This window comes from Pseudoruminococcus massiliensis, assembly GCF_900291955.1.
Taxonomy (GTDB): domain Bacteria; phylum Bacillota; class Clostridia; order Oscillospirales; family Acutalibacteraceae; genus Pseudoruminococcus; species Pseudoruminococcus massiliensis.
This window is the reverse complement of record NZ_OLMR01000007.1, coordinates 1-56,780: the sequence shown is the minus strand read 5'-3', so window position 1 is coordinate 56,780 and position 56,780 is coordinate 1. Positions and strand designations below refer to the sequence as shown.

Genomic DNA, 56,780 nt, shown 5'->3' with positions numbered 1-56,780 from the left:
GGGCTTGTAACTGAAAAAGGAGCAGAATGTAGCGATGAATTAGCTGCATTTTTGGCTGCATCATTTCGTGCAATGTCATTAAAGTATATTAAGCTCTATGACGGTGCTTTAGATTTACTTCGTTCTTTAAAAGAGGCAGGCGGAAAGGTTTATTTACTTTCCAACGCACAAAGTTCATTCACAAAGCCAGAATTAAAGCTTCTTGGAATTTATGATGAATTTGATGGCATAGTAATTTCTTCTGATGAGGGCTGCAAAAAGCCTGATGTAAAATTCTATCAGACAATTCTCAAACGCTATAAACTAAAGAAATCAGAAACAATTATGATTGGCAATGATTATATAACCGATATAAAGGGTTCACACGATGCAGGACTTGCTTCACTCTATCTTCATACAAATATATCTCCTGAAATTGAGGGCGAGCTTCTCGCTGATTATAAGGTTATGGACGGCAGCCTTAAAAAAGCCAAAAAACTTTTACTTAAATAATATGTCCGTTTTGGAGGATTCCTTATTATGAATATACTCATAATTGGTTGTGGGAACTTAGGTTCTGTTCTTGCAAATGAGTTTGATAGAAATGGTCACGATGTTTCTGTTGTTGACGAAAATCCTGATAGAATACATCTTCTGCATGAAGATTTTGATGGACTTTTTGTAACAGGCATAGCTATGGATATGGATGTTCTGCGTGATGCAGGTGTAGAAAGTTGCGATGCTGTTGCAGTAGTAACATCAGACGATAACCTCAATATAACTGTTTCTCAGATTGTGAAGAAATTTTTTGGCGTAGAAAATGTTATTACCCGAATAACTAATTCCTATCGTGAAAATGCCTTCAAAAATAAATTTGGTCTGAAAACAATATGCCAGACCAATATTTCAGCTAATACTATCTATTCTGCCATTATTGGTGGAGGAGATAACATCAATATTGCTAATAATTCCAATTTTATGATTGATTCAATCAAGGTTGACGATAAATATGTAGGCAGAGCGATTTCAGCCTTGCCGTTAAAAGATGGTGCGTCATTATTTGGAATCAAGCGTAAAAGCGGAAAAGTGCTTATTTATGACTTGATGTCAAATATAGAGGTTGAGTCAGGGGATACAGCACTATATATCAGAGAAGGATAATCTCAGTACGAAAGGAAAAAAGCTATGAAGGTTATAATTGCAGGCGGAGGAAGACTTGGTTATAGCTTGGCAAGAAATCTGATTGACCGAAGATATGATGTATCAGTTATTGAAATTTCAAAACAAGCAAGCGAAAAAGTCGCAAACGAACTTCAGATAGAAGTTGTCTGCGGAGATGCCACAAATATAGAAACACTTAATTCTTTAGATTTCAACAATGTAGATTGCTTTATAGCAGTTACAGGTCGTGACCAGGATAATATAGTAGCCTCACAGCTTGCCAAAAATGAGCTGAAAATTCCTAAAGTTATAGCTCGTGCCAATAACCCAAGAAACCTTGAGGCTATGAGAAAGCTTGATATTGATATAGTTGTTAGTAGCACAGAAATAATCACTAAGATGATAGAGCAAGAGGTTGTAAACGCTGGTGCTCAACTTCTTGCAACCTTGAATAAAGGCAAAGCAGCAATATTGTCGTTTACTTTGCCAGAAAATTCAGCACTTGATGGCTATGCAATCAAAGATATAAAAATGCCAGCATCATCTCTTATAGTATCTGTTGTGAGGGGGGAACAGTTGTATATCCCACGAGGAGATACAGTAATTCATTCAAAAGATGAGATAGTAATATTCTGTGGTGATGATTCGCAGAAATCAGTTAAAAAACTATGGACTGCCATAAAATGATGACCGAGCCACCGATTAACTAATAAACTTTCCTAAGACAATTAAAAGTTTTGCTCAAGCTTTTTCAAAAGCTTGCGGTTTCCAAAGGCAGAGCCTTTGGTGGGTTTTAAGGGCAACGCCCTTAACATTCCTTTCTCTCAAGGGCGGACGGAGTCCGCCCTAATCGGTAGTTCATTGGTAATTTCTGCATTGGCTACCATAAAACTTATGTTAGAATAATATAAACTTTATAGTATATTATTTATAGTAGGAATTTCCAAATCTCTGAAATGCTCAAGTTCATTTTCAATACGCTTACATTCTGCATAAAATTCAGGGAGTTCACCACTTTTCAGATAGCTTTCTGCGACAGCGATATTTTCGCAGATTTCGTCAGGCTTTTCGTGAGAAATAAATATCAGCATAGATTCAACATTGCTTTCCCAAAGCTCTTTAAGCTTTTTCATTGTTTGGATAGCTTCTTTTTCGTTACCGTCAACCATTTGTTGCTGTGCTGTTTTTAAGTATTCAGAAGCGTGTTGAGATTCTTTTGTATTCAGCGTAAATTCAAAAGTGCATAATCCCGCTACAATAAAAAGCAAAATAATGGCTATAAACAATCGTTTCAAATCTTACACTCCTTTTCAATAATTTTATATTCGCCTTGTCCGTTGGCAATCATAAGGAAAACATCGTTTAGTTCGGTGTTTTCCTTTTTTAGTGTGTCAAAAAGCCAATCTCTGCTAAGACCACATATTTTGAGAGAACATTTTGAAATTTCTCCGTCACTTATTATAACGACCTCAAGACCTTTATCATTAGTTTTTATCCCAAGTTCCTCAGCAGTAGGTATATCCTTTTCGGGCTTTTTAAGAACGCTAAGCTTGCCATTTGTTTCTACAATAGCAAATCCTACATCTTCAATGTTAAAAATACCCTGTTGTCTAAGTTCCTCAGATAAATCTTCCGTACTCATTCTAAGTCGGTGCATTTCACTTTGATTGATTTTGCCATCAGATATTATAACAATAGGCTTTCCACAGATGATTCTGCGAAAACCAGCTCGTTTAAGCATAAGGAAAGATATTATAATTTCACAGACGATAAGAATAAGAATAGGCACAATACCGCTCAAAAGACTTTGTTCAGTATTTTGCATAGGAATTGCGGCAATATCAGAAATCAGAAGTGTAACGACAAGTTCGCTTGTCTGTAATTCGCCAATCTGTCGTTTTCCCATAATTCTTATCGCAAGAATAATCACTATATAAAGCAGAATAGTTCGTATAACAGAAATAATCATAATTCAACACCTTTCAGTTATATTGTATCAATAATTTGTGGAATAATTCGCAAGAAATTCCTCAAAATAAAAACAGGTTAAGAGCATTGCCCTTAAAACCCATGGGGGATTCTGCAAGCCTTTAAAAATTTTAAGTGTCTTGGAGCGGCGTCTCGCCGCTTGAGTATAACAATCTGAGGTGATATTGTGTATCGTTTTATAAACGAGCTGAAAGATATATATCAAAAATCCGAACCAAAAAAGAAAGAAGAAAAAACAACTCCGCTCTCAAAATCTTTAGATGAGAATACTGCAATTCTCGAAAAGCGTTTTGATAAAAGTGCCGACCTGACAATTCATAAAATGACTTTGAATGGTATCCGCTTTGGAATAATCACAATAGAGGGTATGGTTAATAAGGAAATTCTTGCCTTTGGTGTAATCAGACCAGTTTCAAATGAAAGCTATGAAGGTACTCCAGAAGAAGCTTTCAGAAAAATTTCCGATACTGTTCTCTGTACTTCCGAGCAGATAGAAATTGCAACTATTGAAGATGTAGACAGATTTATTATGTCAGGTTTTGCGGTAGTTGCTGTTGATGGTTACGCAAAAATGCTTGCACTCGGTATACAAGGTTTTAGCTTTAGAAGTGTTTCCGAACCGGATTCCGATGTAGTGCAAAGAGGTTCCAAAGAGGGCTTTGTAGAACCGCTAAGAATAAATATGTCGCTCATTCGCCGAAGAATGAAAACTCCAAAAATGAAATTTGAAACAATGACAATCGGCAGCGAGAGTAAAACCGATATTTGTCTTTGTTATATGACAGATATAGTTTCTCCAAGTATTTTGCGAAAACTGAAAAAGCGTCTTAATTCAATAAATCTTAAAACAGTTATGGCTTCAGGTTATATTGCACCTTATCTTGAACAAAAGGGTGATTTTTCATTTTTCAGTGGGGTTGGAATTTCCGAACGCCCCGATACAGTTTGCGGAAAAATCTCCGAAGGAAGAATTGCGATATTAGTTGATGGAACACCCTCTGCTCTGATAGTTCCGTTTTTGTTTGTAGAATATTTTCAAACGCTCGATGATTATTCCAATCGTGCATATTTTGCGACATTTACCCGTTGGCTGAAATATATAGCATTTTTTATAGCAATAATGCTTCCTGGAGTATATGTTGCAGTAGGCTCATTTCACCCTGAATTATTTCCGTCACAGCTTTTAGGGAAAATAGCAGGTTCAATAGCGGCAACGCCGATGCCACTCGGTGTAGAAACAATAGTAATTCATTTTGTCTATGAAATAATGCGAGAAGCCGGTTTGCGTATGCCACAGCCCTTAGGACACGCAGTAAGTATAGTCGGAGCATTGGTAATAGGGGAAACCGCTGTAAACGCAGGCTTAATTGGAGCACCAACACTTATGGTCGTAGCCCTGACAGCGATATGTTCATATGTAATTCCGAGCCTTTACGCTCCGACAGCAGTTTTGAGGTTTTTATTTATAATAGCTGGTTCATTTCTTGGAATATGGGGAGTAATGCTCTTATTCTGTATGGTGCTTGTAAATATCTGCGGAAAGAAAAGCTTTGATGTTCCATATACAGCACCAGTTTCTCCATTTAGTATGACAGCTATGCGAGATGTATTTGTGAGAGCGGGTTGGAAATTGCTTTCAAAATCTACATCAACTATTCAGAGTATGCCTGGCACAGAAATTCAAGGAAGTGATGACGATGACGACTAACAGAGGAATGATAACAGCAGGACAACTTTTTGTATTGCTGTTCATAAGCCGAGCAATCGTAACAATAACATACAGCCCCGAGTTGTCTTCGGGTGATGATATGTGGAATCACTTGCTTTCGGCGATATTTGCTTTTCCGCTTTCATTGATAATGCTTATCCCAACACTTCTCTTGTGGAAGCTGAATCGTGATATGTCTGTCTTGGAATATGGTGAAGATATTTTCAAAAGGCTTTCAATTATAATTTCGTTGTTTTATGCACTGTATTTTATAATGGTTTGTGGATACGGAATTGCACTTTATAATAAATTCGTTTCTCTTGGAGTTAATGGAGAAGCACCTGTTTTTGCGGTAGCAGTAGCGGTTTTAGTAGCCTCGTGCTATGGTGCATTTAAGGGAGTTGAGGCAATAGCTCGTGCGTCAGGACTTATTCTGATAGGACTTATTGCAACTGTTCTTATTCTGATTTTTGCTCTTACACCATCTATAAACACCGAAAACTATCGTACAATTTTATCAACAAGCTATATTTCAACCTATAATGGTACAATTCTTATGCTTTCAAGAATGTCCTGCATACCTGCGATAGCGGTTTTATATCCGATAGTAAAAGGAAATATTGCAAAAGGTAGTGTGCTTTGGTGCAGTTCAATCTTTATCTTAGTAATGATTTCAATAATTCTTGTAACAGGTTCGCTTGGAGATTACCTCAAAAATAGCGTATTCCCAGTTTATCAAGCAGCAAAAACTGTAAATATTGGCTTTTTGCAAAGACTTGATGCATTGTTTATAGGATTGTGGACAGCAGGCTTATTCTGCCGGCTTTCTCTCTTTCTATATCTTTTTGCCCTGTGTGTAGGTAAAGCTTTTGGCAAGAGAACATCACGCTTTGCAATTATAGTTGGCGGAACAGCAATATTAATATTTGGGACGGTGACAGCAGATATGGGATTTACAAGCTTTATCTTTAATATCAATTTCTGGCTATGGTTTACTCTTGTTTCAGCGGTATTTATACCAACATTTTTACTGATATGCTATGTAGTAAAAGCAAGCGGAAAGAAAAATAAAACTCACAAAAAGAGCGGAGCAAAGGCACTTATTTTAACAATAGGAATAGGCTTGACAGTTCTTACATTTTCAGGCTGTATGAGTAGGGCAGAGCTTAACGAAAAAGTCATAGTAGAGGGTATAGGCATAGATAAAGAAAATGATAAATATACGCTTACAGCTATGGTATTAAATATCAAGAGTACAGAGGAGGCATTACCACCTAATATAATTTCTGCATCAGGAGGTTCTGTTGCAGAGTGCTTTGATAATATTTCACGCAATACAGGCAGACAGGTTATGCTCAGCAGTAACCGCTTTATAGCTATGAATAAGACTGCCGCAACGGTTGCTGATGAAGTCCTTTCATATTTTAATAATAGCTTTGAGGCAAGACCTGATGCCCTTATATATGTAACAGAGGGGAATACCGCAAATATATTAAGTAACGAAAAGGTTCTTGACACAATGACCGCCGAAGATATTGCTATGATTGGTGGAGATTATTCAAACGGTACAGTCAAAGCCTGCGAATATAAAGAATATAAAGCGTCAGATAATAGTGGAATTTATGATATTGCTGTTCCTATACTAATGCTTGATGAAAGCAAGACACAAATAGTTCCTGATGGTGTCGCTTTATTTTGTAAGGGAAAGATGAGCGGAACGCTTACGACAAATGAATCTATAATTCTTAATATTCTTTCGGATAATGTAAGTGGTGCAGTAATTTTACTTAATGACGATAAAAAAACGCCTATAAAGATAGTTTCAGCGAAGTCCGAAAATAATATCAGCCATAATAAAGATATATTTAATTATTCAAAAAATCTTGAAGTATCTCTTGAACTTCCCGAGGGCAGTAATTCGCAAAACAAAAAACTTCTCGAAGAAGTCGAGAAGTTTTTGAAAAAATCGTGTTGTGAAACTGCTGAAAAAGCTATAAAAACTTATAATAGCGATATTCTTAGAATAGGGAAAAAGGCACAAAACGGTTTTTATTATGATTTTGAAAAAATCAAAGATTGGCACGAGGCATTACAATTTGTAAAGCTTGATTTTTCAGTTAAAGCAAATTTTGTACGCTCATAGATATAATATCAAATTTCTTTTCGTTTGAATATGTGACTTATTCTTTTATTGTTTTTTTGAATATTACCAAGATAGAAAGAAACGATAAACCCAAAAATTAAAAACAATATTGAAATTGCCGAAGTAGTATTCAAGCTTAATACACAGCTTTCATTCAGAACACTTGGAATTATAGAAATAAACAATCCAAATATTATTGAAAATGTAGCTGTATAGAAATTTTTAACCAAAAAATTCATTATAAATGAAATTAAAAAAGCACCGATAAGTAAGCCAAATCCGGCAGGAATCAATACTCTGAAATTTAAATTTGCAAGCGAGCTGACATATAGCTCATATAAACCAAATGTAGATAATATTATTGCACTGTCAACACCTGGAACAATAGATGAAGCTGCCACAGCTACTCCCAATAATACAGACTGTAAAAAGCTCGGATTTTTTATTTGAGAAAAAGCACCGCTATTCAGCGAAAAAAGTGCAATACCTACACAAGCCGCCACAACTATAAATATATAATATTTTTTTGAAAATCCATTCCTTTTAACTTCTTTAAAAAATAATGGAATTGTGCCAAGGACAAGTCCAAGAAAAGTAAAGCGAGTCTGCATTTCAAAATTATTTAAGAAAAAGTCAACTACCTTACTGAAAATCAATACACCTATTCCGAATCCTATTATAAGAGGAATTAGAAAAGCAATATTTTTCTTAAAATTCTTAAAAAGAGTGCTTATGGCATTGAGCGCTTTTTGATACAAGCCCAAAATAACAAGTAATACACTTCCACTCAAGCCTGGAGCAATACCACCTATTCCGACAATTATTCCCTTTAATAGAGTTTTCATAGTCAACCTCACAATCAATATTATAGCTACTGGGCAGTTTTGAGATATATTATATAATATTATAGGTCTAATATACAATAAGATATTTAAAATGCTCTTATAAATTTAGTAAAATTTTAGTAAAATAACAGTTTTGAGTTTATCCATTATACAGAAAAATAATTTTCATATAATGCCATATTTTCTTTTGTTGTTAGCAGATGAAAAAATCATTATTATATTATTATTTACTTATGTTGTAAATAATTCCGAACAAAATAAAACAGCTCACAAACCATTCTAAATAGGTTTGTGAGCTGTTTATATAAGTTTATAAAGAATTATTCTTCCTCAAAATCTTTTTCTTCGAGTAGATTGGTCATACTCTTTAAACTAATTCCCAATGTTGACATATTGTGAAATAGAGCAGATGTTGTCGGAAGAATTACGCCGCTTACACCGAGAATAATCAGCATAAGATTAAATGAAACGATAAAGCGATAGTTTCTGTGTATTCTTGCCATAAGAGCTTCACTTAGTTTTCTCAAAGTAACAATTTCAAAGAGATTTTCGGAAGCGATAGTTATATCGGCAATTTCCTTGGCAATAGCTGCACCAGTATTTATAGCGATACCTGCATCAGCCTCAGAAAGTGCTGGAGAATCATTAACGCCATCACCAATCATAATAACCTTTCGACCTTTTGCTTTTTCACTTCTTATGAAATCAGCTTTATCCTCTGGTAGAACTTCGGCATAATATTCATCTACGCCAACAATCTTAGCAACTGCTTTGGCAGTCTTTTTGTTGTCACCTGTCATCATTACGACCTTAGATATACCACACTTGTGTAAAGCTGCAATAGCGTCCTTTGCCTCTGAACGGAGTGGGTCATATATGCAGATTACCGCAGCAAGTTCACCCGAAATGCAAAGATAGAGGTGAGAGTATTCCGGAGAAAGTGAATGGAATTTTTCTTCATCACCCTCAGGAATAGAACAGCCCTCGTCCTCAAATACAAAATGATAACTGCCTATAATAACTTTCTTATTATTTACAGCACTTGAGATTCCGTGTGCAACAACATACTTAACTTCAGAGTGATATTCCTCGTGTGAAAGACCACGCTTTTTAGCCTCATCAACAACAGCGTTCGCCATAGAATGAGGATAATGTTCTTCAAGACAAGCTGCAAGACGGAGCATTTCGTTTTCAGTATGATTACCAAAGGTAACTATTTCTGCAACCTTTGGAGTAGCATAGGTAAGAGTACCTGTCTTATCAAAAACAACAGTATTAGCGTTTGCAACAGCTTCAAGAAAGCGTCCGCCCTTTACAGAAATGTTGTAATCGTTACTTTCACGCATTGCAGATAATACCGCAATAGGCATCGCAAGCTTTAATGCACAAGAAAAATCAACCATAAGAACAGCCATAGCTTTTGTGACATTTCTTGTGAGTAGATAAGTTAGAATAGTTCCTCCGAGCATATATGGAACAAGCTTGTCTGCAAGAGAAGATGCCTTATCTTCGGCTACGGATTTAAGCTTTTCAGATTCCTCAATCATACGAACGATTCTGTCATACTTACCGCTACCGGAAGCTTTATCTACGCAGATTACACATTCGCCTTCCTCAGCAACAGTTCCGGCATAAACATAGCTACCTACTGTTTTAACAACTGGTAAAGATTCACCTGTCATAGATGACTGATTAACAGTAGTTTCTCCACTTACAACCTTGCCATCAAGCGGAATCATATTTCCTGTTCTTACAACAATCTTATCTCCTGCCTGTATATCTCCAATAGGAACAAGCACTTCACAAGTATCAGTTTTGAGCCATACCTTATCAACATTCAGTGACATTGTACTTGCAAGGTCAGCAACAGACTTTTTATGTGTCCAGTCTTCCAATATTTCGCCAAGATTAAGCATAAACATTACAGAAGAAGCGGTGCTGAAATCTCCTCGTATAATTGAAACAGAAACGGCTGTTGCGTCAAGAACCGAAACTGAAAGTTTGCGACTCAGTAAAGCTTTCAAGCCTTTTCTAATATACTTAATAGAGCGGAAGAGTGTGAGAGCGGTTCTTATTGGCACTGGTAGAAAAAGCTTTGTCGCTATATGAGATACGGTAGTAAAAATAAGCCTATCTTCAAAATCTCTGTGAAGTTGTCTTGATGTATGTTCAGGAACAAGTTCAATAGCTTCTTTAGCTTTAAAAGAAAATTTCGCTAAAGCACGAATAATATTTTTACGCTCAGTTTTATAGATTATAATTGCGTCTTGGGTTCGGTCGTATACCTTAACACTTGTAACACCATCAATATTGCGCATATAATATTCCAAAATATCGGCGTCGTGAAGTGTCATGTGGTTGCACATAAGATGCACACGAATACGGCCACGAGATTCATGCAATATTTTACATTTCATTATTTTGCCTCCAGATAAAAAGAAAGAGCCGACAAAAGAACGGCTCTTTTAAATTATGCAATAGGTACATAAAAATTATTGAAAATTATTCTTCAACTTTTGTTTCTGTTTCAGCAGTAGCCTCAGCAGGAGCGTCCTCGTTATTTTCTGTTGATTCATCAGAAAATACATCTTCAGAAGCAACATCTTCGATAGATTCTTCTTTTGCAGCACGCTGTTCGTTGATTTCCTTAGCATCTGCAAGAATATCATCAGCATTTTCCTTAATAGTAGTAACTGTTGTCATAACGCTTTCCTTAGCACGAAGAATAGCAGCAGTTGTATGTGTGTATGCTTTCTTTGCGTCCTTGCTGCTTAAAAGCTTGATGCCAGCAGTTCCGAATAGAACACCAGCAGCAAAAAGACCTAATTTAGCGAATTTCATAATCGAAACCTCCTATTAATTTATTATATTCGCATATAAAAGTCTGAATAAAATATGATACTAACAATAAAATTGTTGTAATCATAATCAAAATTCTGTGTATAAATATAATATCACAAATTTCGACAATATTCAAGGTTTTGTAAAAAGTTTTTAAAAATTAAATAATTTTTTATTGTTGTATGTAAAAAATGAATATAAAATCAGCGTTTAGCTTTTTTCTTCATAGCCGATTCATAAGCGGCTATGAATTGCTTTGCCATATTGTCACTTGGAATATCATTTCTTGAACGCCTTACAACATTCTTGATAATTCTCCTTCCGTCAATATCAAGAGAAGAAAGCTGTTTCATTCTATCACCAAATTCAGAAGCCTTTTCATAGGTGAAACCGTTTACGCCCTCCTTAACGAATTCTTGCGTATACTTGTCACGCTTCAAAAGTACAGGCAAACCACAAGCTATTGCCTCAAGCACAGACATAGACATTAAGCCTGTTGTTGCGGCACTTACATATACATTACTTGCGGCATAATATTCAGGCATAAGTGAATGTGGAATTTCTCCTGTAAATGTAACTTGACTTTCAATTTTCAGATATTTTGTCCAATCCTTTAATGAATCTATTTCTGTTCCATCACCAACAATCATAAGGTGCATATTATCGCTTACACTTATGAACTGAGCCCATTCTTGCAAGAGATATTCAACGCTCTTATCAGTATCAAGTCTTCCAGCAAACATTGCAAGTGTAGTATCAGGCGAGATATTATATTTTTTACGAAGTTTTTGAATACTTTCAGGTGTAATATTTTGATAATTAAAAGAACTTATATCTGTATCAGAAGGAATAACTCTAATATGCTTATCCTTTCTGCCCGAAGAAGCAAGGTATTCATGAGCACGGCCACTTGATGCAGTAATAACATCGCAATTATCAATCATATCAAGAAGACGGCTTTTTTCTACCATAGTTCCAATTTTAAGTTTAATTTTTGAATTTTCGTAGAAAAATCGATCCTCATAATAATCCTGAATAGAATATACAGTAGGTATACCAAGCCTGTGAGCAATAGAAAGACCAAGCTTCCCCATTGCGGTGTCGGTATTTATATGAATAATATCAGGGTTGAATTCAAGGATTTTTTTAAGCATTGTCTGATTGTTTGAATTTTTCAGTGACATACCATATTTATTATTTGCAGATTTAGCAGGACAGCGAAGTATACCGTCCTCAAATGTTGTTGAAGAAACATCAGTAGATGAAGTGATGACGAGAACCTCATGCCCGAGTGAGATAAGGCTTTTTCTAAGAACACTTATAAAGCTTGATATTCCGCTGAGATATGGTAAATATATTTCGCTGAAAATTGCAATTTTCACAAAAATCACCTATTCCTAAAATTTAGTAATTTATTAAAATCTTTATAAAACAAATTTATTATAGCTTAACAATTAAAAAAATTCATACTTAATATAATTATAGCATAGAGATAGCTTTTTTCAAGTATTATTAGAGAAAAGCAGAATTGTTGTTATTTTTGACGAACAAAGAATATTCAATATAAATAAAATATTTTTTATTTTTAGATTTATATATAATCAATATAAAAATTGGAAACAAAAATAACTGCACAAAATTTGAACTATGTTATAATGTGTTTATATTCATAAAAATTCAGGAGAATTATGCAATGGTTAGTTGAGTTATAGAGATTAATGAAGAAAATATAATGGTTGCAGATTTTGTGCAAAGGCTTGAATTAAGCTTTAAATTTCTTAGAGAAGTCTGTCAATATGGAAAATGAGCTCGGTAAAATTCCGAACTCATTTTTGTTAGCTGTTTAAATTTAATTATTTAATCTTATTTCTAAGATTTTTTGTTGCGGTAACCAGATTTTTAAGGCTTGCAGTTGTTTCGGTTTCGCCTCTTGTTTTAAGACCACAGTCAGGATTTACCCAAAGCTTATCAATACTGATTTTTTCAAGCATTTTTGTAATAGCATTTTCAATTTCTTCAACAGATGGAACTCTTGGAGAATGAATATCATAAACACCTGGTCCGACTTCTGTCTTGAAGTTATTTTTCTTGAGAGAATCGAGTATAAGCAAATCAGAACGAGATGCCTCAAAGGTGATAACATCAGCGTCCATTTGGTCTATTGCAGGAATAATATCAGTAAATTCGCTATAACACATATGTGTATGAATTTGAGTTTCAGCCTTTACACCACTATGAACAAGTCTGAAAGCTGGAATAGCCCAATCGAGGTATTCGCAGTACCAGTCAGATTTACGCAAAGGAAGCTTTTCACGAAGGGCAGCTTCATCTATTTGAATTACCTTTATTCCGTTTGCCTCTAAGTCCAAGACCTCATCACGAATTGCGAGGGCAATTTGATAAGTGCTTTCCTTAATAGATATATCTTCACGAGGGAAAGACCAGTTAAGTATAGTAACAGGGCCAGTAAGCATACCCTTTACAAGCTTATCTGTAAGGCTTTGTGCATAAACAGACCATTCAACCGTCATTGGCTTAGAACGAGAAACATCGCCCCAGATAATAGGTGGTTTTACACAGCGTGTACCGTATGACTGTACCCAGGCTTTTTCAGTAAAGAGATAGCCGTTAAGCTGTTCTCCGAAATATTCAACCATATCATTTCTTTCAAATTCACCATGAACGAGTACATCAAGTCCGATTTCCTCTTGCAAAGAAATGCACTCGGCAATCTTTTTGCGGTTAAACTCATTATATTCTTTTTCGGAGATATTTCCCTTCTTGAAAGAGGAACGGTTTGCTTTAACATCAGAAGTCTGAGGGAAAGAACCTATTGTAGTTGTAGGAAGAATAGGAAGTTCAAATTCCTTTTTCTGAATTTTTTCTCTTTCGTTAAATTCAGGAAGTCTTGTAAAATCCTTTTCCTGAATGCCAGCAACTCTTTTTTGAACAGCGTCATCATAGCAATTAGTTCTGTTTTCAAAAAGCTTGCAGTTAGCAATATATGCGGTTTCATTTTCAAAATTATCCGTATCTGTAAGAAATTTAAGTTCAGCAAGCTCAATAAGCTTTTCTTCTGCAAAGGAGAAATGGCTTGTATATTCAGCAGAAAGCTTAGTTTCATTTTTAAGTGTATAAGGAACATGGAGTAGGGAACAGGAGCTGCTTATAACAGTGTTTATACCCTTTGTTTTAAGTTCAGAAAGAAGTGCAAGTGTTTTCTTATAATTGTTTTTCCAAATATTCTTGCCATTCACAACGCCTGCAAATAAAAGCTTATCTTCTGGAAAACCATTTTTCTCGATAAGTTCAAGAGTTTTCTTGCCCTCGATGAAGTCAAGACCTATGCCATCAAAATCAAAAGCAGTAAGCTGATTATAAATATCACGAACATCACCGAAATAAGTTTGAAGTAAAAGCTTTATAGATTTTTTATTACTTATAATTCCATTGTATAGCTTGTTAAAGAGTGCAATATCTTCCTTATTTAAATCGTGTACAAGATAAGGCTCATCAAACTGTACCCATTCTGCATCAAGCTTTGAAAATTCAGCAAGTAAATCAGAATAAGCCTTGATAATATCATCGCAGAAATCCTCAGCTTGCTTTGAGCCAGTATATCTGATTAACTTTAATAAAGTAAATGCACCTACGATAACAGGCTTTGTCTTAACTCCGAGAGCCTTAGCTTCATTAAATTGTTCAAAAGGCTTTGTGCCAGCAAGCTTAATTTCTGTTGTATCTTCAATTTCAGGAACCATATAATGATAATTTGTGTTGAACCATTTTTTCATAGCTAAAGCCTTAACATCGCCGTTTTCGCCCTGATAACCTCTTGCCATTGCAAAATAAGTATCAAGCTCGGAGATATTAAGCTTCTTATAGCGTTCAGGAATAATATTAAAAAGTACAGCTGTATCAAGTGTGCAATCGTAGAACGAAAAATCATTTGATGGAATAAAATCAAGACCGCTGTTTTTCAGAGTAGCCCATTGAGTTTGCCTGATATTTTTAGCTGTTTGTTGAAGTTCGCAAGCTGAAATTTCGCCTCTGAAATATTTTTCTGTTGCGAATTTAAGTTCTCTGAGAGTACCAACTCTCGGAAATCCGATTATAGATGTAAGCATATATCATTTCTCCTTTTGACATAAATATAATTTAATCTTACTACTGATTTTACTATCACAAAAAGAAATTGTAAAATATCAAAAATTATCGCTTTGATATAGCTTAAAACTATATCAAAAAATAAATTAAAAGTTTCGCTCGAGCCTTTTTAAAGGCTTGACCTAAACTTTAATTGTCTTAGAAAAGTGTATTAGCTAATCGGTAGTTCATTGGTAAATTTTATCGACCGCGGCAACAGATTTCCCTAATCGACTGCGAGCGAGACTTGTCGAGCGATTCCGCGTCTTGGGAACGGCGGCTCGCCGCTTTGCCCTTAAAAACCCATGAGGGACTCCGTCCCTCAACCCTGCAAGCTTTTGAAAAAGCTTGAGCAAAACTTTCAATTGTCTTAGAAAAATCTGTCAACTAATCGTAGGGGCGAACTGTGTTCGCCCGTTTGGTAATTTTTTCGACCGCGTTAATTAACTTCCTTTGCTCACTACGAGCGAGACTTGTCGAGCGATTCCGCGTCTTGGGAGCGGCGGCTCGCCGCTCGCCGCATTAAACTTGACAAAAAATAGAAGTAGAGAGTATTATGTAATAAATGCTTTTGTTAGGAGTGTTAAAATGAAGATTTTTATAGCATCAGATATTCATGGCTCAGAACATTACTGTAAAATTATGGCTGAAAAATATCGTGAAGAGAGTGCGGATAAACTGTTACTTCTTGGCGATTTACTATATCATGGACCACGAAATGATTTACCACTCGGATATAATCCAAAAGGCGTTATATTGATTCTTAATTCTCTGAAAAACGAGATAATATGCGTTCGTGGAAACTGTGATACAGAGGTTGACCAAATGGTTTTAGATTTTCCGATTATGGCAGAATATGCAATAATTTATGACGGAAATAAAACTATTTATGCTACACATGGACATAAATTTAACCCACAAAATTCACCAATGCTTAAAAGCGGAGATATTCTTTTGAATGGACACACGCATATTCCTGCAAATGAAGCTTTTGGAGAATTTTATTATGTAAATCCAGGCTCAGTTTCCATTCCAAAAAACGGAAGTAATCATAGCTATATGATTTATGAGAACGGCAAATTTACATTAAAAAATCTGTGTGATTGATGTAAATATAATTCTTTTTGCAACATAATCTGCATAATATGCAAGAAACACTGTCAATTTATGCGGATTTTTTAGGAGTCTTTATATTGACAAGGCGATTTATAAGCACTATAATTAAAGAAGTACTTATCATAATATTATGCGGAAAAACCGCAAATTTATTGGAGGCTAAATATAATGAGCAGAGTATACAATTTTTCGGCAGGCCCTTCTATGCTTCCCGAATCAGTTCTTAAAAAGGCAGCAGCAGAAATGCTGGACTATGAGGGCAGCGGTCAATCCGTTATGGAGATGAGCCACCGTTCAAAGATTTACGGTACAATTATCGAGGGTGCTGAGAGCCTTCTTCGTGAGGTTATGAACATTCCTGATAACTATAAGGTTCTCTTCCTCCAGGGCGGTGCATCAACACAGTTCGCTGCTATTCCTCTCAACCTTATGAATGGTTCAGGCAAGGCTGATTATGTTCTTACAGGTCAATGGGCAACAAAGGCTTATAAAGAGGCTGCACGCTATGGTGAAGCTAATGTAGTTGCTTCCTCTAAGGATAAGACTTTCTCATATATTCCTAAGCTCGACCCATCAACATTCACAAAGGATGCTGACTATTTCTATATTTGTATGAATAATACAATCTATGGTACAGTTTATCACGAAATCCCTGAAACAGGAAATGTACCACTTGTTGCTGATATTTCTTCTTGCATTCTTTCCACACCACTTGATATTTCTAAGTTTGGTATGGTTTATGCAGGTGCTCAGAAGAACATGGCTCCTGCTGGTCTTACAGTAGTAATCATTCGTGAGGACCTTATTGGTCACGCTCGTGACATCACTCCTACAATGCTCGACTATAAGACACACGCAGATAACGGCTCTATGTTCAATACACCACCTTGCTATACAATCTACATTGCAAAGCTTGTTCTTGAGTGGATTAAGAACGAAATCGGCGGTCTTGAGAATATGCAGAAGCTTAACGAGAAGAAAGCAGCATTGCTTTATAACTTCCTCGATAACTCTAAGATGTTCAGAGGCACAGTTGTTCCTGAAGACCGTTCACTTATGAATGTACCATTCGTTACAGGCAGTGATGAGCTTGATGCTAAGTTCGTTAAGGAAGCAACAGAGCAAGGTCTTGTCAACATCAAGGGACATAGAACAGTTGGCGGTATGCGTGCTTCTATCTATAATGCAATGCCATATGAGGGTGTAGAAGCTCTTGTTAAGTTTATGGCAGAGTTCGAGGCTAAGAACGCCTAATTACAAATAACATTAGAGGGTTGATTTTAATGTATAATATTCTTACACTTAATAAAATCTCTAAGGCAGGACTTTCCCGTCTTGGCGATAATTACAATGTTGCAGATTCTGTTGAAAATCCTGATGCAGTTCTCGTTCGTTCAGCATCTATGCATGATATGGAACTTCCTTCAAGCCTTCTTGCAATCGCAAGAGCAGGTGCAGGTGTCAACAATATTCCTCTTGATAAATGCACAGAGCAGGGTATCGTAGTTTTCAATACACCTGGTGCTAATGCAAATGCTGTTAAGGAGCTTGTTCTTTCAGCATTGTTCCTCAGCTCAAGAAAGATTGTTGAGGGTATCGAGTGGGCAAAGACTCTCAAGGATAATGCAGATGCAGCAAAGCTCGTAGAAAAAGGCAAGAGCCAGTTTGTCGGTCCTGAAATAAAGGGTAAGACACTTGGCGTAATCGGTCTTGGTGCTATTGGTATTCTTGTTGCTAATGCAGCAGTTTCACTTGGAATGAATGTTCTTGGCTATGACCCATTCATTTCTGTTGATGCAGCATGGGGACTTTCACCAAAGGTTAAGCATGTTGTTTCTCTTAATGATATTTTCGAGAATAGCGATTATATCACACTTCATGTTCCGCTCACACCAGAAACAAAGGGCGTAATCGGCAAGGAAAATATTGCAAAGATGAAAGACGGTGTTCGTATTCTCAACTTTGCTCGTGGAGATTTAGCTGATAACGAAGCAGTTCTTACAGCAGTTGCTGATGGCAAGATTGCAAAGTATATAACAGACTTTGCAGCACCAGAGCTTCTCGATGTTGAGAATGTAATCGTAACACCTCACCTCGGTGCGTCTACACCTGAATCAGAGGATAATTGTGCAAAGATGGCTGCTGATGAGATTAAGGACTACCTCGAGAATGGTAATATCAAGAATTCTGTAACACTTCCAGCGGTTTCTATGGTTCGTGGCACAGGTACAAGAATTTGTGTTATTCACAAGAATGTTCCAAATATGATTAGTGCAGTAACAACTGCTCTTGCAGGTGCTAACATTGAGAATATGCAGAGCAAGTCAAGAAAAGAATACGCATACACAATACTTGATGTAACAGGCGATTTTGATGTAGCTGCTATTGAAGCTATTGATGGCGTTATCAAGGTAAGAGTAATCAAGTAATTGATTTAAATAAGCATAATAAAACAGCTCAAGGAAATTATCCTTGGGCTGTTTTTTTCTTAGTTTACTTACTTTCCCAAGAACCTTAAAAGTTTCGCTCGAGCCTTTTTAAAGGCTCGTAGGTCAAGGGCAACGCCCTTGTCGCTCTCCGCAGAGAGCGAAACACTTTTGGGCGAAGCCCAACATTCTTTACTCCTGAGCGGCGGATTTTATCCGCCGCTTTTTTCTTTTGTTAGCAACATTAGTTATTAAGTGCGGACTTTGTCCGCACTTAGAGTGCAAAGAATGTTAAGGGCGTTGCCCTTAAAACCCACCAAAGGCTCCGCCTTTGGAAACCGCAAGCCTTTAAAAAGGCTTGACCTAAATTTTCAGTTGTCTTAGAAAAATCTGTCAGCTAATCGTAGGGGCGAACTGTGTTCGCCCGCTCGGTAGTTTCATCGACCGCGGTAACAATCTTATCTAATTAACCACGAGCGAGGCAGAGCCGAGCGATTCCGCGTCTTGACCGCGGAGGCACTCCGCCTTGACCTAAACTTTAATTGTCTTAGAGAAGCTTGTCAAATATAATACATAAACTGAGCCTCTTGGTTATCAAGTCTTTGGCGGTAATCATCACAAATATCTTTAAGCGTAATTTTCTCCGTATAGTTCTGCAAATATGAAGTCATATTATTCCATAAATCATCATTTATAGTATCTATCATAGTTGAATTTTTGTTATTAGTATCAAAATAAACATCAGAAAGAATATTAGGGTCAAGTGCATTTATAATATCCTTTAAGGTAATTTGATTACATGGTTTTGTTATGATATATCCACCGTTAGAACCTTTCTGACTTCTTATAAGCATAGCAAGTCTTAGAGCAGGGAGTATCTGTTCAAGATACTTCGGGGAAATATTCTGACGCTTAGAAATACTTGTTGTGGTAACAACTCGTCCGCCTTGTGAATTTGTGGCAATATCTATCATAGCCATAATACCTAATTGAACTTTCATTGGTACTTTCAAAAAGAACACGCTCCTTATAAAATCTCATCTAATTACATACGAAACATATATTAATAATAGGTTATCACAGAATTTCTGGAAAATCAATATATACTAAATAAATAGACATTGTAAGAAATGTAAAAAATAGCCTTCTATAAAAATTAAAATTATGTAAAACGCTAAAATCTTATAATACCTATTGAAATTATATGTTAAGTAGGTTATAATTGGAAGCACTTCAAGGTTTGTTGAAAAGGGTTGGTGATATTATGGAGTTCAATACAGCTTTATTGCACCGAGGATTTGAAATTGATAAAAAGACAGGAGCTACACTTACTCCGATTTATCAGGTAAGTGCTTTCTCGCAGGAATCTGCTGAACAGCTCGAAAAAGTCTTTAATAATAAAGCCACTGGTTTTGCATACACAAGAATAAGTAATCCGACAGTTTCATCTTTCGAGAGCCGAGTTGCTTCTATCGAAAATGGAATAGGGGCGATTGCCTGTTCATCAGGTATGGCGGCTGTTACAATGTCACTTTTAAATATATTAGAAGCTGGCGATGAGATTATAGCAGGTTCAGGGCTTTTCGGAGGAACGATAGATTTGTTCTCAGACCTGAAAGCTTTCGGAATTACAACTAAGTTCGTAGAGCATATTTCAGCCGAAAGCATAGAACCTCTTATAAATAATAAAACAAAGGCAGTTTTTACAGAACTTATAGGAAATCCAAAGCTTGATATTGTCGATATAAAAGAGGTTTCAGAGCTGGTTCATAAATATAATATTCCGCTTATAATAGATAGCACAACAGCTACTTTCTATCTTATCCGACCGATAGATTTCGGAGCAGATATAGTAATTCATTCCTCATCAAAGTATATAAATGGCGGAGGAAATTCCATAAGCGGAATAATAGTTGACAGTGGCAATTTTAAATGGGATACTGATAAGTATAAGGGAATGGCTGAATATAAGAAGTATGGAAAATTTGCTTATCTCGCAAAGCTAAGAAACGGAATATGGAGAAATGTTGGTTGTTGTCTTTCACCATTCAACGCATTCCTTAATTCCGTTGGTCTTGAAACTCTCGGTTTACGAATGGAGCGTATTTGTGATAACGCACTGAAGCTTGCTAAATATCTAAGCACAGCAGATGGAGTTGAAGTTAATTACCCAGCCCTTGAAAGCTCACCATATTATCCGCTTGCAAAGCGAATGTTTAATGGAAAAGGTGGAGCAATCTTAACAATTCGTGCAGGTAGCAAAGAGAGAGCCTTTAATCTTATCAATAACCTTAAATACTCAATAAACGCTACTAATATAGGTGATGTAAGAACTCTTGTTATTCACCCATCAAGCACGATATATGCTCATAGTACAGAAGCTCAGAAGCAATCCGCAGGCGTTTATGAAGATAGTATTCGAGTAAGCGTTGGTATAGAGGATATAAAAGACTTGATAGAAGACTTCGAGCAAGCAATAAATAAGATGAATGCTTCCAGCTATAATTCTTAACATTTTATAAATAAAGTTTAGGTCAAGGGAGAGAATTCCTTGCAAGGAGGAGTAACAAATGGCAGTCGATTATGCAACTCTTAAAAAAGGCGGATTTATGCGTCAAAAACAAAAAAATAATTTTTCTCTTAGGTTGAGAGTTGTCGGAGGAAATCTTACAGCTAAGCAGCTTGCAAAAATTGCAGAAGTTTCTGATAAATACGGAGATGGTTATGTACATCTCACATCAAGACAGAGCGTAGAAATTCCATTTATTAAGTTAGATGATATAGAAGAAGTTAAGAATACACTTGCAGCGGGTGATGTAGAGCCTGGCGTCTGCGGACCGAGAGTTCGTACAATAACTGCCTGTCAGGGACAAGCAGTATGTCCAAGTGGCTGTATTGATACATATGCTCTTGCAAAGGAGCTTGATGATAGATATTTCGCAATGGAGCTTCCACATAAGTTTAAGTTCGGCATAACAGGCTGTCAGAATAACTGCCTTAAATCCGAAGAAAACGACTTAGGAATCAAGGGCGGAATAAAGGTCGATTGGAGAGAAAGCGATTGTATCGGTTGTGGCGTATGTGTAAAAGCTTGCCGACAGAATGCAATCACTCTTAAAGACGGCAAAATCACTGTTGACAAGAACAAGTGTAATTTCTGCGGAAGATGCTTCAAGGCTTGCCCAACAGATGCGTGGGATACAGTTCATGGATATATAGTTTCCTTTGGTGGCTTGTTTGGTAATTCAATAAACAAGGGCGAAACAATAATCCCATTTATTGAGGACAAAGAAAAGCTTATGAGAATTTGTGATGCTGCTATAAAGTTTTTTGCGGATAATGCAAAGCTAAGCGAGCGTTTCAAATTTACAATAGACCGAGTAGGAAAAGAAAAATTTGAAGAAAAGATTTTGGAGGCATACAATGGCTGATTTTATTATTGATGATACCGTAGATATTACAGATGTAGTTTGCCCTACAACCTTTGTAAAAGCAAAGGTTGCCTTAGAGGAGATTGATGACGGACAGATTTTGTCAGTCAAGATGAATGACGGCGAACCAGTTCAGAATGTTCCTAGAAGCATTAAGGAAGAGGGACATCAGATTCTGAAACTCATAGATAATGAGGACGGCACTTATAATCTTATCGTAAAAAAGGTTGGTGATTAAATGGCAGTTCGTGTTAATACAGAAAATTTTGAGCAGGAAGTTCTTAATTCAGATAAGCTTGTTTTAACAGACTTCTATTCAGATAGCTGTATTCCTTGCAAAAGATTGTCACCAGTCCTTTCGGAGCTTGAAAAAGAATACGGTGATAGCTTAAAGGTTGTCAAGGTAAACATAAACTTTGATTCAGTTCTTATGGAAAAATACGAAGTTCAGGCATCACCAACAATTATTTTCTTTAAGGACGGTCAAGAGCAGTTAAGACTCAGAGGTGCTGTCAAGAAGTCAGAAATAGTTGATGAGATAGAAAAATTAAAGTAAGCAGGAGAGATAATTATGAAAATCACAGTAGCAGGCGTAAACAAAGAGGTTGCAGATAATCTTACAGTTGCACAGCTCGTTATAGATGAAAAGGTAGAAACCCCAGAATATGTCACAGTTACAATCAACGATGAATTTGTCGAGAGCGGTGCATTTGAAAGCACAACTTTCAAAGACGGCGATGTTGTAGAGTTTCTTTATTTTATGGGAGGTGGTCAGTAATGGCTTTCACAAACGAACAGCTTGAGCGTTATTCAAGACACATTATATTAAAAGAAGTTGGAGCAAAAGGACAGAAAAAGCTCCTCAATGCTAAGGTTCTCATCATTGGTGCAGGCGGTTTAGGTTCACCGGTTGCTCTATATCTTGCAGCAGCAGGTGTTGGAACTATTGGTATCGCCGATGCAGATGATGTAGATTTATCAAATCTTCAGCGTCAGGTTATTCACACAACAAAAGATGTTGGAACTCCAAAGGTTGAATCCGCAAAGAAAACTATGGAAAAAATCAACCCTGATGTTAAGGTTATTACATATCATACCTTTGTTACAAGTGAAAATATCCTTGATTTGATTAAGGACTACGATTTCGTTATTGATGGCACAGATAACTTCCCAGCAAAATTCCTTATCAATGATGCTTGCGTAATGGCAAAGAAACCATTCTCACACGCAGGAATCATTCGTTTTCAGGGACAGCTTATGACTTATGTTCCAGGAAAAGGTCCTTGTTATAGATGTGTATTCAGAAATCCACCTCCAAAGGACGCTGTTCCCACTTGTAAGCAAGCAGGAGTTATTGGTGCAATGGGTGGAATTATCGGAAGTCTTCAGGCAATGGAAGCTATCAAGTATATTCTTGGTCAGGGCGATTTGCTTACAGGCTATCTCCTTACATATGATGCTCTTAAAATGGAGTTCAGAAAGGTTAAGCTTCCAAGCAATACAGATAATTGCCCAATTTGTGGCAAGCACCCGACTATCACAAAACTTATCGACTACGAACAGGCGGAATGTGACGGTGTACATTTATGATTAAGTTATCAAAATCAGATTATGAAAAAATTCTTGCACACGCAGAAAAAGAACTTCCAAATGAGGCTTGCGGTCTGATTGCAGGTATAGTTGAAAACGGTGATAAGACAATAAAGGAAGTCTATCTTCTCACAAATATAGACCATTCCAATGAGCATTTTACACTTGACCCGAAAGAACAGCTTGCCACAATCAAGGATATGAGAAGTAAAGGTTACGCACCTCTTGGCAACTGGCATTCTCACCCAGAGTCGCCATCAAGACCCTCGGAAGAGGATAAAAGACTTGCCTATGACAGCAAAGCAAGCTATATGATTTTATCTCTTATGAATAGAGCCGAGCCTGTATTAAATTCATTCAAAATCACTGGAGATACCGCAGAAAAAGAAGAACTCATAATAGAGGATTAAGAATAAACCTTCCATAAGACACTCAAAAGTTTCGCTCAAGCCTTTTTAAAGGCTTGCAGGGTTGAGGGACGGAGTCCCTCATAGGTTTTAAGGGCAACGCCCTTAAGCGGCGAGCCGCCGCACCCAAGACGCGGAATCGGTTTTGCAAGCAAAACCTCGACATTCGTAATGGAAGTTTGTTGACGCGGTCTAAGAAATTACCAATTAACTGCCGATTAGCTAACAGATTTCCTAAGGATACTCAAAGTTTAGGTCAAGCCTTTTTTAAAGGCTTGCGGTTTCCAAAGGCAGAGCCTTTGGTAGGTTTTAAGGGCAACGCCCTTAACATTCTTTGCACTCTAAGTGCGGACAAAGTCCGCACTTAATAACTAATGTTGTTAACAAAAGAAAAAAGGCTCAAGCGAAACTTTTAAGGTTCTTGGGAAAGTGCGGTAGTTTCAAAAAATGAGGGAAGCAATATGAAGACAGAAAAGCTTACAACAGATATTCTGATTATAGGTGGCGGAACAGCAGGCTGCTATGCGGCTTTGACAATATCCGAAAATTCTGATAAAAAAGTTATAATCTGCGAAAAGGCACACATAAAGAGAAGTGGTTGCCTTGCGGCTGGTGTAAACGCTCTTAATGCGTATATCACAGAGGGCAAAACTCCTCAGGATTATGTTGATTACGCAAAGCACGATGCAGATGGCATAGTAAGAGAAGATTTGCTACTTACAATGTCCGAAAGACTTAATTCCGTTACACATAGGCTTGAACAGCTCGGACTTGTAATTCTCAAGGACGAAAATGGCAAGTATGTAACACGAGGAAACCGCAACCTTAAAATCAACGGTGAAAATATAAAGCCTATACTTGCTAAAGCAGTAGAAGCCTTGCCAAATACAACTATTCTCAACAGAGTAAATATAATCGACTTTGCCGTAAAAGATAACAGAATCCAAGGTGCTTTTGGAATAGGCATAGATGATGATACATTCTATACTATCGAGGCTAAGGCAGTAATAATTGCCACAGGTGGTGCGGCGGGACTTTATAAGCCAAATAATCCGGGATTTTCACGCCATAAAATGTGGTATCCGCCATTCAACACAGGTGCAGGCTATGCAATGGGAATAAAAGCTGGTGCAGAGATGACCACTTTTGAAATGCGTTTTATAGCTTTAAGATGTAAAGATACGATTGCCCCGACAGGTACTCTTGCCCAGGGTGTCGGTGCTAAACAAGTAAATTCACTTGGAGAAGTTTACGAAACAAAATATGGCTTAACCACTTCAGAGAGAGTTTACGGCACAGTTAATGAAAATCAAGAGGGCAGAGGTCCTTGCTATCTCAGAACAGAGGGTATTACGCCCGAACAAGACGAATCCTTGCTCAAAGCATATTTGAATATGGCTCCTTCACAGACTATAAAGTGGATAGAGAGCGGAAAGAATCCATCTCAGCAGAATGTTGAAATCGAGGGTACAGAGCCTTACATAGTAGGCGGTCATACAGCAAGTGGCTATTGGGTTGACACAAAGAGAGCAACCACAATCAATGGTTTGTTTGCAGGTGGTGATGTTGCCGGAGGTGCTCCGCAGAAATATGTAACAGGTGCTTTGGCAGAGGGTGAGATTGCAGCCCTTTCCGCAGTTGAATATGTTTCAGAAAATGGTATTTCACCTATCGAGAGCAGTAATATAGATAGCCACATTTCAGAGGTTGAAAGCTTTCTTACCAAAAAGGATTCCCGCTTTACAACAGAACAGCTTGAAGAAGCTATGCAGAGCGTTATGGATTCCTATGCAGGCGGTATTAAAACAAATTATCGTTTTAATGAGAAACAGCTTGATATTGCAGACTATAAAATTAAACAGCTCACAGAGCTTTCAAATTCGCTTTACGCAGAAGATTTTCAGGAGCTTATGTATATCTATGAACTTCGTGAAAGACTTACAGTTTGCAGAAGTGTTATAGCACATCTCAAAGCAAGAAAAGAAACCCGTTGGCATAGCTTTGCAGAAAATCTCGATTATCCAAATAAGGACGATAAGAACTTCAACAAATATGTAAATTCACGCCTTGAAAACGGCGAAATAAAAATAATCCTTCGTGATTTAGTACCGGGAGGTAAGAGTTATGAGCATAGCAATTAACAAACAAAAATGTGTTGGTTGTGGAAGATGCCAAAATGTCTGTCCCGGAAGTCTTATCAAAATAGATGAGAGCGGTAAGGCATATATCAAGTATCCAAAGGATTGCTGGGGCTGTACCTCTTGCATTAAAGAATGTCCTGTACACGCAATAAATTTCTATCTCGGTGCGGATATAGGTGGTATGGGCAGTATGGTTCATACCGAAAAGAGCGGAGATATTCTAAGCTGGATAATAGAAAAACCTCATGGCGATACCATTAAGATAGATATAAACCAAAGGGAATCAAATAAGTATTAAGGAGAGAAGAAAATGAGTGAACTTTCACATCTTGACGAACTCGAAGCAGAAGCTATATACATCATCAGAGAAGTAGCTGCCGAATGTGAAAAGCCAGTAATGCTTTATTCAATAGGAAAAGATAGCTCTGTAATGCTTCATCTTGCTATGAAAGCGTTTTATCCCGAAAAACCTCCTTTTCCTTTTATGCACATAGATACAACATGGAAGTTTAAGGATATGATTAAATTCCGTGATGAAACAGCCAAAAAACTCGGTATAGAAATGATAGTCTATACAAACGAAGATGGAGTTAAGCAAGGAATAAATCCATTTGACCACGGAGCAGCTTATACTGATATTATGAAAACTCAGGCTCTCAAGCAGGCACTCACCAAATATGGCTTTACAGCGGCATTCGGTGGTGGTAGGCGTGACGAGGAAAAGTCAAGAGCAAAGGAAAGAATTTTCTCTTTCCGAAATGAAGCTCAGGCATGGGACCCAAAAAATCAGCGTCCTGAAATGTGGAAGCTTTATAACACAAAGATTAAAAAGGGAGAGAGCATAAGAGTTTTCCCAATCTCAAACTGGACAGAAAAAGATATATGGCAATATATCAAGCGTGAGAATATAGATATAGTTCCTCTTTATTTTGCAGCTGAACGCCCTGTTGTAGAGCGTGACGGCAACATCATAATGGTTGATGATGACCGTTTCCCACTCAAAGAGGGAGAAGTTCCGCAGATGAAGTCAGTTCGTTTCAGAACACTTGGTTGCTATCCGCTTACAGGTGGTATAGAATCCACCGCAACTACACTCGATGAAATCATTGATGAAACTCTAAGCTCAGTATCCTCAGAGCGTACATCAAGAGTTATCGACAATGAGGCGGCAGGAAGTATGGAGCGTAGAAAAAGGGAGGGCTATTTCTAATGAAAGGATTACTCAAATTTATAACCTGCGGAAGTGTTGATGACGGAAAATCAACACTTATCGGACATATATTATATGATGCAAAGTTGATTTATGCCGACCAAGAAAAAGCTCTTGAACTTGATAGTAAGGTTGGCAGCCGAAACGGTGCAATAGATTATTCACTTCTCCTTGATGGACTTATGGCAGAGCGTGAGCAGGGCATTACAATAGATGTTGCCTATCGCTATTTTACAACAGATAACAGAAGCTTTATAGTTGCCGATACACCAGGTCATGAAGAATATACAAGAAATATGGCAGTCGGTGCGTCCTTTGCAGATTTAGCTGTTATTCTTGTTGACGCTTCACAAGGCGTTCTTGTTCAGACAAGGCGTCACGCAAGAATCTGCAAACTTATGGGTATTCGTTACTTTGTCTTTGCTATAAATAAGATGGATTTAGTCGGTTATAGCAAGGAACGCTTTGATGAAATCGTAAAGCAGATTGATGAGCTTAAAGAAGAACTTAAACTTGATAATGTAAAGATTATTCCTTTGTCAGCAACAGAGGGCGATAATGTCACCACCAAGTCCGAAAATATCAAGTGGTATGACGGAGTTCCGCTTTTGGAGTATCTCGAAACTGTCGATATATCCTCCTCAGACGAGGAAAAAGGTTTCTATATGCCAGTTCAGAGAGTCTGCCGTCCAGACCATACATTCAGAGGTTTTCAAGGGCAAATTGAAGCAGGAAGTATCAGCGTAGGCGATGAGATTGTCGCATTACCAAGCAACGAAAAAGCAAATGTCAAGAGTGTTTTCGTTACAGATAAAGAGGTAAAATCAGCACATAAAGGTCAGCCAGTAACAATAACCTTAGATAAAGAGGTTGATGTTTCAAGAGGCTGCGTGCTTTCAAAGAATGCTGATATTGCAGTATATAAAAAGCTCAAGGTCTCACTTCTTTGGATGGACGATGAACCACTCGTTATTGGCAAGGATTATCTTGTCAAGCTTGGCACAAAGACTATTTCTGGCATTATTACTGCCATTGATTATGCAGTTAATGTAAATACAGGCGAGCATATCAAGACAGAAACTCTCGAAAAGAATGGTATAGCTGTTTGCGAAATTCTCCTCACAGAAGCTATTGTTGCAGACCTTTTCTCAGCACATAAAACACTCGGAGAAATTATTCTCATTGATAGAGTTACCAATATGACATCAGCTTGCGGTGTTATTGAAGATGTCAGTCAAAAGGCAGTTTCAGGCTCAGCAAAGGCATCATTTAAGCTTGGAGATGTTGAAGCAAGAGGCGATATATTCGAGGAATTCTACTATGATACATCAAGCCTTAATGTTTTGAAGTATCAGCCAGTAAGAAACACCTATACAGTCGGTGATGAAATTCCTGTTGACGGTGAAAGCTACCATTATCCAGATAGCTTTGATATAATCGTACTTCGTGACCAAGTAGCTATCAGCGTAAGAGATAAGAAGATTACAGCTATTATTCCTGCAAGCGAGTATGAATATAGCGGTTTCCCTGTCATAAATGGACGAGGCTTTGAGGTTGTCGCAGATAATAACGAAGCTGTACAAGACTTCCTTAAAGAATATAATTCTCTTGCAGATAGCAACGACCCACAATTCTTTGCTAAGTGGATTAAGTTCAATACTTATCGTAAGATTATAATTAAAGCCTAAATTTATTAACAGCCTAAGTCAAAAATAGACTAAGGCTGTTTACTTTTTTATTTAAAAAGTATATAATATAGCTAATTAGTTTTCCAAGCGGAGAACTAAACTGCCGATTAGTTAGCAAACTTTCTAAAGACGCTCAAAAGTTTTGCTCAAGCTTTTTCAAAAGCTTGCAGGGTCGAGGGACGGAGTCCCTCGTGGGTTTTAAGGGCAAAGCCCTTAACATTCTTTGCTTTCTAAGTGCGAACGAAGTTCGCACTTAATGACTAATGTTGCTAATTAAAGTATTGAGCGGCGGACGAAGTCCGCCGCCTAAGAAAAAACAAATGTTGGGCTTCGCCCAAAAGTGTTTCGCTCTCTGCGGAGAGCGACCAAAGGCTCTGCCTTTGGAAACTGCGAGCCTTTGAAAAGGCTCGAGCGAAACTTTTAATTGTCTTGGGAAAGTCTATAAAATAATATGGAGGAATCTAAAATGAGTAAAAAGTTAGTAGCGTATTTTTCGGCAAGTGGTGTAACTGCAAAATTGGCAAAAAGACTTGCTGATGCAGTAGATGCTGATATTTTCGAGATAAAGCCCGAAAAACCATATACCACCGCAGACCTTGACTGGACAAATAAAAAAAGCCGTTCAAGTGTAGAAATGAGCGATAAGAGCTTCAGACCTGCTGTTGCTGAGAAGCTTGATAATATCGCAGATTATGATACTATTTATGTAGGATTTCCGATATGGTGGTATGTCGCCCCTACAATTATAAATACATTTCTTGAGCAATACGATTTAACAGGCAAAACAATTATACCTTTCGCAACCTCAGGCTCAAGCCGTATGGGAAAGACAAACTCAGAGCTTGCACCATCTTGCAAGGGAGCAATTCTAAAAGAAGGCAAGCGTTTTGAAGAAAATGCTGATGAAATAGAACTCAAGAAGTGGGCAGATAGTATCCGTTAAGAGATTAAATAGTGTATTGAATTTTTATCATTGATGACGACCCCCACAATGTCCATAGAAACAAAAAGTAGGTAGAATGATAAAATGTGCAGAGAATTTGACCCACAGCATGTATTGCTGGACATTATGTTAATATTTTATATCGGATATTATATAGTAATAGTAAGAATCTATGATAAAATAGTAAAGTCATGAGCAAATACCGATTTGCCTATATAACCTATATAAAAAGATAAAGGCATCGCATTGTTTTTGCGGTGCCTTTGCTTTAAATGGTGATTAAAAATGATGGATAGATGTTTGCAATAAACCATCCACTTAATATTATAGCGAAAAATTTCGATTTGTGTTAAAAGTTGTAAAATTTGACGACTTCTGGTAAACTTTGTACGAATAATTCTTTTAGAGAATAAAAAGTTATTTAATCAGCAAACAAAGCATATGATTATATTAAAAAAGTTTTGGTGATTTATATGTTTTATTCTCTGAAGTTAAAAAAATTAATTCCCATGATAGTAAAAATTGCAATGATTTTATTATTCTGTACTTTGCTTACAATCTTTCCGAAAGGTGCATCTGAAGGTGCAAAAAAGGGACTTGAATATTGCCTTGAACTTTTAGTACCATCTTTGTTTCCATTTATGGTATTGTCATCGTATATAGTTCGTTCTGGGGTATCGTCAATACTTGGAGAAATGTTTTCTCCAATAATGAGATTTCTGTTCCGACTTGATGGTTCAACAGCACCTACTGTAATAATGAGTTTCATAGGAGGTTTTCCTGTTGGCGCAAGAGGCATAGCAGGAATGTATGAAACAAAGCAAATCTCTTTGAATCAAGCAAGGCGAATGTCGCTTTTTTGCGTCGGTGCAGGACCAGCTTTTTTGATAACAGCAGTAGGAACAGTTCTCTTAGGCAATACAAAGCTTGGAATAATTCTACTTGTATCCCAACTTATATCAGGCTTAATCTTAGGAATAATCTCAAGATTTTTCTATCCTGAAAAATCTATTAAAGAGAAAAACAAGCCAAAAGATACTATCAGCCAACAAAACGCTTTTATAAAGGCGTGTACAGATGGCTCAAAAGGAATAATTTCGTTGTCAGCTTTGGTTATATTATTTCAGACATTTATAGGAATTATAGAGCAAAGTGGGGCAGAGCAGTTTATAGAAAAAATATTTTCATCTATGGGGTTGAGTTGTTCAAAGATAATTTTGCCATCAATTTTAGAGGTTACTGGTGCGTGTAATGTAATAGCAGAAGGGACATTTCCGCTATATATTTTATCTGCGGTTATAGCATTTGGTGGCTTTTGTGTATATTTGCAAATATGGGGTATACTTTCAGAAATACAGCCGAATAAGCTGTTGTTTATTCTTTTCAGAGTGTTTGCCGCCATACTTAATGGATTTTGCACATATATAATTACATTGTTCTATAAGCCAGTAAGTAATGTTTTTAATAGTTTTTCAGAGAGAGCAACACCAAATACAGCAACGCATCTTACTGGTGGAATAGCAATTCTTGTATTGTCAATGTTGTTTTTGTTGAGCATATCTGTCAAAAAAAGAGCAAAATAAAATTATGGCGGTGCGTGACCGCACAGGACAAGACGCAGAATCGCTCGACAAGTCTCGCTCGACACTTTTAAGAGAAGTTTGTTGACGCGGTCGAAGAAATTTCCAATGAACTACCGATTAACTAACGCACTTCCCCAAGACATTTAAAAGTTTCGCTCGAGCCTTTCCAAAGGCTCGTAGGTCAAGGGCAACGCCCTTGTCGCTCTCCGCAGAGAGCGAAACGCTTTTGGGCGAAGCCCAACATTTATTTTTTTCCAATCGGTGGACGAAGTCCACCGATGAATTCTTTTGTTAGCAATAAATTTTCCTTGTGCTTTATACCTTTTTATCAGCGTCAGTCTGTTCCTCTTGAATATCTTCTTCATCAGGATATTTTATATTCGGAATAGGATTTTCAGAACTTTCATCAAATTCATTTCCGAGCGGAATATTATTGCTCGTATAGAAATTATTTTTAATTTTAGTCAAGGTATCCATACTTTTGCAAATACGCTTATATAGAGTATCAAGCCTATCATCGAGAGTTATAGTACCAATCTTTATATCACGCCTGAGCCAAGCTATATCCTCACGAAATAGATTAACCTCTTTTTCAATCGTGTCAATAACATTGACAGCGTCCATAGCCTTTTCCTGAGCCTCATCAATAACGCCTAAGGCACGAGCCTCAGCCTTCATTTTTATATTCATAAGACTTTCTTGCAAGTCATCATATCTTTTTGCTTTAATTACAAGTAAGTCGTATTTTTCTTGCAACTCGTGTTTTTCTTCAAGACGCAGACGAAGTTCTGCTTCATATGCCTGTATATCGTTTTCACGCTGTGCAGTGACATCTGCAAGCTGCATTTGTAGTGACTGAACCGATTTATATAGAGCGTTTCTTGCGGCCGTAATTTCAATTAAGGAAGTCTTTTTGTCTGAAAGCTCAAGCTCTGCTTCGTGTAAACGCTCTTTAAGTTGTTCAAGCTCCATTTCAGAAGTAAGCTTTTTTTCAACTATACTCTTTTCATTGTTGGCAATGTTATTGTTCAATATTTCGTTCATGGATACCACCTCAAAAAAATCAATCATATCCATTATATCAGAAAAAATAATATTATACAATGCTTTTTTGTATAAAATAAACTTCTCTAAGACAGTTAAAAGTTTCGCTCGAGCCTTTTCAAAGGCTCGTAGGTCAAGGGCAACGCCCTTGTCGCTCTCCGCAGAGAGCGAAATACTTTATGCTTCTCTGAGCGCAGGAGGGTAGAAAAACATTCCAGTGGAATGTTTTTCGTAGGGAACCCTCGCAGGGGGTTCCCTGAAAAAGTGTTTTGTTCTTAAAATATAAAATCGTTTAATAAACCTATTGTTAAACTTATGCTAATTTATCATCTTATCCTCAGCAATAATTATTTTTAATGCCTCAATAGCAGTAAGAACGGCATTTTTAGTATTGATATTTTCGGAATTATCTCCAGATTTTCTGCGTTCCTGATTCCATATTGCGTGTAGAATAGAACCAGCACGAATATTTCTCACTGCTGAAACAGTAAAAAGAGCTGCTGTTTCCATTTCAGAAGCGAGTACACCACATTTTATAAAGGCTTTCCATTTGTTTTCAAGCTCATATGAAACAGCCATAGTTGCAGGATTATGCTGACCATAGAAAGAATCTTTACTATGTATAATTCCCGTATGATAATGTTCATCAAGCTTTGTTGCAGCTTTAACTAAAGCTGATGTAACTTCAAAATCAGCAGTAGCAGGTAATTCTATTGGAGCGTATTCCTTAGAAGTACCCTCCGCACGAACCGCTGAAGTAGCTATGATAAGGTCGCCCGATTTTACAGTTTCTTGCATACCACCACAAGTTCCAACGCGAATGATAGTATCTACACCGAGCATATGAAGCTCTTCAAGGGCAATAGCCGTAGATGGACCGCCTATACCAGTCGATGTTACCAAAACATTTTCACCACAAAGAGTGCCAAAATAAGTAGTATATTCTCTGTTTGAAACGAGATAATCCGCATCTTCAAGGTAAGAGGCTATTTTTGATACACGAGCAGGGTCTCCCGGAAGAATAGCATATTTTGCCTTAACCGTTCTAGGAATTTGTAAATGAAAAAGCACATTTTCATTCATAACTCATAAGCCTCCTTATATAAAAAGTACCTTATACAATCAGAACATATCATTCTTTTTGAGAATTATAAAAGCCGAAATCATCAATATAGCTGATAGTACGAATGGGAACCACCAGAAATCATCAAATGGAAGTCCTCCATCAATATTCATTCCATATAAGCCAGAGATAACCGTAGGAATAGAAACAATCAGTGTCAAAGAAGCAAGAACTTTCATAACATAATTAAGGTTGTTGCTTATAACAGATGAGAAAGTATCCATTGTGCTTGACATAATGTTAAGGTGTATTCCAACCATTTCTATTGCCTGTTTAATTTCAATAAGAACATCTTCAAGAAGGTCTTGGTCGTCCTCATAAAGCTTGATATGTCTGCCACGCATAAGCTTTTCTAGAGTAATTTCATCAGCCTTTAGTGAAGACGAAAAATAAACCAGCGATTTCTGAATTTCAAAAAGCTGGATAATCTCTTTATTTTTCATAGATTTTTTCATTTTTTCTTCTACATGCTCGCTGATTTTATCAATCTGCTTAATATATTGCAAATATCTCGCTGCAACTCTGAGCATTATATGAAAAACAAATTGAGTTTTATAGTTAGTAAAGACATCTTTAACGACGCCCTCGGAAAATTCACTAAGAATAGGAGTTTCCTTAATAGAAACAGTTATAACATTTTTTGGGGTAATCATAATGCCGATAGGCATGGTAGCATATCTTATACTCTTGTTAAACTTTTCAACAACAGGAATATCTATAATTATAAGCGTAACTCCGTTTTCATTATCTATATGAGAGCTTTCCTCTTCATCAAGAGATGCCCTGAAGAAATCAGGTTCAATATTAAAATCCTTTATAAGACTTGCAACCTCGTCCCCCTCAGGTTCAACGCAGTTTATCCAACAGCCTGGTTCATAATTATCAATAGCCTCAATTCTATTGTTAATAGTTTTATAGTAGCTTATCATTTTTGTGCACTTCCTAACAAAATCAAATCAGAGCACAAAATACATTATGTGCTCTGTTTATAGCATAAATAATAGCAATCCGTATTCGACCGACAGACGGGTCAGAGCCCATAATGTTTACCCCTTTCATAGTTTAAAATATAAAAAAATCAAAAGCAAATCAACATTTTCTTAATATATTATACCAATAAATTCGCCGAAACGCAAGAATTTTACGAAATATTGACTCTTGTTTTTCGTAAGATTTATTTTTAGTTATAAGAAAAATAAATCACTCAAAAACACTATCTTAATTGTGCAAAATTATAGACTAAAGTTCATGTTTGTGTTAAAATAAACTTTAATATAATTAAAAAATTCGGGTGATTATTTTATGTCTAAAGAACTTAGCCAATGTCAGATGATAGAAAGAAGTCTTTCCAAGACCTATCGAAAAAGAATATGGGTACCATTTATTATGGCAATAAAGAAATATGAACTTATCCAAGAGGGAGATAGAATAGCTGTTTGTATTTCTGGTGGAAAGGATTCCATGCTTTTGGCAAAACTTCTGCAAATGCTTCAAAGACATAGTGATTTTCCCTTTGAACTTGTATTTCTTGTTATGGACCCTGGCTATAATAGCATTAATCGAGAAAAGATTGAGAGTAATGCAAAGCTGCTCGAAATACCAATAACAATATTTGAAACTGATATATTTAATATAGCCGATAGAACCGAAAAAAATCCTTGTTATCTTTGTGCTAAAATGCGTAGAGGTCATTTGTACAGTCAAGCTAAAAAGCTTGGCTGTAATAAAATCGCACTTGGACACCACTTTAACGATGTTATAGAAACTACCTTATTAGGAATGTTTTATGGTTCTCAGCTTCAAGCTATGTTGCCAAAGCTTCATAGCACAAATTTTGAGGGTATGGAGCTTATCAGACCGCTTTATTGTGTACACGAGGACGATATAATAGCTTGGAAAAAATATAATCATCTGGAGTTTATCCAGTGTGCTTGTCGTTTCACAGAGAAATCTGCTGAAAGTGAGGATGGAATAGGAGCATCAAAGCGAAAGGAAGTAAAGGAGCTTATCCGTAAATTAAAGAAAGACAATCCAAATATCGAGAAAAGTATTTTCAATAGTATACATTCAGTTTGTTTAGATACGATGGTTGGTTATAAATCGAATGGTGAAGAACATTCTTTTTTAGATAATTATTAAAAATTGTTTACCTCCAATATAGCTACTGTACTTTCCTTAAGACACTTAAAAGTTTCGCTTGAGCCTTTTCAAAGGCTCATAGGTCAAGGGCAACGCCCTTGTCGCTCTCCGCAGAGAGCGAAACACCTTTGGGCTTTGCCCAACATTTATTTTTTCTTAAAATCGGCGGATTTTATCCGCCGATTCATTCTCTTTCGTTAGCAACATTAGTTATTAAGGGCGGACTTTGTCCGCCCTTTTGGGGCAAGAGAAGTTAAGGGCTTCGCCCTTAAAACCCACAAGGGACTCCGTCCCTCGACCCTGCAAGCTTTTGAAAAAGCTTGAGCAAAACTTTTATCTGTCTTTGGGAAGTGCATTAGTTATCGGTAGTTTAGTTCTCCGCGTGGGTAAACCTCTCATATTCACTACGAGTGAGACTTGTCGAGCGATTCCGCGTCTTGACCGCGGTGGCACGTTGCTTTGAGCAAAATTTTTAATTGTCTTAGATAAGTTTATTAACTTAGTAAAAAACCTCAACAATGCAGTATGCAAGGATACAAAAGACGATGCCGAAAAGCTCAAAGCATATTTTAACACAGTAGTAAAATTCAAAGCTGAAAAATTCGGCGGTATCTGGAAAGAATTTTATTCATTGCGTGATAAAGCACGATAAATATTAAGCTTATCAGTAATTTAATATTTCAATTTTAATGTTGTTTTCAGAAAGATTCTGATTTTCAGAAAATATACTCAACATATATTCAGAAATTTGCTTTGTATAGAATTTACTGCTAAGATTTTTATTAGTAACATCAAAAGATGATAGGGGAGTGGAAAGCCCTGTGCCAAGGAATTTGACATAGGCTTCCTTTTTCGTCCATATCTCATAAAAAGCATTGCCTTGGCTTTCACTTTCGAGAATATACTTATATTCATTTTCCGAAAAAAAGCGTTTTGCAATTTCTATTCGTGCATCTGAGATTATTTCTGCATCAATTCCTATTGGTGAAGTATCACTTGCGAAAGCGACACAGTTCCCCGAATGAGAAACCGAAAAATGAAATTCCGAAAAGTTTTTAATTGAAGGCTTTTCGTGTTCATTATATTCAAACTGGATTTCATTAGATTTAATACCCGCTTGTTTAGATGCCTCTGTACATATCAATAAGCCTGAAAATAAAGAAAGTATTTTATCCTTGTCAAATCTGAAACGGGAGATTTTTTCTAATCTTTCATTGGGCAAAAAAGAAAGATATTTTTTATATCTTGAAAATTCGCAAGAAGTATCAACAAATAATAATTTTACATTAATCATAATAAATCGTCCTCAAAATAATTGTTAATTTATTATAGCAAAATTTCTGATTGTTTACAATCTTTGCTATTTCAGATTTTTAAGCTTAAAAGTAATTGACATTTTATAAGATATTTGATATAATATTTAGGTATCTTAAATATGCGGATATGGCGGAATTGGCAGACGCGTATGGTTCAGGTCCATATGAATGCAAATTCATGCAGGTTCAAGTCCTGTTATCCGCACCATAACTTTTATAATCCCATAAATACTGAAAATGCAGTGTTTATGGGATTTTTTCTTTGTTCTAAATTCGTTAAAAACAGGCTTATAAGATATATATAACTAACAAATAACTAACAAGCAACTAACAAAATAAACACCCGTACAGTTGCTAAAGCTATACGGGTGTTATGGCTGAATTTAGATTAAATTTATTGTGTTTATAAGCTCTTGAATTTCAATGTGAGTATATACTTTTTCGGTTAAATTCATTATTGATTTATGACCGACTATTTTCTTAATAACTGTTTGATTAGCATTTTTTTGCACAAGCTGACTTATACAAGTATGACGAGTTTCGTGTATAGTATGATTCATATCTAGACTAATCATGAGATTATTGAAATAATTTTTTCTAAAATTATCATATGTCATTCTTTTGCCATCTTCGGTACAAATTACATATTTACATGTTGAATGTTCAAGGAAATACCTCCAAAATGGAAGGACTTTATCAGCTATCGGAACGATTCGTATACCTGAGTCAGTCTTAGATGCACGAACATAAAAATATTGTTCATCAATATGTAAGTCTTCCTTTGTTAAGTTCAGAAGTTCTGAAACTCGAACACCACTATATATTAGCATAAGCACTATTTTTAAGCTATCTATTTTCTGAGCTTTCCAAAGCTGATTTATTTCTTCTGTCGAAAATGCATTTTTGGGCTTAGAATCGTATTTCACATTGATTTTCAAACATTCTGCGTAATTTTTCTTTATGCAGTCGTGTTGTATGCACCAGCGGAACATTTTATTAAATAAGATATGCACTCTTTTAACACTTGCATAACTCAAATGTAAGTTGTCTAATACATTTTGCATATGAATAGGTCTTATATCTAACATTTTCATATTATGAAGTATTTCGCAGTTTTTATATGCAGCTTCGTAGTTTCGCTTTGTAGACTTGTTCGTGTCTTCGTTGAATTCATCCGCATACCATTTTTTATAGATTTCGGCAAAGGTTATCTTTCCAAGCTCAAGGTCATATGGATTGAAGTTATAGTCTGCCAATGCTTGTAAAGCTTGCTGACGAGTAGCGTAATAGCCTATGATAGAATATAACTGTTTGCCATTATCGTCATAGCCTCTTGTTTTTCGTGCAATGTATGGCTTTCTTCGTTTTCCAGAAAGTTTATATACACTGCCATATCCGTTTGGTAATCTCATATTAACACTCCTTTTCTTAAAAAAGAGTGCAAAAATCCCTTGTAAACTCCACTTGAAAAATTTACAAGGGTATGATACAATATTTTTGCGAAATTCGTATCATTGCACCCGTTGTAATGATTCCCGCTCTCACTGATTGGTACTCGATGGGAGCGGTTTTTATATGTTTATATGAATTTTGCAGCTATATGATTTATCATTTTTATTGACTATTATTTCAGTTATTATTCCTTTTGGAATTCGGCCACAATCCATCAGAGGAGCAATCTTTTCTGCAAGCTCTGATTTTATATATCCAATGTGTTGATAATCACATATGACTTTTATTGCATTCTTATCATATTCATTTTGAGGTTCACGCACAAAAATTAACTTGTCACCTTTGTGTAATGCTGGTAATATAGCCTGTATTTCTTTGCCTTTGTCATTAGTACATTTTACACCAGCAATTCTCGTATCTATTGAATATTTATTTTTATCAATAGTAATTGTTTGAGTTGCATTATTTTTCATGTATGATAATTGAGCAATGATTTGCTGTGCAAGTCGTACTGTATTGCTATATGTAGTTGATGATGTATTGACAGCTTCGGATATTAAGATGATAGATACCAATGGGCTGTTTGCATCATTAACCCTAATATTAATAGACATATTATTGACTATAGACTCTTTTTGAGCTGTACCTGCTCCAACAACCGCTCCTGCTGTACCGAATAATAAACCTCCAACAACAGCTCTTGTAATACCATTTTTTGTTTTATATTTTGTACCATTTTGAATAATTTCAAAATTTACTATATCAGAATAACGATAAGCTCTATCATATCCATAAACATACCAGTATTTTTTTCTTTCATCAATATATAAATTGCCAAGCTGCTTAGTTGTTTTATACTTACTATACCATACTTTTTGCATTACTTTTTGTGCGTTATAGCGTATGTTATTGTTTTTTAGATTGAATATGATAAGTAAAATAAAAGGTAATATACAAGCCAATATAATTAAAACAATTACTAAATCTCCCATAGATACATCTCCTTAATTCAATTTTTGCTTTATAAAATCATCAAATTGCTGTCGCACTTTGCGCTCTAGTGGATGAAAATAATATTTGTTTCTTGCTTCGAGTACTGCCATTCGCTCTGCACGATTTTTCGCCGCTGACATAGATATATTACATACTTCTGCTATTTGTTCAGCAGTTGTTGCGTGTAGTTCGTGCAAAACGCAGGCTGGGGCAAGTAACCGAGCGGCAAACATATCTGCGGCTTGTTCTACTTCTGGTTTGTTATCGAATGTTCGAGCATAATAGCCTTTTTTTAGTTCGTGGCCAAGGAATATGTGGCCAAATTCATGAGCTATCGTGAAACGATTCACAGAAGTCTTAATATTATCATCATAAACAATAAGCCATTTGTCTCCGTCATAAACTGATATTCCACGCTCAGTTGCCCTAAGCAAATTTACAACACTATTTTTAACTATTTGTATATTTGATTTATTTGCTATTGACACAAGACTTATAGGCAGCTTTGTTATATTATAATCAATTATGCATTGCCAACTTGCGTTTCTTATATTTTTATATTTGCCATATATCAAGTTTTGTCACCTCAAAGGTAGTATACCCTTTGAGGTGATTTTTTATTTAATTAAATTATAAATCTTCATCTGTCATTGGAGCGTTTTTTAATTTTTCCAATACATCTTTTGACATTTTTACAATTTCATCTTCATGGTTATCTTCCGAATGTGCAGCCCTATATACTTTTACTGTTGTGCAACGTTCGTATTCTTTGTCAAGTATTGTATCAATAACATCTCGTCCAAAATCATCTAACGCATAATATTTTTGTGTAAAACTTGGTGGCATATTTTTTTTGCTTTGCTCTCGAAATTCATTGTAGAATTCTTCTGGGTCACAGTCAAGATATTCACATATTTGCAAAAATTTTTCAATTTCAATTTTGGTATTATCTCGAAGTATCATACTACTTAATGTAGTTTTAGGTATTCCAACAGCTTCAGCGAGCTCAGCCTGTTTTATGCCTTTTTTATTCATTTTTTCCTCTAATAATTTCCCGAAGCCCATTTTACCACCTCACTTTATTTTAATTATAATACAAAGAATTTATAAAATCAATACAAATATACGAAATTGCGTATAAATATATTAAATTTGTACGAAATATATAAATTTTAAATTTGTCTTTGTGCAAAGAGTAGAAAACCGAAAATGCGTACAAAACTACTTGTTTTTGTACGAAAATGAGTATATAATATATTTACAGAACGAAAAAGCGTTCAAATTCTAAAAAAATAAAGCGAAAGGAGAATTTATATGTATATCAATTTAAATGAATGTTTAAAAAGAAAAGGTATATCAATAAATGCAGCGGCAGCATTAGTCCATATGCCGGAAGCAACATTTCGTACAAAAGTTCAGGAACGTAGCTTTAGTATAGAAGAAGCTTTTATAGTAAAAGATAACTTGTTTCCAGAATTGGAACTCCGATATCTTTTCGAAAAGCAATAAAATGTTTCAAAACGATTTGAACATGAGAGGGGGTGAGATGAAATGCAGACAGTGGTAATTATCGTTTTGACAGTTCTGTTGATATTAGCTATATGGAAAATACTTAAATATAAAATGGGTTTACGACTTATTACCTATTACATTGAGAAGCACAATATACAATTAGATAACGTAGAAATGCAAAAGTGCAAGAACGAGATAGTCAAAATTTTGACATCAGAAATTTTGCATAAAAAGAAATAAGCAATGCGAAACTTAAAAGCTTCACGCTGCCTATTACAAAATCAGGTTGAATTTGATGAATCAGGAAGATGAATATAGTGATTAATCGTATCGGTTAAAATTGTACTTGTTACTGATTTTATAATATCAACAGATATTGTACCGATATTTTTAAACACAGATTTTGACTTATCCCAAACGGTTTTAGGGCGAATTTGTTGTAAAAATTGATGTCCTGAATAAGTAATGTTGAAAATTACACCATCAACAATACGCCCATCTCCAAATAAAAAATTAGCGTCTAAGAACCCTGCTTGCTCGAGATTATAAGCACTGTAAAAAATATCTTCTACACTATAATCATCAGATAAAGCCTGATACAGATTGTCAATGTTCATACTTTCAATAGAGATAGTACCGTCAGAGTATTCACAAGTTAAAATCTCTTCAAGTTTTAAAAGAACATCTCTGACACAATCGTAATTCAGTTTCATAGCATTGCACCTCGCTTTCAATTATTTATATTGAAATTTTACTGCAAGGATATATAAAATTCAATACTTTTTATAATTGTTTGTGAGGAAAATATGCACTCAAGTAAGAAAAGTGAGAGGGGTGAGGAAAATAGTAATATTAGGAACAACCTTATTAGTAGTTATTGTTTCTGCTCTTTCTTCTTTGATAACAGGTAAAATAATAGCCGTCTATTTCTTTAAGATAATAGACAACTTCGCAGAGCAAATGTTGGAGATGATTATGGATTTGGTTTCTTATTGGGTAAAGGGTTCAGGCAAACAGAAATAAAGGTATTCCCTAATGGAGTTAATTGAACCACACCCTTTTCATAATTTAAGTCATATTTTTTTGTTGGTTATCTCAGAATATTTGTCACTAACAATAGGTTGTTTAATTAATAAAAGGAGGTGAGGTTATGTCTTCAAAAAGAATAAGCGTAGCTGAGGCGGCAAAGATAATGGGCGTGAGCCCACAGTTTGTAAGAATAGGCTTGCAAAGAAACTTGTTGCCTTTTGGTTTTGCAACTAATATGGGCGGTGGTTGTAGATATACATACTACATAAACCCAAAGGAATTTCAGGAATATCTTGGATTAAATAATGCAAACCAAATATAGACAGTTAATATCCAGACGTATGGACAAAAGGAAGTAGTTTAAATGCGCGTAATAATAGCTAAATGGCGTGGAATCAGTATGCAATATTGCCAGGATAGTAATAAATACATAGTGACAGTAAAAAGTACAAGCAAAGAATATGACAATCCTCTCGAGGCATGGAGCACTTATCTAACACTAATAGATATTGCTGGACGCAGATACATTGGCAATATGTTATCTAAACAAGGTAAAAACAGATATACAGGCGAAATTTCAGAATTATGAAAAATGACGGTTATAAATATAGGGTATGTAAAAAATGTTCTAACAAATGGAATATAAGCGTGCTTACTAAAAGCACTAAGTGCTATATATGCCCATGTTGCGATAAGAAACTGAAAAGAGGCGAGAAAAACGGGTAAATTTAAATATTTTCGCAAGAATATTTGCTTAAAAATCAAAAAGAAAGTTGCAAAGAAAAAAGCTACAAAGTTAGAAAAGAAGATGAATAAGCTGGCAGCTAAGGCTGATAAGATTTGCAAAAATCGCTATGATTTTGAGATGCTTGCAGACAAAATATACCAAAAGCGAGATTATCGTATTTACATGAGTAAATTCAAACCATGTAGTTATAAATTCGATGAGTAAAAGGAGAAATAACAATGTCAGAAATAAAAGAAAAATCCGCCCCAGAAGTTGCAGCTTCGGGAGCGGAAACAAAAAGATTTATGAAAAATTCTAATTCTATTTTAGAACAAGCAAAACAAAAAATCAAGTCTTTTGAAGCAAAAAAACTTGGTCAAAAGGCTAAAGTTATTGCAGAACCTACTGCAAATGCACTCATTGCATTTTGTGAACAATCAGAAGAATTTGCAAGAGCCGTTATTGATGGTGATGATTTTATTAATTGTCTTATCACGATTTCCGAAGATTTTGGCAATGCCGTTTCAGATTTTGAAGTTTACAGCAAAGCTGTTCAGTTTTATTTTCCAGGAGCAGTTATTAAGTTTGATATGAAAATTCTAATGTCAGAATATGAATTAGAGTCTACATCTAACAAAGAAAACCTATCACTATCACTTGATAGTCTTCTTGATTGGTGAGGTGGCAGTATGATACCTAATGCTAATAGCCTGCTTGAAAACTTACCAAGAATCAACAGAGAACAAGAAAATGCCATAGCAGATGAATTTCCCCAGTATGCTTTTTATGAACGCATAAAAAACGGTGTTGAATATTACTGCACCAGCTGTCACCGATGGCAGAAAAATTCATCAGATATGCGTACCTTCTCCGTTCCAGCTATATGGAAACATAATCAATTATATACTTGCCCATATTGCGGAAAGCAAGTTGTTGCAAAATCTGCTGGCCGAGGTCATAAAACTTTAAAAAACAAAGGGCACTTTATAGTTTATACAGCTTACAAACAAAGGCTATATGCTTTTGTTATAAAAGCTTATCAATCCTTTTGCAATGAAGAGTTTGAGCCTGATTATTATCTTAGTAATCAATATCTCTATGTATTTAAAAAAAATCATATGCAAAGATTTAACTGGACCTACGATAGCAATTTGCGACATAATATTTGGCATCCTTTAAAAACAGACAAAGGCTTACCACAATGGAGCTATATGACAAATACAGGTTATGAGGACTCAATAGCAATAACCCCTGAACAGATATATGAAACAGATTTAAAATATAGTGAAATGGAAACATTTTCGAGTAGAGCATATACACAAATAGAATATCTAATCAAGTATATTAAGCACAATAATCTTGAATATATCGTAAAAGCAGGCTTCCTTGGCATTGCGAATGATATTGTGTTGGGATTGAGCAATTCAAAAATAATCAAATGGAAAAGCAATAATTTGCTTAAAATGCTTGGAATAAGAAAGCAAGACATAAACCTTGTGAAATTATGCAATATACAAGAATTAAAAGTGTATCAATACGCTATAAAAAATATGCCTAATGCTGATAACATAGCTGAAATTGTAAAAATAATTTATAGATTTGGAATTGATTATATAGAAGAAATAAAAAATTTAACGAATCTAAGCATGAACCAAATTTTCAGCTATGCCAAGACAATACAAAGATTATCTCAATGGAAAGACTATCTTTATATGGCAAGTAAATTGCCTGGAGGTATTGGAGGTATTGGAGAAATTAAGCCTAAAAATTTACAAGCTGCTCATGACAGAGTGTTAGCAGAAAGTAATTTCCTCGCTAAAAAGCATCAAGAAGAGCAGATACAAAATCGTTTTAAGCAATTACAACCATTATTATTTGAAACAAATGAGCTTATTATGAAAGCCCCTGAAAGCGGAACGGAAATAATACTTGAAGGCAAGATGTTGCAGCACTGTGTTGGCGGTTATGTTCAGCGTCACGCTGATGGAAAAACAAATATTTTATTCATACGCAAAAAAGATGAGCCAGATATGCCTTATTTCACAGTCGAGGTTAGCAATGATTATCAGATTATACAGTGTCATGGCTACAAAAATGAGGCCACTTGTGCTAAACCAGATGAGATTATTGATTTTGAAAAACGGTACACTGATTTTTTGGAGGAATTAAAGAATGAGCGAAATCAAAGAAATGCAGTCTGCATCAAAACAGCCTGATGTGTTATCAAAACAATATATTGAAGCGAGCAAATTACATCAACATATAATTGCTTCCGCCGAGCTTGCACAGCAGAACATTATCGAAATGTGTCAAGGACTCAAAAAAATGCGTGATGGTAAAGCTTATACTGCTTTTGGCTATGAAACATTTGAAGATTATTGCGAGAACATGGTTGGTATGAAACGCAGCAATGCTTATAAATACATAACCATAGTAGAAAATCTATCGGAGGATAAAATCCAGACGTATGGACAAATCGGAATAAGCAAATTATCCTTGCTTGCGAGTTTGTCTCATGTTGAACAAGATGAAATCGTTAATGTTGTAGATGTAAACAATGTTAGTTATCGAGAACTTCAAGCGAAAATTAAAGAAATTGAAAAGCGCAACAATGAACTTGAAAACAAGTATGAGCAAACAACGCTCGAATTGTCTACCGCCAATGAGCGAATAGAAGAACTCGAAAACCGTCCGGTTGAAGTGTCTGTACAGGAAGATACAGAGTCTAAAAAACGAGCTGAAGAACTTGAAAAGCAACTTAGTACAGCTCAAAAAGAAAATGAAAAGCTCTCCGAAAGTGTTACTAAGCTTAAGGATGAACACGCAAAAGCAGAAGCAAAGCAAAAAGAAGACTTTGAAAAAGAACATTTGAAAATCAAACAACAGCTTCAAGCTGATAGAGATGCTTTCAATCAGCGAATTAGTAGTTTGCAAAATGAGGTTGAAAAAGCACGCACCGAAAACAAGCATTCTGATGCTGATAACAAAGAAATTTTCAAAGCTTATTATAAAAACTGTATTGGTGCATTTAATTCGATGATTGAGTTTGTTAATAATATATCTTCCGATGAGGCTAAGTTTTGTAGTGAGAAAATCAAAATACTTATAAAATCATTTGAGGACAAGCTGGAGGTATTGTGATGAGTTGGCTTGATGAAGAAATTGAAATAAACGGAACTAAAAATACAGTCAGAATGTGGCTGAGAATATCAGGTCTTAAATATGATACTGTAAGAGAAAGATATAAAAAAGGTAAAACGGGAGCGGACTTATTCGCTTCGGTTGACATTAGAAATATCAAAATCCAGATTCGCAATGAGGTTCATACAGTAAAAGAATGGGCGAAAATAAGTGGCTTAGACGAAGAAGTAATAAAGGCTCGCTATTATAAAGGAAAGCGTGGCATAGACTTAATAGCTCCAACACAAAAGAATAAGATTTGGGGAAAATGGTACTATCGAGGTATAACAGCTAAAGCGAAAACTCGACAGTCAGCAGGAAAGATAATCATTGAAACATGGTAAAGAAAAAATCCGAGAGCGGAAAAACCGTTCTCGGATTACTCATAGGAGGATATTATGACAAGTCAAGAACTTAAACAAGCACTTGTAAATAGAAAACCAGTTATATTTAAACGAGTGAATGGTGACAGGTTGGAATATGCCTATATTTCTGGCATTATTTATCGTATGAAGAATGGTAAGCTTGATGTTTCTGCGGAACTTATGGATAAAAGTCTTCATTCAGTCACTATTGTAAGTCCAAGTCAAGTATCATATCTGAATAAGGAGGAATAGTGTTGAATAACAACGATAATGTAAATCACCCTGTGCATTACGAAACTGGAAAGTTTGAGTGCATAGAGGTAATGCTCGAAACTCAGGGAAAAGAAGCGGTACAGAACTTCTGCATTTGCAACGCCTTCAAATACCTTTACAGGCATAAGAACAAGAACGGTAATGAAGATATTGCAAAAGCAGTCTGGTACTTAAATAAATACCTTGAATTGCAAGAAAATTAAAATTATAAACGAAATTATCTAAGATGAAAGAAGGAAAAATATGTCAAATCTTATGGACATTACAGTCAAAAAAGAGATACGCCCATGTATTGTTGATGGTTCAACACCAGCACTGTTTCATTGTTGGAGCGAAGAAAGTTACATACACATAGCCGTTTTGAAAGAAGATGTTTCTGGCGTAGTTAAAGGTACAGTTGGAATTTTGGAGTTTAAGGACGGACATATTGAAAAACGCAAACCAGAGGATATCCAATTTACAGATAAGCTGTTTTCGCAGTATATAGGAAAATAAAAAGCTCGTCCGCTCCGAACGGACGAGCCAAAAGTGACATATAAGCCACTTGCTGAATGCAATTAAATTATATCATAGCAGTGGTAATTCGTCAATATAATACGGGCATAATGCCCATTGGGGTCTTGTATTGTATATTATCTTATCGACGATATAAGGAGTACACTGAAATGATTAGACAGCAAAAAACAAAATCAGGCAGATTGTTAGAGATAGATTCTTTTCCTGTCTGGAATGATGGAAGGAGGGTAAGCTCAAGAGCACCAAAAGCTAAACCATCTACAGAGGAACAGAAGAGATACAACAAAAAACAAGCTGAGAAAAAGCTCATACGCTTAATCAATGCAAATTTTGATGAAGATGATATAATTATGCACCCAACCTACGAGCCAACTAATGCTCCACAAGATGAAAAGCAAGCTCGTAAAGATTTAACAAATTATTTCCGCAGGCTTAAAACTCGAAGACAGAAAGAATTAGTGAAGGTTAAGGAAGCTCTGAAAGCTTTGCCAGAAATAGAAATTCTTGCAGAGCAAAGAGAAGAATTGCTTAAACAAAAGAAAAAGTTAGAGGCTCCTTTTAAGTACATATATGTCATTGAATGTGTTACATACAAAACAGGAGAATTGAAAGGCTGTAATAACTATCATTTCCACATAATATTTACTGGCGGTATTTCAAGAAAAGAACTTGAAGCAATGTGGCAGAATGGAATCAGAACAAACGCAGACCGTTTTCAGCCTGATAAGTTTGGACCCGAAGCTATTGCTAAATATATGCTTAAAGACCCACAAGGTTCTAAACGCTATGTCTGCTCGAGAAATCTCGCGAAACCAAAAGTTACGATTCAAGATAATAAAATTACAACTCGTGGATTGGCAAGAATCGCAAGGGAAAGATTAGACGATACAGCATATTGGGAGCGGAAATATAAGGGGTATCGCTTTGTTAAATGCTATGCAAGATACAATGAGTATAATGGGTACTGGTATATGTCGGTCATAATGTATAAGACAGACGGACAAACAGTACCACGATGGGAGGTAAAAGATTGGTTAGACGATTAACAAGTAAAGAATTGACTAAGAGAATCATCAAAGAAAAACAGAAAATATTGCATTACAATGCGTGAATTGTAGAGCGATGTACGAAATCAAGAGTAAGTTTTCTGATGGCTGTATATGTTCTTCTTGTGGTTTGCCTTGTAAAGCAATAGGCTTTTTAAGTTCTGCAAAATTACATAAAAGTCACACACAGCACGAAGCCGCCGAGCAAGAAGCTTTATTCCGTTGGGCATCATATCAATATGGGATATATCCAGAGTTGCGGCTTATGCATCATATTCCAAATGGCGGAAGCAGAAATAAACAAGAGGCTGCAAATTTAAAAAAGCAAGGTGTTAAATCAGGAGTGCCGGACATATGTTTGCCAGTTCCTCGTGGAAAATATCATGGACTATATATCGAGATGAAAGCAGGCAAAAATAAAGCAACAGACAATCAAAGCAAATGGCTTGAAGCGTTAAACAATCAAGGGTATGTTGCTGTAGTTTGTGTTGGCTGTGCTCAGGCGGTTGAAGTAATAACAAAATATTTAAGTGGAGGAAAATAAAATGAGTGATAAAGAAAATAAGAAAATCAATTTTGAAGGCGTTTGTCCGTTCTGCGGACAGGTTTCACTTAATGAAGAATGTAATTGTGACGGTGCTCAAAGAGAACGAAAAATTCAAAGCCAAATACAGCGTGCTACAGATACTATTTATGAACTATTCGGCCCTGATTGTACAGAGAATGGCTATATTCCTATTGCAGATGAAAGTATAAAACTTATGCGTGAAATTGTAGAACAAGTAGCATATTGGAAAATGTACTCTGCTTCGCTACATATTGCTAATGGAATAAAAGCAAAGATTTCGAGAACTGCAAGCGGTAAAATTAAAATTGAGCGTTCTGAAACTAAAAAGCAATCATTAGAAGTTGAAGATTAAAAACAAGAAGATGAGAGCGGAATATGGAGGTGTCTGTCGTGCCCAAACACAGAGATTTAAAGCTTGACAACATATCGAAATACAGATACAGAGAACTATATAACTGGTGTCTACAATATTGGGATTGGCAGAAACCGAAGACGAAAGAACTTTTTGTACAGTACAGAAAGAATTGTGATTTGCTCGAGTTGACATTACATCAAGCTATCATTGAGATATACGGAGATAATACTGAAATAATATATCCGATTATGCTTGAAGCAATAACAAATGAAAATGTTACATACGAATATCTGTCTATAAAAAGAAATATCCCTTGTGGAAAGTACTTGTATTGGAAAATCCGTAGAAGATTTTATTATCTATTGGACAGAAAAAAATAGTATTAGTTTATGCCGCACACTCTTGATATGGTGTGCGGTTTTTATATGCTGAAAATTAGAGTTATTGGTACATACTTTTAGTGTAAAATAGCAATAAACATAATCAGAATACTATAAAACCATATTGAATTTATTAAAAATTCGAGAGCGGAATTAAAGGGTGTTGAAATAATGGCAAGAGTTAAAGCGAAGTCTAAAGACAAAAGGTTAATCATTGCAAAAGAAATGCCTCCGCTTAGGCGAACTTTGCCGGGCGAAAAATATAGTTATAAAAACGATGAAGTTTTTAAATGGATTTCTCAAAGACCGGGATTAATTAATTATGTATTCGACAAGCTTGCAGTAAATGGTTATATTTTCTATGATTCCAAAACAGGCATGTGGCAAGGTGAAAATTATGAAGATGAAAGCGAGTAAGCAGAATGAACGACAACGATAATGTAAATCACCCTACGCATTATACTGGCAAGTTTGAGTGCATAGAGGTAATGCTTGAAACCCAAGGCAAAGAGGCAGTGCAGAACTTCTGTATCTGCAACGCTTTCAAGTATCTTTACAGGCATAAGAACAAGAACGGTGACGAGGATATTAAAAAAGCAATTTGGTACTTGAATAAGTATCTTGAGTTAAGGAGTGACTGGAATGACGGCGAAAGAATATCTGAATCAGGCAAGGGTACTTGATATGCTTATTAACGCAAAGCAGTCGGAGCTTTATAGTCTGAAGCTTATGGCTACATCGATTTCAAGTCCTGTAATTTCAGAAAAAGTCCAATCTGGTGGCGAGAATAATACTATGCGAATCATAGATAAAATAGTAGATTTGCAGAATGAAATAAATCTTGAAATTGATAAGCTTGTAGATTTAAAATCTCAGATAAGAAATGAGATAAAGCAGATAAATGACCCAGTCGAAAGAATACTTTTAACAGAGCGATACATAAATAATAAAAGCTGGATGGAGATAGCGAATATGATGCACTACACTGAACGACAAGTTCATAATATTCACGGCAAAAGCTTAAAGCATTTCAGTAAATTTCATTGAATTTCAGTATGCAAATGAAATATAATTAAACTGTGAGATGAGGGCGGACGAGAGTGTGAAGCTACTATGCTAAGCACTCCACCGCCAACAACTTGCGTACTTCTTTCTATATGTTACGATACGCACCGCCAATGCGGTGCAATACGGCAGCTGTACAGTACAACTCAAAATCTGAGTGAGAGTGCAAGCCTCTAAGCTGCCACCAGTAACTTTGTTGTAGCTATCCGGATAGCTTAGCGTGCATAAGACGATGACAACGACACCCTTATGCCATAATCGCAGATGTACAGCACTTAACCTCAGAGGCTTACTGCGATAGAGGTGACCGCATGAGAGTATGCCGCCCGTCAGGGCGTTACCTGGTCCAAGTGCGAGTTGCATTTTTGCACCTCCTTAGTTATTTTGCATGAGAGCCGTCCAATAGGGCGGCTTTTGTGTTGTTACGAAAAGAGATGAGTTTATGCTTAAATCTTGTCAATACTGTGGCAGAATACATAAACAAGGGGAGGAATGTAAGTTAAAGCCAAAACCAAAGCGAAAATACTATAAGAAAAAACTTACAGAAGAGAATAAAGAGATACAAAGATTCAGGTGGTCTAAGCAATGGCAACATAAGCGTGAATATATAAAAAAGCGTGATAATTATATGTGTGTTGCGTGTTTATTAGGGCTTAGGAATACTGCTAAGAGATTGAATACTGTTGGGCTGTCTGTACATCATATCATACCGATTGTTGTTGATTTTGATAAGCGACTTGATGATGATAATTTAATTACCTTATGCTCGCTACATCATCGTATGGCTGATAATGGGGAAATAGAAGCAGATGTCCTTATTAAAGCAATTACTTAGAACTCCCCCCAAGGTGTTTGACCTTAAATCTTATATAACGGAACACCTAACGCGGAGCCAACAATACACAAACAATTCCCAAAATGAAATTTTGAAAGGAGGCGGTCTGATGGCAAGACCTGCAAAGTCGATAAAAACACAAAGCAGACACAATACAAAAGCTGAAACGAAAGAGCGTGAAGAAGCCGAAAACCGCCTCAAAGGTAATTCAAATATTGAAATTCCTGCGTATCTTACAGAAAATCAGAAAGTCATTTTTGAGTATATAAAGAGTGTCCTCGATAGTGATGGGGCAGATATTCTCGGCCAGCTTGATGTATATATTCTGTCTCAAACAGCTATTACAATAGACAGACTTCGCACTATTGATGAGCAAATAAACTCAATTCCTACATTGATGACAGATAAAGACATCATTTCAGCAAGAAAAGCTTATACACAAGAATTTTTTCGATGTTGCAACGAGCTGAGCCTATCTCCTCAAGCAAGAGCAAAAATAGGAAGCCTTAACCTTAGTAAGAAAAAGGAACAGACGGACCCACTCTTGCAGATTTTGAAAAGAGCTGATAGCTCGTGAAAATTCGGGAACATCAAAGCTATAAATACGCCAGTGAGGTTTGCAAGGGTGAAATTATTGCTCCTAAGTATGTCATAATTCAGTGCAAAGAATTTTTGAAAATTGCTGACGGAAAATCGGAAAAATACTGCATTAACGAAGATACAGTAGATTTAATTGATAATATTTTGAAATTGCTTGTAATGGCAAGAGGTTTGAAAGCACAACAAACAATCTATGAAGCCTTTGCAGGATTTCAATTCTTTCTGATAATCGCCGTACTTTGCACTGTTTATAAAGACAATAAAAATCATAGACGATATGAAACAGCTATATTGGAGATATGCCGAAAAAACGGCAAAACCTTCCTTGTAGCTGTTATTTTTATAATTCTGTTTTTTATAGAACCGAAGTTTTCAAAGTTTTATAGCGTTGCTCCTGACGGTTCACTTTCGAGAGAAGTACAGACAGCTATCAGAGAGATTATTCAGAGCAGTTCTGCACTTGACGGAAAGTTCAAGATTCGCAGAGATGATATACTTTGCATGCTTAATCAAAATGATTACTTTCCGCTAAATTTCTCTGCATCAAGGCTTGACGGTAAATTGCCGAATGCGTTTGTTGCTGATGAAGTCGGAGCATTGACAAGCAATTATCCTCTCGAGGCTATGCGTTCAGGTCAGCTTATGATACTCAATAAGCTTGGTTGTATCATCAGCACAAAGTATCCAACGGTAAACAATCCATTTGAAGATGAAGTTGCTTATGCAAAAAAGGTCCTTGATGGAATTATTCAAGATGATAGTGTTTTCTCATTGTTATATGAACCTGATGAGCCTAAGAACTGGATGTCAGATGATAAGGTGATAATGCAAGGCAATCCGCTTGCTATGGTTGTTCCTGAGGTTATGGAAGACCTTGTAAAAAAGAGGGCTGTCGCAATAGAAAGCCCTCTGAAAAGAGAAAATTTCTTAACTAAACACTGCAATATAATCTATCAGGGCATAGGAACAGAAACATATATCCCTGTCGATGAGGTACAAAAATGTAAGGTTGATAGAATAGACTGGCAAGGTCGGCGTGTGTATTTGGGTGTTGACCTTGCGGAAACAACGGATAATTGTGCCGTGGCTATGGCTTCGCTTGACGATTACGGCAATATTCTTGCTGATGTACTGGCTTTTATACCGGAAGGCAGGATTGATATTAAAAATCGCAGTGAAAAGATTGATTACAGAACATTTATCGAGGCTGGAAAGTGCATAGCTTGCGGAGATAATGTTGTTGACTATGCAGTTATTGAACAATTTGTTTTGGACATTGAAGATACATATGGCGTTGAGGTTTGCGGAATTGCATTCGATAGATACAACGCTATGTCATCTGCTCAAAAATGGGAACAAAAATATACCAATCTTACTGTAGAGGTTAAGCAACATTCGAGCGTACTGCATCCAGCAACAAAGCTTTTGCGTGAAAAGATAATTGATGGTCAGTTTCAATATGAAGAGAATAAATTGCTTGAAATAAATTTTCAAAATGCCAAATGTGTAGAAGACACAAATAAAAATAAGTATGTAAACAAAAAGAAATCAAATGGCAAAGTTGATATGGTTGTGGCTTTGATAAATGCAGTATATTTGCTGAATGAATTTGAAATTTTAAGCGACAGTGCTTGGTCAGTACAAATTTAAAGGTGGTGAAAAAGTGGGAGTATTTCAAAGAATAAGAGAAAAGCGAATGCTTGACAGCAATTCTCTTGCAACTACATTAACAGCAATGCTCGGAGCTGAAAAGGTAACAGAAACGGAAGCAATGAATATTCCGTCCTTAGCTGCCTGCGTTGAGTTTATTTCAAGCAAAGTTGCAGAATTGCCAATCAAGTTATATTGCGAATGTGGTGATGAAACGCAAGAACTTACTGACGATAAGCGAGTAAGCCTGCTTAATGATTCCACAGGAGATTTACTTGATTGCTATCAGCTTAAAAAAGCAGTTGTAAGAGATTATCTGCTTTTCGGAAACGGATACATTTATCCAGAAAGGCATAGAAACCAATTTGTATCTTTAAGATATGTTAAGCAAAATAATGTGAATTGCGTGAAAAATTCGGACCCGATTTTTAAAAAAGCCGATTTTATGATTTATGATAGAAAGTTTCGTGATGATGAGCTTATTCGTGTTTTAAGAAGCTCGACAGATGGAGTTACTGGAACAGGCGTTATTGATGAGGCTAACGAATTGCTCACCGTAATTTATAAAACAATGATTTTTGAAAAATATCTTGTTGTAAATGGTGGCAACAAAAAAGGCTTTTTGAAATCTGCACGAAAACTAAGTGATGAGGCAATGGAAAGCTTGAGAAACGCTTGGAATAAGCTATATAGCAACAACGGAAATAATATGATGCTCTTGAATGATGGCATAGATTTTAAGGAATCCTCGAATACAAGCGTTGAAATGCAGTTGAATGAAAACAAGAAAGCAAACAACGATTATGTATGCGAGATTTTTAATCTATCACCCTCTGTCATAGCTGGAACAGCAAACGATGAATCTTATACCACTGCGATTAAAACGGCTGTAATGCCTGTTATAAGGGCTTTTGAAACAGCTTTGAATCAGGGCTTGCTTTTAGAAAGCGAAAGGCACAGACACTATTTTGCTTTTGATACAACAGAATTGCTCAAAGGTGATATACTTAAACGCTATCAGGCATATCAAATAGGTTTAGCAAATAATTTCTTACAGGCTGATGAGGTTCGATATAAAGAAGACCTAAAACCACTTGGCTTTAATTTCATACGCTTGGGCTTGCAAGATGTTCTTCTCGACCCGAAAACAAACACAATCTATACTCCGAACACAAATCAAACAACAATGTTTGGTCAGAATGTAAATCAACAGGTTGCTGATAGTATGATTGAGGAAACAGAGCAACGCTGGGACGGTCAGCCTCGTGATAGTGACGGCAGATTCGATAAAGGAAAAAGACGAAGATTAGTTCGTTCAGGAGCAAAGCGAAAAACCTTCGAAAAATCTTCTAGAAGACTTGAAAAGTCGGATAAGAATGATATAATAAAGTCAAGAGGTATTACTATTGGCAAAAGTGTTGGTGCTGCAGGAAAAAATTACCCTGTGAGACTTCCTAACGGAAATCATACAAAGCTTGCAGAAGGTACAAAAATAACTAAGGTTAGAGTATTTGCAGGTAAAGGTACTAATACACCAATAAGGAATAGATTTTATTTTGAATCTACATACAAAATAAAAGCTAACGAGTGGCAAAAAGTCAGAGGCGAAGGAACGGTAGTCTTTGAAGGGAAAAACCGAACTGCTGAACTTCATTGGTACGAAGCAGATGGTGAAAAAGTCGATATGAAAGTAAAGAGGTGGTTAGATGAAGGTTAGATATATTGGTGAAACTTCTCCAGTGTCGCTTACATATGGAGAAATTTACGATGTGCTTTCCGTTGAAAAAGAATGGTACAGAATTGTTGACAATAGCGAAGAAGATTATCTTTATCCACCTGATGAATTTGAAATAGTAGAAGAATAATTAACCGCTCCTTGAGGGCGGTTTTTCTATGGCTGAAAGGTGGTGATAATATGTATAAAGAAAAATTGCTATCTCAAATTAAAATTCTTGAAAATCTGCAAGAAAAATGGGGAATATATGATGTTTCCAAAACCATACAACTTAGCGGAGAGATTTTAAGACTTGCAAATAAGCTTGATGAGCTTGAAGAATACACGGCGACTGCGAATTTGGATAAGTCATTCGAGGAACTGTCTGAGGATAATCAAGAGAAAGTACACAGATTTATCGAAGAACGCTTCATAAAAAGAAACTAAGCACTCTGGAAAGGGTGCTTTTTTAATGCCCTGAGTATGGCTTAAAACTGCTCTATTTTTATACCCGAAGGTAGGTGAGAATATTGCAAATCGAAATCAGAAGTAACAATGAGGCTGTTATAAGCGGTTATGTGAATGCTGTTGAGCGCGATAGTCGCATAATGCCAAAAGGCAAGGGAGCAACTGCGGTACGAAGCTTTGTTGAGCGAGTTAGGGCAGGCACATTCGATAAGGCTATAAAAAGAGGAACGCCAATAGAGCTTCGCTTTAATCACGATAAAATAATAGGCGATACCACAAGTAACCTTGAACTCTATGAAGATAATATTGGTCTTTATGCGAGGGCAATAATCAGTGATACAGAGGTTATCGAAAAGGCTCAGCGTGGGGAGTTGCGTGGGTGGTCATTCGGCTTTATCGCAGAGGGCGAAACTTGGGACAAAGAGGGCGAGCTTGACAGACGAACGCTTGAAGACATTGATTTGAAAGAAGTTTCAATCCTCGACAAAACGCCCGCTTATTTCGGTACTTCGGTTGAAGTAAGGGGTGAAGAATCAAATGTTTTTGAAACAAGGGGAATTGCAGGAAACATAAAGCTTATCGGAAAAGAATCACCGAAAGCAAATAGTTTAGAAATCTATGAAAAAGAACTTGAAATTTTGAAAGAGAGGTAATTTATTATGAAGGCACTAATCGAAAAGAAAAATGCTCTACTTGACGAGGCAGACGCTCTCATCAGCAAAGCAAAGACAGAAAACAGAGCGTTTGAGGATAGCGAACTTAATCGCTATAATGAAATCAAAGCAGAGCTTGCAAGGCTCAATAAGACTATTTCAGCCGTAAAAGAAATAAGAGAAGCTGAAATTGACGAACCTGATAATAAAAAGAACAGTACAGAAGAAACCGAAACAAGACTTTTTGAAGCCTATATCCGTAATCCGAAGGCTGTTGAAACTCGTGCTGACACTAATCTCACCTTCGGTGCTAATGGTGCGATTATACCAACAAGCATTGAAAATAAGATTATTGATAAGGTGAAAGAAATTTGCCCTATTTTTGAACTTGCAACAAAGTATAATGTCGGCGGTACTCTTACAATTCCGT

The 56,780-nt window shown here is 36.2% G+C and carries 66 protein-coding genes and 1 tRNA gene (1 of these 67 running past the window's edge); 49 read left to right on the top strand and 18 right to left on the bottom strand.

Going from position 1 to position 56,780, the window contains the following annotated elements:
• The 3 genes in view from C9914_RS09180 to C9914_RS09170 are tightly spaced (at most 27 nt apart) and all read left to right on the top strand, a layout consistent with a single transcriptional unit that may run on beyond the window.
• A protein-coding gene (locus tag C9914_RS09180; RefSeq protein WP_106764968.1) for an HAD family hydrolase crosses the window boundary here: on the top strand, nt 1-492 show its 3' portion. It extends 234 nt beyond the left edge of the window; 492 of the gene's 726 nt are visible here — the last part of the coding sequence; the start codon falls outside the window, past its left edge; it ends in the stop codon at nt 490-492.
• A gap of 27 nt (nt 493-519) precedes the next feature.
• Nucleotides 520-1,140 carry a potassium channel family protein gene (locus tag C9914_RS09175; RefSeq protein ID WP_022264694.1) on the top strand — a complete coding sequence of 207 codons (621 nt, stop codon included), beginning with the start codon at nt 520-522 and terminating at the stop codon, nt 1,138-1,140.
• 24 nt (nt 1,141-1,164) lie between these two features.
• Nucleotides 1,165-1,827, top strand: a complete 663-nt coding sequence (locus C9914_RS09170) for a potassium channel family protein (protein ID WP_106764967.1) — start codon at nt 1,165-1,167, stop codon at nt 1,825-1,827.
• Nucleotides 1,828-2,054: 227 nt separating this feature from the next.
• Here C9914_RS09170 and C9914_RS09165 read toward each other — a convergent pair whose 3' ends face one another.
• Together C9914_RS09165 and C9914_RS09160 are read right to left on the bottom strand one after the other, a co-directional pair.
• Entirely contained in the window at nt 2,055-2,435 is a 381-nt protein-coding gene (locus C9914_RS09165; RefSeq protein WP_022264692.1) for a DUF4363 family protein, read from the bottom strand.
• Nucleotides 2,432-3,109, bottom strand: coding sequence for a DUF421 domain-containing protein (locus C9914_RS09160; protein ID WP_106764965.1), 678 nt, complete (start codon nt 3,107-3,109; stop codon nt 2,432-2,434). Before C9914_RS09160 ends, C9914_RS09165 begins: the two co-directional genes overlap by 4 nt.
• A gap of 186 nt (nt 3,110-3,295) precedes the next feature.
• Here C9914_RS09160 and C9914_RS09155 point away from each other — a divergent pair, with 186 nt between their 5' ends.
• The gene (locus C9914_RS09155; RefSeq protein ID WP_242972100.1) at nt 3,296-4,837 is read left to right on the top strand and encodes a spore germination protein; all 1,542 of its coding nucleotides are present in this window, start codon (nt 3,296-3,298) and stop codon (nt 4,835-4,837) included.
• Complete coding sequence (locus C9914_RS09150; RefSeq protein ID WP_158707391.1) at nt 4,827-6,980, top strand: GerAB/ArcD/ProY family transporter; 2,154 nt, start codon at nt 4,827-4,829, stop codon at nt 6,978-6,980. Before C9914_RS09155 ends, C9914_RS09150 begins: the two co-directional genes overlap by 11 nt.
• Before the next feature lie 8 nt (nt 6,981-6,988).
• On the opposite strand, the gene C9914_RS09145 is transcribed toward C9914_RS09150, so the two are convergent.
• The 5 genes from C9914_RS09145 to metE form a co-directional block, all read right to left on the bottom strand.
• Nucleotides 6,989-7,825, bottom strand: coding sequence for a DUF368 domain-containing protein (locus tag C9914_RS09145; RefSeq protein WP_106764961.1), 837 nt, complete (start codon nt 7,823-7,825; stop codon nt 6,989-6,991).
• 320 nt (nt 7,826-8,145) lie between these two features.
• Nucleotides 8,146-10,242 carry a heavy metal translocating P-type ATPase gene (locus C9914_RS09140; RefSeq protein WP_106764959.1) on the bottom strand — a complete coding sequence of 699 codons (2,097 nt, stop codon included), beginning with the start codon at nt 10,240-10,242 and terminating at the stop codon, nt 8,146-8,148.
• Nucleotides 10,243-10,327: 85 nt separating this feature from the next.
• On the bottom strand, nt 10,328-10,666 hold the full coding sequence (locus tag C9914_RS09135; RefSeq protein ID WP_106764957.1) for a DUF6110 family protein: 339 nt from the start codon (nt 10,664-10,666) through the stop codon (nt 10,328-10,330).
• A gap of 203 nt (nt 10,667-10,869) precedes the next feature.
• Nucleotides 10,870-12,048 carry a glycosyltransferase gene (locus C9914_RS09130; RefSeq protein WP_158707390.1) on the bottom strand — a complete coding sequence of 393 codons (1,179 nt, stop codon included), beginning with the start codon at nt 12,046-12,048 and terminating at the stop codon, nt 10,870-10,872.
• A gap of 471 nt (nt 12,049-12,519) precedes the next feature.
• Nucleotides 12,520-14,793 (bottom strand): 5-methyltetrahydropteroyltriglutamate--homocysteine S-methyltransferase, encoded by a 2,274-nt coding sequence (gene metE, locus C9914_RS09125; RefSeq protein ID WP_106764954.1) that lies wholly within the window; start codon nt 14,791-14,793, stop codon nt 12,520-12,522.
• 607 nt (nt 14,794-15,400) lie between these two features.
• Between metE and yfcE the strand changes: the two genes are divergently transcribed.
• From yfcE to C9914_RS09110, 3 genes are all read left to right on the top strand, one after another.
• On the top strand, nt 15,401-15,919 hold the full coding sequence (gene yfcE, locus C9914_RS09120) for a phosphodiesterase (RefSeq protein ID WP_106764952.1): 519 nt from the start codon (nt 15,401-15,403) through the stop codon (nt 15,917-15,919).
• Nucleotides 15,920-16,096: 177 nt separating this feature from the next.
• A complete protein-coding gene (serC, locus tag C9914_RS09115; protein ID WP_106764950.1) occupies nt 16,097-17,182 on the top strand; it encodes a 3-phosphoserine/phosphohydroxythreonine transaminase in 1,086 nt (361 codons plus the stop codon).
• A gap of 29 nt (nt 17,183-17,211) precedes the next feature.
• Nucleotides 17,212-18,357 (top strand): 3-phosphoglycerate dehydrogenase family protein, encoded by a 1,146-nt coding sequence (locus C9914_RS09110; protein ID WP_106764948.1) that lies wholly within the window; start codon nt 17,212-17,214, stop codon nt 18,355-18,357.
• Between the two features lie 557 nt (nt 18,358-18,914).
• On the opposite strand, the gene C9914_RS09105 is transcribed toward C9914_RS09110, so the two are convergent.
• On the bottom strand, nt 18,915-19,367 hold the full coding sequence (locus C9914_RS09105; protein ID WP_106764947.1) for an RrF2 family transcriptional regulator: 453 nt from the start codon (nt 19,365-19,367) through the stop codon (nt 18,915-18,917).
• A 251-nt stretch (nt 19,368-19,618) separates the two neighbouring features.
• On the opposite strand from C9914_RS09105, the gene C9914_RS09100 reads away from it, so the two are divergent.
• The 12 genes from C9914_RS09100 (at nt 19,619) to C9914_RS09045 (ending at nt 29,764) form a co-directional block, all read left to right on the top strand.
• Nucleotides 19,619-20,866: an O-acetylhomoserine aminocarboxypropyltransferase/cysteine synthase family protein gene (locus C9914_RS09100; protein ID WP_106765043.1), complete on the top strand. Its 1,248-nt coding sequence runs from the start codon at nt 19,619-19,621 to the stop codon at nt 20,864-20,866.
• 58 nt (nt 20,867-20,924) lie between these two features.
• A complete protein-coding gene (locus tag C9914_RS09095; RefSeq protein ID WP_106764945.1) occupies nt 20,925-21,785 on the top strand; it encodes a 4Fe-4S binding protein in 861 nt (286 codons plus the stop codon).
• Nucleotides 21,778-22,023 (top strand): sulfurtransferase TusA family protein, encoded by a 246-nt coding sequence (locus tag C9914_RS09090; protein WP_106764944.1) that lies wholly within the window; start codon nt 21,778-21,780, stop codon nt 22,021-22,023. Before C9914_RS09095 ends, C9914_RS09090 begins: the two co-directional genes overlap by 8 nt.
• Nucleotides 22,024-22,341, top strand: a complete 318-nt coding sequence (locus C9914_RS09085) for a thioredoxin family protein (RefSeq protein WP_106764942.1) — start codon at nt 22,024-22,026, stop codon at nt 22,339-22,341.
• A gap of 15 nt (nt 22,342-22,356) precedes the next feature.
• The gene (gene thiS / locus C9914_RS09080; RefSeq protein WP_106764940.1) at nt 22,357-22,563 is read left to right on the top strand and encodes a sulfur carrier protein ThiS; all 207 of its coding nucleotides are present in this window, start codon (nt 22,357-22,359) and stop codon (nt 22,561-22,563) included.
• A complete protein-coding gene (gene thiF / locus C9914_RS09075; RefSeq protein WP_106764938.1) occupies nt 22,563-23,375 on the top strand; it encodes a thiazole biosynthesis adenylyltransferase ThiF in 813 nt (270 codons plus the stop codon). Before thiS ends, thiF begins: the two co-directional genes overlap by 1 nt.
• The gene (locus tag C9914_RS09070) at nt 23,372-23,785 is read left to right on the top strand and encodes a M67 family metallopeptidase (protein WP_106764936.1); all 414 of its coding nucleotides are present in this window, start codon (nt 23,372-23,374) and stop codon (nt 23,783-23,785) included. The genes thiF and C9914_RS09070 overlap by 4 nt, the downstream gene beginning before the upstream one ends.
• Before the next feature lie 458 nt (nt 23,786-24,243).
• Nucleotides 24,244-25,923 (top strand): adenylyl-sulfate reductase subunit alpha, encoded by a 1,680-nt coding sequence (locus C9914_RS09065; RefSeq protein WP_106764934.1) that lies wholly within the window; start codon nt 24,244-24,246, stop codon nt 25,921-25,923.
• On the top strand, nt 25,907-26,221 hold the full coding sequence (locus tag C9914_RS09060) for a 4Fe-4S dicluster domain-containing protein (protein WP_106764932.1): 315 nt from the start codon (nt 25,907-25,909) through the stop codon (nt 26,219-26,221). The genes C9914_RS09065 and C9914_RS09060 overlap by 17 nt, the downstream gene beginning before the upstream one ends.
• Nucleotides 26,222-26,233: 12 nt before the next feature.
• On the top strand, nt 26,234-27,133 hold the full coding sequence (gene cysD, locus C9914_RS09055) for a sulfate adenylyltransferase subunit CysD (RefSeq protein ID WP_106764931.1): 900 nt from the start codon (nt 26,234-26,236) through the stop codon (nt 27,131-27,133).
• Nucleotides 27,133-28,821, top strand: coding sequence for a sulfate adenylyltransferase subunit 1 (locus C9914_RS09050; protein ID WP_106764930.1), 1,689 nt, complete (start codon nt 27,133-27,135; stop codon nt 28,819-28,821). The genes cysD and C9914_RS09050 overlap by 1 nt, the downstream gene beginning before the upstream one ends.
• A gap of 466 nt (nt 28,822-29,287) precedes the next feature.
• Complete coding sequence (locus C9914_RS09045) at nt 29,288-29,764, top strand: flavodoxin (protein ID WP_022264073.1); 477 nt, start codon at nt 29,288-29,290, stop codon at nt 29,762-29,764.
• A 478-nt stretch (nt 29,765-30,242) separates the two neighbouring features.
• Here C9914_RS09045 and C9914_RS09040 read toward each other — a convergent pair whose 3' ends face one another.
• Entirely contained in the window at nt 30,243-30,533 is a 291-nt protein-coding gene (locus C9914_RS09040) for a hypothetical protein (protein ID WP_106764928.1), read from the bottom strand.
• Between C9914_RS09040 and C9914_RS09035 the strand changes: the two genes are divergently transcribed.
• On the top strand, nt 30,424-31,347 hold the full coding sequence (locus C9914_RS09035; protein WP_330404326.1) for a hypothetical protein: 924 nt from the start codon (nt 30,424-30,426) through the stop codon (nt 31,345-31,347). The genes C9914_RS09040 and C9914_RS09035 overlap by 110 nt on opposite strands.
• 315 nt (nt 31,348-31,662) lie before the next feature.
• On the opposite strand, the gene C9914_RS09030 is transcribed toward C9914_RS09035, so the two are convergent.
• The 3 genes from C9914_RS09030 to C9914_RS09020 all read right to left on the bottom strand — a co-directional run bounded on the left by C9914_RS09030 (nt 31,663) and on the right by C9914_RS09020 (nt 34,443).
• On the bottom strand, nt 31,663-32,391 hold the full coding sequence (locus C9914_RS09030; RefSeq protein ID WP_022264075.1) for a hypothetical protein: 729 nt from the start codon (nt 32,389-32,391) through the stop codon (nt 31,663-31,665).
• Between the two features lie 318 nt (nt 32,392-32,709).
• Nucleotides 32,710-33,474, bottom strand: coding sequence for a uridine phosphorylase (udp, locus tag C9914_RS09025; protein WP_106764924.1), 765 nt, complete (start codon nt 33,472-33,474; stop codon nt 32,710-32,712).
• A gap of 39 nt (nt 33,475-33,513) precedes the next feature.
• Nucleotides 33,514-34,443, bottom strand: coding sequence for a magnesium transporter CorA family protein (locus tag C9914_RS09020; RefSeq protein ID WP_022264077.1), 930 nt, complete (start codon nt 34,441-34,443; stop codon nt 33,514-33,516).
• Nucleotides 34,444-34,816: 373 nt separating this feature from the next.
• Between C9914_RS09020 and C9914_RS09015 the strand changes: the two genes are divergently transcribed.
• Nucleotides 34,817-35,653, top strand: a complete 837-nt coding sequence (locus C9914_RS09015) for a tRNA 2-thiocytidine biosynthesis TtcA family protein (RefSeq protein WP_106764922.1) — start codon at nt 34,817-34,819, stop codon at nt 35,651-35,653.
• Between the two features lie 664 nt (nt 35,654-36,317).
• Here C9914_RS09015 and C9914_RS09010 read toward each other — a convergent pair.
• On the bottom strand, nt 36,318-36,947 hold the full coding sequence (locus C9914_RS09010) for a 4'-phosphopantetheinyl transferase family protein (RefSeq protein ID WP_106764920.1): 630 nt from the start codon (nt 36,945-36,947) through the stop codon (nt 36,318-36,320).
• Nucleotides 36,948-37,090: 143 nt separating this feature from the next.
• Between C9914_RS09010 and C9914_RS09005 the strand changes: the two genes are divergently transcribed.
• Nucleotides 37,091-37,177, top strand: a tRNA-Leu gene (locus tag C9914_RS09005).
• A 175-nt stretch (nt 37,178-37,352) separates the two neighbouring features.
• Here the strand turns inward: C9914_RS09005 and C9914_RS09000 are convergent.
• The 4 genes from C9914_RS09000 to C9914_RS08985 all read right to left on the bottom strand — a co-directional run bounded on the left by C9914_RS09000 (nt 37,353) and on the right by C9914_RS08985 (nt 40,479).
• Nucleotides 37,353-38,381, bottom strand: a complete 1,029-nt coding sequence (locus tag C9914_RS09000) for a tyrosine-type recombinase/integrase (RefSeq protein ID WP_106764918.1) — start codon at nt 38,379-38,381, stop codon at nt 37,353-37,355.
• A 159-nt stretch (nt 38,382-38,540) separates the two neighbouring features.
• Nucleotides 38,541-39,413 carry an HIRAN domain-containing protein gene (locus tag C9914_RS08995; protein ID WP_106764916.1) on the bottom strand — a complete coding sequence of 291 codons (873 nt, stop codon included), beginning with the start codon at nt 39,411-39,413 and terminating at the stop codon, nt 38,541-38,543.
• 12 nt (nt 39,414-39,425) lie between these two features.
• Nucleotides 39,426-39,989 carry an ImmA/IrrE family metallo-endopeptidase gene (locus tag C9914_RS08990; RefSeq protein ID WP_106764914.1) on the bottom strand — a complete coding sequence of 188 codons (564 nt, stop codon included), beginning with the start codon at nt 39,987-39,989 and terminating at the stop codon, nt 39,426-39,428.
• 55 nt (nt 39,990-40,044) lie between these two features.
• Nucleotides 40,045-40,479 (bottom strand): helix-turn-helix domain-containing protein, encoded by a 435-nt coding sequence (locus C9914_RS08985; RefSeq protein ID WP_106764912.1) that lies wholly within the window; start codon nt 40,477-40,479, stop codon nt 40,045-40,047.
• Between the two features lie 249 nt (nt 40,480-40,728).
• Here C9914_RS08985 and C9914_RS08980 point away from each other — a divergent pair, with 249 nt between their 5' ends.
• Nucleotides 40,729-40,923: a hypothetical protein gene (locus C9914_RS08980; protein WP_106764910.1), complete on the top strand. Its 195-nt coding sequence runs from the start codon at nt 40,729-40,731 to the stop codon at nt 40,921-40,923.
• Nucleotides 40,924-41,207: 284 nt separating this feature from the next.
• Here the strand turns inward: C9914_RS08980 and C9914_RS08970 are convergent, their stop codons facing one another.
• Complete coding sequence (locus tag C9914_RS08970; protein ID WP_106764906.1) at nt 41,208-41,639, bottom strand: DUF2513 domain-containing protein; 432 nt, start codon at nt 41,637-41,639, stop codon at nt 41,208-41,210.
• Between the two features lie 121 nt (nt 41,640-41,760).
• Here C9914_RS08970 and C9914_RS11535 point away from each other — a divergent pair, with 121 nt between their 5' ends.
• From C9914_RS11535 to C9914_RS08850, 25 genes are all read left to right on the top strand, one after another.
• On the top strand, nt 41,761-41,949 hold the full coding sequence (locus tag C9914_RS11535) for a hypothetical protein (RefSeq protein ID WP_158707389.1): 189 nt from the start codon (nt 41,761-41,763) through the stop codon (nt 41,947-41,949).
• A gap of 127 nt (nt 41,950-42,076) precedes the next feature.
• Nucleotides 42,077-42,277, top strand: a complete 201-nt coding sequence (locus C9914_RS08965; protein ID WP_106764904.1) for a MerR family transcriptional regulator — start codon at nt 42,077-42,079, stop codon at nt 42,275-42,277.
• Nucleotides 42,278-42,319: 42 nt separating this feature from the next.
• On the top strand, nt 42,320-42,544 hold the full coding sequence (locus C9914_RS08960; protein WP_106764902.1) for a hypothetical protein: 225 nt from the start codon (nt 42,320-42,322) through the stop codon (nt 42,542-42,544).
• Between the two features lie 377 nt (nt 42,545-42,921).
• Nucleotides 42,922-43,362, top strand: a complete 441-nt coding sequence (locus C9914_RS08955) for a hypothetical protein (protein ID WP_106764900.1) — start codon at nt 42,922-42,924, stop codon at nt 43,360-43,362.
• A 9-nt stretch (nt 43,363-43,371) separates the two neighbouring features.
• Complete coding sequence (locus C9914_RS08950; RefSeq protein WP_106764898.1) at nt 43,372-44,898, top strand: PcfJ domain-containing protein; 1,527 nt, start codon at nt 43,372-43,374, stop codon at nt 44,896-44,898.
• Nucleotides 44,855-45,823, top strand: a complete 969-nt coding sequence (locus C9914_RS08945) for a hypothetical protein (RefSeq protein WP_106764896.1) — start codon at nt 44,855-44,857, stop codon at nt 45,821-45,823. The genes C9914_RS08950 and C9914_RS08945 overlap by 44 nt, the downstream gene beginning before the upstream one ends.
• Nucleotides 45,823-46,206, top strand: coding sequence for a hypothetical protein (locus tag C9914_RS08940; RefSeq protein ID WP_106764895.1), 384 nt, complete (start codon nt 45,823-45,825; stop codon nt 46,204-46,206). Before C9914_RS08945 ends, C9914_RS08940 begins: the two co-directional genes overlap by 1 nt.
• Nucleotides 46,207-46,260: 54 nt before the next feature.
• Nucleotides 46,261-46,479, top strand: coding sequence for a hypothetical protein (locus C9914_RS08935; RefSeq protein ID WP_106764893.1), 219 nt, complete (start codon nt 46,261-46,263; stop codon nt 46,477-46,479).
• A 2-nt stretch (nt 46,480-46,481) separates the two neighbouring features.
• Nucleotides 46,482-46,703: a DUF3310 domain-containing protein gene (locus tag C9914_RS08930; RefSeq protein ID WP_106764891.1), complete on the top strand. Its 222-nt coding sequence runs from the start codon at nt 46,482-46,484 to the stop codon at nt 46,701-46,703.
• A gap of 40 nt (nt 46,704-46,743) precedes the next feature.
• Complete coding sequence (locus tag C9914_RS08925; protein ID WP_106764889.1) at nt 46,744-46,995, top strand: hypothetical protein; 252 nt, start codon at nt 46,744-46,746, stop codon at nt 46,993-46,995.
• 170 nt (nt 46,996-47,165) lie between these two features.
• A complete protein-coding gene (locus C9914_RS08920) occupies nt 47,166-48,062 on the top strand; it encodes a hypothetical protein (protein ID WP_106764887.1) in 897 nt (298 codons plus the stop codon).
• 76 nt (nt 48,063-48,138) lie between these two features.
• Entirely contained in the window at nt 48,139-48,606 is a 468-nt protein-coding gene (locus tag C9914_RS08915) for a VRR-NUC domain-containing protein (protein WP_106764885.1), read from the top strand.
• A 1-nt stretch (nt 48,607) separates the two neighbouring features.
• Nucleotides 48,608-48,982 carry a hypothetical protein gene (locus C9914_RS08910; protein WP_106764884.1) on the top strand — a complete coding sequence of 125 codons (375 nt, stop codon included), beginning with the start codon at nt 48,608-48,610 and terminating at the stop codon, nt 48,980-48,982.
• Between the two features lie 38 nt (nt 48,983-49,020).
• Complete coding sequence (locus tag C9914_RS08905; RefSeq protein WP_106764882.1) at nt 49,021-49,365, top strand: hypothetical protein; 345 nt, start codon at nt 49,021-49,023, stop codon at nt 49,363-49,365.
• Nucleotides 49,366-49,536: 171 nt separating this feature from the next.
• The gene (locus tag C9914_RS08900; protein ID WP_106764880.1) at nt 49,537-49,782 is read left to right on the top strand and encodes a hypothetical protein; all 246 of its coding nucleotides are present in this window, start codon (nt 49,537-49,539) and stop codon (nt 49,780-49,782) included.
• 5 nt (nt 49,783-49,787) lie between these two features.
• Nucleotides 49,788-50,048 (top strand): DUF3310 domain-containing protein, encoded by a 261-nt coding sequence (locus C9914_RS08895; RefSeq protein ID WP_106764878.1) that lies wholly within the window; start codon nt 49,788-49,790, stop codon nt 50,046-50,048.
• Nucleotides 50,008-50,412, top strand: a complete 405-nt coding sequence (locus C9914_RS08890) for an RNA polymerase subunit sigma-24 (protein ID WP_158707388.1) — start codon at nt 50,008-50,010, stop codon at nt 50,410-50,412. The genes C9914_RS08895 and C9914_RS08890 overlap by 41 nt, the downstream gene beginning before the upstream one ends.
• Nucleotides 50,413-50,872: 460 nt before the next feature.
• Complete coding sequence (locus C9914_RS08880) at nt 50,873-51,265, top strand: HNH endonuclease (protein WP_106764873.1); 393 nt, start codon at nt 50,873-50,875, stop codon at nt 51,263-51,265.
• Nucleotides 51,266-51,374: 109 nt separating this feature from the next.
• The gene (locus tag C9914_RS08875) at nt 51,375-51,842 is read left to right on the top strand and encodes a P27 family phage terminase small subunit (protein WP_106764871.1); all 468 of its coding nucleotides are present in this window, start codon (nt 51,375-51,377) and stop codon (nt 51,840-51,842) included.
• A complete protein-coding gene (locus tag C9914_RS08870; RefSeq protein ID WP_242972099.1) occupies nt 51,839-53,515 on the top strand; it encodes a terminase TerL endonuclease subunit in 1,677 nt (558 codons plus the stop codon). The genes C9914_RS08875 and C9914_RS08870 overlap by 4 nt, the downstream gene beginning before the upstream one ends.
• 13 nt (nt 53,516-53,528) lie before the next feature.
• A complete protein-coding gene (locus tag C9914_RS08865; RefSeq protein ID WP_106764869.1) occupies nt 53,529-55,232 on the top strand; it encodes a phage portal protein in 1,704 nt (567 codons plus the stop codon).
• The gene (locus C9914_RS11610; protein ID WP_022264769.1) at nt 55,222-55,380 is read left to right on the top strand and encodes a hypothetical protein; all 159 of its coding nucleotides are present in this window, start codon (nt 55,222-55,224) and stop codon (nt 55,378-55,380) included. Before C9914_RS08865 ends, C9914_RS11610 begins: the two co-directional genes overlap by 11 nt.
• Nucleotides 55,381-55,430: 50 nt before the next feature.
• A complete protein-coding gene (locus C9914_RS08860; RefSeq protein ID WP_106764867.1) occupies nt 55,431-55,676 on the top strand; it encodes a hypothetical protein in 246 nt (81 codons plus the stop codon).
• Between the two features lie 83 nt (nt 55,677-55,759).
• The gene (locus C9914_RS08855; RefSeq protein WP_158707387.1) at nt 55,760-56,350 is read left to right on the top strand and encodes an HK97 family phage prohead protease; all 591 of its coding nucleotides are present in this window, start codon (nt 55,760-55,762) and stop codon (nt 56,348-56,350) included.
• A 6-nt stretch (nt 56,351-56,356) separates the two neighbouring features.
• On the top strand, nt 56,357-56,780 hold a 424-nt coding region (locus C9914_RS08850), incomplete at its 3' end, for a phage major capsid protein (RefSeq protein ID WP_106764863.1).

What these genes read in the sequence shown, in the direction of transcription:
- C9914_RS09175 (WP_022264694.1), top strand. Translation starts at nt 520, where the DNA reads ATGAATATACTCATAATTGGTTGTGGGAACTTAGGTTCTGTTCTTGCA.
- C9914_RS09170 (WP_106764967.1), top strand. Translation starts at nt 1,165, where the DNA reads ATGAAGGTTATAATTGCAGGCGGAGGAAGACTTGGTTATAGCTTGGCA.
- C9914_RS09160 (WP_106764965.1), bottom strand. Translation starts at nt 3,109, where the DNA reads ATGATTATTTCTGTTATACGAACTATTCTGCTTTATATAGTGATTATT.
- C9914_RS09150 (WP_158707391.1), top strand. Translation starts at nt 4,827, where the DNA reads ATGACGACTAACAGAGGAATGATAACAGCAGGACAACTTTTTGTATTG.
- C9914_RS09145 (WP_106764961.1), bottom strand. Translation starts at nt 7,825, where the DNA reads ATGAAAACTCTATTAAAGGGAATAATTGTCGGAATAGGTGGTATTGCT.
- C9914_RS09140 (WP_106764959.1), bottom strand. Translation starts at nt 10,242, where the DNA reads ATGAAATGTAAAATATTGCATGAATCTCGTGGCCGTATTCGTGTGCAT.
- C9914_RS09135 (WP_106764957.1), bottom strand. Translation starts at nt 10,666, where the DNA reads ATGAAATTCGCTAAATTAGGTCTTTTTGCTGCTGGTGTTCTATTCGGA.
- metE (WP_106764954.1), bottom strand. Translation starts at nt 14,793, where the DNA reads ATGCTTACATCTATAATCGGATTTCCGAGAGTTGGTACTCTCAGAGAA.
- yfcE (WP_106764952.1), top strand. Translation starts at nt 15,401, where the DNA reads ATGAAGATTTTTATAGCATCAGATATTCATGGCTCAGAACATTACTGT.
- serC (WP_106764950.1), top strand. Translation starts at nt 16,097, where the DNA reads ATGAGCAGAGTATACAATTTTTCGGCAGGCCCTTCTATGCTTCCCGAA.
- C9914_RS09110 (WP_106764948.1), top strand. Translation starts at nt 17,212, where the DNA reads ATGTATAATATTCTTACACTTAATAAAATCTCTAAGGCAGGACTTTCC.
- C9914_RS09100 (WP_106765043.1), top strand. Translation starts at nt 19,619, where the DNA reads ATGGAGTTCAATACAGCTTTATTGCACCGAGGATTTGAAATTGATAAA.
- C9914_RS09095 (WP_106764945.1), top strand. Translation starts at nt 20,925, where the DNA reads ATGGCAGTCGATTATGCAACTCTTAAAAAAGGCGGATTTATGCGTCAA.
- C9914_RS09090 (WP_106764944.1), top strand. Translation starts at nt 21,778, where the DNA reads ATGGCTGATTTTATTATTGATGATACCGTAGATATTACAGATGTAGTT.
- C9914_RS09085 (WP_106764942.1), top strand. Translation starts at nt 22,024, where the DNA reads ATGGCAGTTCGTGTTAATACAGAAAATTTTGAGCAGGAAGTTCTTAAT.
- thiS (WP_106764940.1), top strand. Translation starts at nt 22,357, where the DNA reads ATGAAAATCACAGTAGCAGGCGTAAACAAAGAGGTTGCAGATAATCTT.
- thiF (WP_106764938.1), top strand. Translation starts at nt 22,563, where the DNA reads ATGGCTTTCACAAACGAACAGCTTGAGCGTTATTCAAGACACATTATA.
- C9914_RS09070 (WP_106764936.1), top strand. Translation starts at nt 23,372, where the DNA reads ATGATTAAGTTATCAAAATCAGATTATGAAAAAATTCTTGCACACGCA.
- C9914_RS09065 (WP_106764934.1), top strand. Translation starts at nt 24,244, where the DNA reads ATGAAGACAGAAAAGCTTACAACAGATATTCTGATTATAGGTGGCGGA.
- C9914_RS09060 (WP_106764932.1), top strand. Translation starts at nt 25,907, where the DNA reads ATGAGCATAGCAATTAACAAACAAAAATGTGTTGGTTGTGGAAGATGC.
- cysD (WP_106764931.1), top strand. Translation starts at nt 26,234, where the DNA reads ATGAGTGAACTTTCACATCTTGACGAACTCGAAGCAGAAGCTATATAC.
- C9914_RS09050 (WP_106764930.1), top strand. Translation starts at nt 27,133, where the DNA reads ATGAAAGGATTACTCAAATTTATAACCTGCGGAAGTGTTGATGACGGA.
- C9914_RS09045 (WP_022264073.1), top strand. Translation starts at nt 29,288, where the DNA reads ATGAGTAAAAAGTTAGTAGCGTATTTTTCGGCAAGTGGTGTAACTGCA.
- C9914_RS09040 (WP_106764928.1), bottom strand. Translation starts at nt 30,533, where the DNA reads ATGAAACTCATTATTACAGTAGGTGCTGTTGAACCATCAAGTCGGAAC.
- C9914_RS09030 (WP_022264075.1), bottom strand. Translation starts at nt 32,391, where the DNA reads ATGAACGAAATATTGAACAATAACATTGCCAACAATGAAAAGAGTATA.
- udp (WP_106764924.1), bottom strand. Translation starts at nt 33,474, where the DNA reads ATGAATGAAAATGTGCTTTTTCATTTACAAATTCCTAGAACGGTTAAG.
- C9914_RS09020 (WP_022264077.1), bottom strand. Translation starts at nt 34,443, where the DNA reads ATGATAAGCTACTATAAAACTATTAACAATAGAATTGAGGCTATTGAT.
- C9914_RS09015 (WP_106764922.1), top strand. Translation starts at nt 34,817, where the DNA reads ATGTCTAAAGAACTTAGCCAATGTCAGATGATAGAAAGAAGTCTTTCC.
- C9914_RS09010 (WP_106764920.1), bottom strand. Translation starts at nt 36,947, where the DNA reads ATGATTAATGTAAAATTATTATTTGTTGATACTTCTTGCGAATTTTCA.
- C9914_RS09000 (WP_106764918.1), bottom strand. Translation starts at nt 38,381, where the DNA reads ATGAGATTACCAAACGGATATGGCAGTGTATATAAACTTTCTGGAAAA.
- C9914_RS08995 (WP_106764916.1), bottom strand. Translation starts at nt 39,413, where the DNA reads ATGGGAGATTTAGTAATTGTTTTAATTATATTGGCTTGTATATTACCT.
- C9914_RS08985 (WP_106764912.1), bottom strand. Translation starts at nt 40,479, where the DNA reads ATGGGCTTCGGGAAATTATTAGAGGAAAAAATGAATAAAAAAGGCATA.
- C9914_RS08980 (WP_106764910.1), top strand. Translation starts at nt 40,729, where the DNA reads ATGTATATCAATTTAAATGAATGTTTAAAAAGAAAAGGTATATCAATA.
- C9914_RS08970 (WP_106764906.1), bottom strand. Translation starts at nt 41,639, where the DNA reads ATGAAACTGAATTACGATTGTGTCAGAGATGTTCTTTTAAAACTTGAA.
- C9914_RS08965 (WP_106764904.1), top strand. Translation starts at nt 42,077, where the DNA reads ATGTCTTCAAAAAGAATAAGCGTAGCTGAGGCGGCAAAGATAATGGGC.
- C9914_RS08960 (WP_106764902.1), top strand. Translation starts at nt 42,320, where the DNA reads ATGCGCGTAATAATAGCTAAATGGCGTGGAATCAGTATGCAATATTGC.
- C9914_RS08955 (WP_106764900.1), top strand. Translation starts at nt 42,922, where the DNA reads ATGTCAGAAATAAAAGAAAAATCCGCCCCAGAAGTTGCAGCTTCGGGA.
- C9914_RS08950 (WP_106764898.1), top strand. Translation starts at nt 43,372, where the DNA reads ATGATACCTAATGCTAATAGCCTGCTTGAAAACTTACCAAGAATCAAC.
- C9914_RS08945 (WP_106764896.1), top strand. Translation starts at nt 44,855, where the DNA reads ATGAGCGAAATCAAAGAAATGCAGTCTGCATCAAAACAGCCTGATGTG.
- C9914_RS08940 (WP_106764895.1), top strand. Translation starts at nt 45,823, where the DNA reads ATGAGTTGGCTTGATGAAGAAATTGAAATAAACGGAACTAAAAATACA.
- C9914_RS08935 (WP_106764893.1), top strand. Translation starts at nt 46,261, where the DNA reads ATGACAAGTCAAGAACTTAAACAAGCACTTGTAAATAGAAAACCAGTT.
- C9914_RS08925 (WP_106764889.1), top strand. Translation starts at nt 46,744, where the DNA reads ATGTCAAATCTTATGGACATTACAGTCAAAAAAGAGATACGCCCATGT.
- C9914_RS08920 (WP_106764887.1), top strand. Translation starts at nt 47,166, where the DNA reads ATGATTAGACAGCAAAAAACAAAATCAGGCAGATTGTTAGAGATAGAT.
- C9914_RS08915 (WP_106764885.1), top strand. Translation starts at nt 48,139, where the DNA reads ATGTACGAAATCAAGAGTAAGTTTTCTGATGGCTGTATATGTTCTTCT.
- C9914_RS08910 (WP_106764884.1), top strand. Translation starts at nt 48,608, where the DNA reads ATGAGTGATAAAGAAAATAAGAAAATCAATTTTGAAGGCGTTTGTCCG.
- C9914_RS08900 (WP_106764880.1), top strand. Translation starts at nt 49,537, where the DNA reads ATGGCAAGAGTTAAAGCGAAGTCTAAAGACAAAAGGTTAATCATTGCA.
- C9914_RS08895 (WP_106764878.1), top strand. Translation starts at nt 49,788, where the DNA reads ATGAACGACAACGATAATGTAAATCACCCTACGCATTATACTGGCAAG.
- C9914_RS08890 (WP_158707388.1), top strand. Translation starts at nt 50,008, where the DNA reads ATGACGGCGAAAGAATATCTGAATCAGGCAAGGGTACTTGATATGCTT.
- C9914_RS08880 (WP_106764873.1), top strand. Translation starts at nt 50,873, where the DNA reads ATGCTTAAATCTTGTCAATACTGTGGCAGAATACATAAACAAGGGGAG.
- C9914_RS08875 (WP_106764871.1), top strand. Translation starts at nt 51,375, where the DNA reads ATGGCAAGACCTGCAAAGTCGATAAAAACACAAAGCAGACACAATACA.
- C9914_RS11610 (WP_022264769.1), top strand. Translation starts at nt 55,222, where the DNA reads ATGAAGGTTAGATATATTGGTGAAACTTCTCCAGTGTCGCTTACATAT.
- C9914_RS08860 (WP_106764867.1), top strand. Translation starts at nt 55,431, where the DNA reads ATGTATAAAGAAAAATTGCTATCTCAAATTAAAATTCTTGAAAATCTG.